This window comes from Bacteroides fragilis NCTC 9343 (genome assembly GCF_000025985.1).
Taxonomy (GTDB): domain Bacteria; phylum Bacteroidota; class Bacteroidia; order Bacteroidales; family Bacteroidaceae; genus Bacteroides; species Bacteroides fragilis.
In genome coordinates this window covers 403,701-461,371 of the sequence record NC_003228.3, presented here as the reverse complement: position 1 = coordinate 461,371, position 57,671 = coordinate 403,701, and the positions used below count along the sequence as shown (strand labels likewise).

The 57,671-nt window shown below is 44.3% G+C and carries 41 protein-coding genes, 1 tRNA gene and 1 pseudogene (2 of these 43 cut by a window edge); 28 read left to right on the top strand and 15 right to left on the bottom strand.

All coding sequences use genetic code 11. The features are described 5' to 3' along the window. The 12 genes from BF9343_RS01760 to BF9343_RS01705 all read left to right on the top strand — a co-directional run. A protein-coding gene (locus tag BF9343_RS01760) for a golvesin C-terminal-like domain-containing protein (RefSeq protein WP_010992016.1) crosses the window boundary here: on the top strand, nucleotides 1-3,069 show its 3' portion. Its footprint begins 3 nt before the window's first position; 3,069 of the gene's 3,072 nt are visible here — the last part of the coding sequence; its start codon lies beyond the left edge, outside the window; it ends in the stop codon at nucleotides 3,067-3,069. A 95-nt stretch (nucleotides 3,070-3,164) separates the two neighbouring features. After that, nucleotides 3,165-5,030, top strand: coding sequence for an outer membrane protein assembly factor BamB family protein (locus BF9343_RS01755; protein ID WP_008658213.1), 1,866 nt, complete (start codon nucleotides 3,165-3,167; stop codon nucleotides 5,028-5,030). 23 nt (nucleotides 5,031-5,053) lie between these two features. Then, entirely contained in the window at nucleotides 5,054-6,520 is a 1,467-nt protein-coding gene (locus BF9343_RS01750) for a glycosyltransferase family 2 protein (RefSeq protein WP_005784243.1), read from the top strand. Beyond that, nucleotides 6,517-7,449 (top strand): DUF4922 domain-containing protein, encoded by a 933-nt coding sequence (locus BF9343_RS01745; protein WP_014298196.1) that lies wholly within the window; start codon nucleotides 6,517-6,519, stop codon nucleotides 7,447-7,449. Before BF9343_RS01750 ends, BF9343_RS01745 begins: the two co-directional genes overlap by 4 nt. Beyond that, a complete protein-coding gene (locus BF9343_RS01740) occupies nucleotides 7,446-8,801 on the top strand; it encodes a SpoIID/LytB domain-containing protein (RefSeq protein ID WP_008658211.1) in 1,356 nt (451 codons plus the stop codon). The genes BF9343_RS01745 and BF9343_RS01740 overlap by 4 nt, the downstream gene beginning before the upstream one ends. 15 nt (nucleotides 8,802-8,816) lie before the next feature. After that, a complete protein-coding gene (locus BF9343_RS01735; RefSeq protein WP_005784237.1) occupies nucleotides 8,817-10,115 on the top strand; it encodes an MFS transporter in 1,299 nt (432 codons plus the stop codon). 41 nt (nucleotides 10,116-10,156) lie between these two features. After that, nucleotides 10,157-11,431, top strand: a complete 1,275-nt coding sequence (locus tag BF9343_RS01730; RefSeq protein WP_010992015.1) for an exo-beta-N-acetylmuramidase NamZ family protein — start codon at nucleotides 10,157-10,159, stop codon at nucleotides 11,429-11,431. A 35-nt stretch (nucleotides 11,432-11,466) separates the two neighbouring features. Then, entirely contained in the window at nucleotides 11,467-14,337 is a 2,871-nt protein-coding gene (locus BF9343_RS01725; RefSeq protein WP_010992014.1) for an FAD-binding and (Fe-S)-binding domain-containing protein, read from the top strand. An 8-nt stretch (nucleotides 14,338-14,345) separates the two neighbouring features. Beyond that, nucleotides 14,346-15,509, top strand: a complete 1,164-nt coding sequence (locus BF9343_RS01720) for an acyltransferase family protein (protein ID WP_005784232.1) — start codon at nucleotides 14,346-14,348, stop codon at nucleotides 15,507-15,509. Beyond that, nucleotides 15,506-16,342, top strand: a complete 837-nt coding sequence (locus tag BF9343_RS01715; RefSeq protein ID WP_010992013.1) for a BadF/BadG/BcrA/BcrD ATPase family protein — start codon at nucleotides 15,506-15,508, stop codon at nucleotides 16,340-16,342. Before BF9343_RS01720 ends, BF9343_RS01715 begins: the two co-directional genes overlap by 4 nt. Before the next feature lie 23 nt (nucleotides 16,343-16,365). Then, nucleotides 16,366-17,211 (top strand): N-acetylmuramic acid 6-phosphate etherase, encoded by an 846-nt coding sequence (gene murQ / locus BF9343_RS01710; RefSeq protein WP_005784228.1) that lies wholly within the window; start codon nucleotides 16,366-16,368, stop codon nucleotides 17,209-17,211. Between the two features lie 32 nt (nucleotides 17,212-17,243). Continuing rightward, nucleotides 17,244-19,127 carry a serine hydrolase gene (locus tag BF9343_RS01705; protein ID WP_010992012.1) on the top strand — a complete coding sequence of 628 codons (1,884 nt, stop codon included), beginning with the start codon at nucleotides 17,244-17,246 and terminating at the stop codon, nucleotides 19,125-19,127. An 11-nt stretch (nucleotides 19,128-19,138) separates the two neighbouring features. Here the strand turns inward: BF9343_RS01705 and BF9343_RS01700 are convergent, their stop codons facing one another. The 7 genes from BF9343_RS01700 to BF9343_RS01670 form a co-directional block, all read right to left on the bottom strand. After that, on the bottom strand, nucleotides 19,139-19,825 hold the full coding sequence (locus tag BF9343_RS01700) for a Crp/Fnr family transcriptional regulator (protein ID WP_010992011.1): 687 nt from the start codon (nucleotides 19,823-19,825) through the stop codon (nucleotides 19,139-19,141). Between the two features lie 46 nt (nucleotides 19,826-19,871). Next, the gene (locus BF9343_RS01695; protein ID WP_005784222.1) at nucleotides 19,872-21,137 is read right to left on the bottom strand and encodes an alginate export family protein; all 1,266 of its coding nucleotides are present in this window, start codon (nucleotides 21,135-21,137) and stop codon (nucleotides 19,872-19,874) included. Nucleotides 21,138-21,169: 32 nt separating this feature from the next. Continuing rightward, nucleotides 21,170-21,961, bottom strand: a complete 792-nt coding sequence (locus BF9343_RS01690) for a cytochrome c biogenesis protein (RefSeq protein WP_005801652.1) — start codon at nucleotides 21,959-21,961, stop codon at nucleotides 21,170-21,172. Then, the gene (locus tag BF9343_RS01685) at nucleotides 21,958-23,199 is read right to left on the bottom strand and encodes a cytochrome c biogenesis protein ResB (protein ID WP_005796614.1); all 1,242 of its coding nucleotides are present in this window, start codon (nucleotides 23,197-23,199) and stop codon (nucleotides 21,958-21,960) included. Before BF9343_RS01685 ends, BF9343_RS01690 begins: the two co-directional genes overlap by 4 nt. 3 nt (nucleotides 23,200-23,202) lie before the next feature. Further along, nucleotides 23,203-24,684, bottom strand: coding sequence for an ammonia-forming cytochrome c nitrite reductase (gene nrfA, locus BF9343_RS01680; protein ID WP_005796615.1), 1,482 nt, complete (start codon nucleotides 24,682-24,684; stop codon nucleotides 23,203-23,205). A gap of 23 nt (nucleotides 24,685-24,707) precedes the next feature. Next, nucleotides 24,708-25,295 (bottom strand): cytochrome c nitrite reductase small subunit, encoded by a 588-nt coding sequence (gene nrfH / locus BF9343_RS01675; protein ID WP_010992010.1) that lies wholly within the window; start codon nucleotides 25,293-25,295, stop codon nucleotides 24,708-24,710. 141 nt (nucleotides 25,296-25,436) lie between these two features. Then, complete coding sequence (locus BF9343_RS01670) at nucleotides 25,437-25,940, bottom strand: pyridoxamine 5'-phosphate oxidase family protein (protein WP_009291426.1); 504 nt, start codon at nucleotides 25,938-25,940, stop codon at nucleotides 25,437-25,439. Nucleotides 25,941-26,024: 84 nt separating this feature from the next. Between BF9343_RS01670 and BF9343_RS23555 the strand changes: the two genes are divergently transcribed. The 3 genes from BF9343_RS23555 (at nucleotide 26,025) to BF9343_RS01655 (ending at nucleotide 29,192) form a co-directional block, all read left to right on the top strand. Continuing rightward, entirely contained in the window at nucleotides 26,025-27,722 is a 1,698-nt protein-coding gene (locus tag BF9343_RS23555) for a tetratricopeptide repeat protein (RefSeq protein ID WP_010992009.1), read from the top strand. A gap of 148 nt (nucleotides 27,723-27,870) precedes the next feature. Further along, nucleotides 27,871-28,251, top strand: coding sequence for a DUF3244 domain-containing protein (locus BF9343_RS01660; RefSeq protein WP_008658164.1), 381 nt, complete (start codon nucleotides 27,871-27,873; stop codon nucleotides 28,249-28,251). Nucleotides 28,252-28,310: 59 nt separating this feature from the next. After that, nucleotides 28,311-29,192 (top strand): hypothetical protein, encoded by an 882-nt coding sequence (locus BF9343_RS01655; RefSeq protein WP_008658162.1) that lies wholly within the window; start codon nucleotides 28,311-28,313, stop codon nucleotides 29,190-29,192. A gap of 111 nt (nucleotides 29,193-29,303) precedes the next feature. On the opposite strand, the gene BF9343_RS01650 is transcribed toward BF9343_RS01655, so the two are convergent. Beyond that, nucleotides 29,304-29,855: an FKBP-type peptidyl-prolyl cis-trans isomerase gene (locus BF9343_RS01650; RefSeq protein ID WP_005796621.1), complete on the bottom strand. Its 552-nt coding sequence runs from the start codon at nucleotides 29,853-29,855 to the stop codon at nucleotides 29,304-29,306. An 11-nt stretch (nucleotides 29,856-29,866) separates the two neighbouring features. After that, the gene (locus tag BF9343_RS01645) at nucleotides 29,867-31,408 is read right to left on the bottom strand and encodes a glycine--tRNA ligase (RefSeq protein WP_005784203.1); all 1,542 of its coding nucleotides are present in this window, start codon (nucleotides 31,406-31,408) and stop codon (nucleotides 29,867-29,869) included. A 184-nt stretch (nucleotides 31,409-31,592) separates the two neighbouring features. On the opposite strand from BF9343_RS01645, the gene BF9343_RS01640 reads away from it, so the two are divergent. Genes BF9343_RS01640 through BF9343_RS01630 form a run of 3 tightly spaced genes read left to right on the top strand, consistent with a single transcriptional unit; the run spans nucleotide 31,593 to nucleotide 36,179 of the window. Beyond that, complete coding sequence (locus tag BF9343_RS01640; RefSeq protein WP_005784201.1) at nucleotides 31,593-34,241, top strand: DNA gyrase/topoisomerase IV subunit A; 2,649 nt, start codon at nucleotides 31,593-31,595, stop codon at nucleotides 34,239-34,241. Between the two features lie 57 nt (nucleotides 34,242-34,298). Beyond that, nucleotides 34,299-35,135 carry a DUF3316 domain-containing protein gene (locus tag BF9343_RS01635; RefSeq protein WP_045899468.1) on the top strand — a complete coding sequence of 279 codons (837 nt, stop codon included), beginning with the start codon at nucleotides 34,299-34,301 and terminating at the stop codon, nucleotides 35,133-35,135. A 12-nt stretch (nucleotides 35,136-35,147) separates the two neighbouring features. Then, nucleotides 35,148-36,179: a S41 family peptidase gene (locus BF9343_RS01630; RefSeq protein ID WP_005784197.1), complete on the top strand. Its 1,032-nt coding sequence runs from the start codon at nucleotides 35,148-35,150 to the stop codon at nucleotides 36,177-36,179. Nucleotides 36,180-36,334: 155 nt separating this feature from the next. On the opposite strand, the gene BF9343_RS01625 is transcribed toward BF9343_RS01630, so the two are convergent. Together BF9343_RS01625 and BF9343_RS01620 are read right to left on the bottom strand one after the other, a co-directional pair. Continuing rightward, the gene (locus BF9343_RS01625; RefSeq protein ID WP_005784195.1) at nucleotides 36,335-37,822 is read right to left on the bottom strand and encodes a RagB/SusD family nutrient uptake outer membrane protein; all 1,488 of its coding nucleotides are present in this window, start codon (nucleotides 37,820-37,822) and stop codon (nucleotides 36,335-36,337) included. 28 nt (nucleotides 37,823-37,850) lie between these two features. Further along, a complete protein-coding gene (locus BF9343_RS01620) occupies nucleotides 37,851-40,910 on the bottom strand; it encodes a SusC/RagA family TonB-linked outer membrane protein (protein WP_010992007.1) in 3,060 nt (1,019 codons plus the stop codon). A 396-nt stretch (nucleotides 40,911-41,306) separates the two neighbouring features. Here BF9343_RS01620 and BF9343_RS01615 point away from each other — a divergent pair. After that, a tRNA-Leu gene (locus BF9343_RS01615) sits at nucleotides 41,307-41,388 on the top strand. A gap of 32 nt (nucleotides 41,389-41,420) precedes the next feature. On the opposite strand, the gene BF9343_RS24140 is transcribed toward BF9343_RS01615, so the two are convergent. Beyond that, entirely contained in the window at nucleotides 41,421-41,672 is a 252-nt protein-coding gene (locus BF9343_RS24140) for a hypothetical protein (protein ID WP_316929398.1), read from the bottom strand. Nucleotides 41,673-41,785: 113 nt separating this feature from the next. Here BF9343_RS24140 and BF9343_RS24240 point away from each other — a divergent pair, with 113 nt between their 5' ends. Further along, nucleotides 41,786-41,974, top strand: coding sequence for a hypothetical protein (locus BF9343_RS24240; RefSeq protein ID WP_077687786.1), 189 nt, complete (start codon nucleotides 41,786-41,788; stop codon nucleotides 41,972-41,974). A 422-nt stretch (nucleotides 41,975-42,396) separates the two neighbouring features. Here BF9343_RS24240 and BF9343_RS21820 read toward each other — a convergent pair whose 3' ends face one another. Both BF9343_RS21820 and BF9343_RS01605 read right to left on the bottom strand, forming a co-directional pair. After that, a complete protein-coding gene (locus BF9343_RS21820) occupies nucleotides 42,397-42,747 on the bottom strand; it encodes a hypothetical protein (RefSeq protein WP_010992006.1) in 351 nt (116 codons plus the stop codon). Nucleotides 42,748-43,399: 652 nt separating this feature from the next. After that, nucleotides 43,400-44,256, bottom strand: a pseudogene (locus tag BF9343_RS01605) (virulence RhuM family protein). A gap of 481 nt (nucleotides 44,257-44,737) precedes the next feature. Between BF9343_RS01605 and BF9343_RS01600 the strand changes: the two are divergent. After that, nucleotides 44,738-45,022, top strand: coding sequence for a type II toxin-antitoxin system RelE/ParE family toxin (locus BF9343_RS01600; protein ID WP_010992003.1), 285 nt, complete (start codon nucleotides 44,738-44,740; stop codon nucleotides 45,020-45,022). A 2-nt stretch (nucleotides 45,023-45,024) separates the two neighbouring features. After that, nucleotides 45,025-45,315, top strand: coding sequence for a helix-turn-helix domain-containing protein (locus BF9343_RS01595; RefSeq protein WP_005784184.1), 291 nt, complete (start codon nucleotides 45,025-45,027; stop codon nucleotides 45,313-45,315). Nucleotides 45,316-45,445: 130 nt separating this feature from the next. Here the strand turns inward: BF9343_RS01595 and BF9343_RS01590 are convergent, their stop codons facing one another. Then, on the bottom strand, nucleotides 45,446-45,772 hold the full coding sequence (locus tag BF9343_RS01590) for a hypothetical protein (RefSeq protein WP_008769259.1): 327 nt from the start codon (nucleotides 45,770-45,772) through the stop codon (nucleotides 45,446-45,448). Between the two features lie 497 nt (nucleotides 45,773-46,269). Between BF9343_RS01590 and BF9343_RS01585 the strand changes: the two genes are divergently transcribed. From BF9343_RS01585 to BF9343_RS01560, 6 genes are all read left to right on the top strand, one after another. Further along, the gene (locus BF9343_RS01585) at nucleotides 46,270-49,338 is read left to right on the top strand and encodes a SusC/RagA family TonB-linked outer membrane protein (RefSeq protein ID WP_008769257.1); all 3,069 of its coding nucleotides are present in this window, start codon (nucleotides 46,270-46,272) and stop codon (nucleotides 49,336-49,338) included. Nucleotides 49,339-49,349: 11 nt separating this feature from the next. After that, nucleotides 49,350-50,870, top strand: coding sequence for a RagB/SusD family nutrient uptake outer membrane protein (locus BF9343_RS01580; RefSeq protein ID WP_005801676.1), 1,521 nt, complete (start codon nucleotides 49,350-49,352; stop codon nucleotides 50,868-50,870). A gap of 102 nt (nucleotides 50,871-50,972) precedes the next feature. After that, entirely contained in the window at nucleotides 50,973-53,273 is a 2,301-nt protein-coding gene (gene bglX, locus BF9343_RS01575) for a beta-glucosidase BglX (RefSeq protein ID WP_010992000.1), read from the top strand. Nucleotides 53,274-53,438: 165 nt separating this feature from the next. Beyond that, nucleotides 53,439-54,794, top strand: a complete 1,356-nt coding sequence (locus BF9343_RS01570) for a glucoamylase family protein (RefSeq protein ID WP_005784174.1) — start codon at nucleotides 53,439-53,441, stop codon at nucleotides 54,792-54,794. Then, complete coding sequence (locus BF9343_RS01565; protein ID WP_005796644.1) at nucleotides 54,795-55,538, top strand: SGNH/GDSL hydrolase family protein; 744 nt, start codon at nucleotides 54,795-54,797, stop codon at nucleotides 55,536-55,538. Between the two features lie 139 nt (nucleotides 55,539-55,677). Next, nucleotides 55,678-57,671: the 5' portion of a ligand-binding sensor domain-containing protein gene (locus BF9343_RS01560; protein WP_010991999.1), read on the top strand. The gene runs 445 nt beyond the window's last position; only the first 1,994 of its 2,439 coding nucleotides appear in the window; its start codon is at nucleotides 55,678-55,680; its stop codon lies off the right edge, out of view.

Genomic DNA, 57,671 nt, shown 5'->3' with positions numbered 1-57,671 from the left:
AAACCAATCCTTACCTCCCTGATTCTGCTGCTTACAGCCGGCTTATTCCCACAAGCCGCAGCAACCCAAGAGCTATCTAAGGAACTTCGTTCACAGATAGGAGACTTTCTGAATGAAACTGCCCGGAAAGAAATCTCTGTAGGCAAAATCCATATCGATTCTGTTAATACAGAAGGAAATGACTTGATACTTTTCGCTAACATAAACTGTTCGTATATTCCCTTCCGCACAGACAATGTTAGCAAAATTTATCAAGGCATCAAAGCATTACTCCCTCCAGAGCTAGCAAAACGCAAGTTACAGATCCGGACAGACCACCATGCCATCGAAGAGCTAATTCCTCTGGCACTTCGTAATACAAGAGGGAGAAAAATTCCGACATTCAGCTACAAAGCAGATACACCTCTGATTACCCGATTATCTGTTCCTTATACCCACACAAACGGATTGCAAAACCGTCACATTGCTCTATGGCAAAGTCACGGCTTTTATTACGAATCCAAATTGACTCGCTGGGAATGGCAACGTGCACGAATCTTTCAGACTGTAGAGGACCTTTATACTCAGAGTTATGTACTTCCATTTCTTGTTCCAATGCTTGAAAATGCCGGTGCAACAGTACTTCTTCCTCGAGAAAGAGACCCACAAACTGTTGAAATCATTGTCGACAACGATAGATGCAGAGACGGACATTCGGTTTATTCAGAATTAAACGGAAGTAAAATGTGGAAAAACGGGGAAGAAGCAGGATTCGCCCACTTAAAGAGAATGTATAAAGACTTCGAAAATCCTTTTCGTGAAGGTACCTACCGTCAAGTAGAAACCACCAAAAAAGGAACTGTAAGCGTTGCCGAATGGATACCTGAAATTCCTCGGGCAGGACGGTATGCCGTATACATTTCTTATAAAACAGTAAATAACAGCACGGAAGATGCCCTTTATACTGTCTATCACCAAGGCGGTAAATCACAATTCAAGGTAAATCAACAGATGGGTGGAGGGACTTGGATTTACTTGGGAAACTTTAGCTTCGGTATCGGTAAAACAGATTGTAAAATCGTCCTTAGTAATCAATCGGCCAAAGAAGGACGCTTGGTAACAGCTGATGCAGTAAAGATAGGCGGCGGTTACGGCAATATTGCCCGAAGTATCTCCGAAGAAGGAGCTACGGTAAATACAAAAAGTTCGGACACAATGATAACCGATACCTATCATCCGAAAGTTCAGGTGAACTATCCATACGAGATTAGTGGCTATCCTCGTTTCTGCGAAGCAGCCCGATACTGGATGCAATGGGCCGGCATACCAGACAGTGTTTATTCAGACAGTCATGGTAAGAACGACTATACAGACGATTACAAGTCACGTGGAATTTGGGTGAATTACCTCGCAGGAGGTTCTGCTGCCAACCCTACAGAAAAAGGACTAAACATCCCGGTGGACATGGCTTTTGCTTTCCATTCGGATGCCGGTACCACTTATGGTGACACAATTATCGGCACACTCGGTATCTTTCATACTTCGGCTTATAATGGTGCATATGCAAACGGTGCCTCACGATATGCCTCACGTGATTTATGCGATCTGGTACAATCAAATATCGTGAAAGATGTCCGTACCTTGTATGAACCCGAATGGACACGCCGGGGAATGTGGAATCAATCTTATTACGAAGCGCGTGTACCGCGAGTACCAACGATGTTATTAGAATTATTGTCACACCAAAACTTTGCCGACATGCGTTACGGACTTGATCCTCGTTTCCGCTTCACTGTCAGTCGTGCCATTTACAAAGGAATTCTACAATTCATCTGCTCCCAATATAAAATGGAGTACGTAGTACAACCTTTACCCGTCGATCACATGAGTCTCCGCTTTGAAGAAGGCAACCGAATCAAACTTTCCTGGCAACCGGTAGACGATCCGTTGGAAACCACCGCAAAAGCCGACCAGTATATTGTGTATACGCGTATCGGGGACAGCGACTTCGATAATGGTGTGATTGTAAATTCTCCAACCTATCAAACGGTTATCCCTTCAGGGGTGGTTTGCAGTTTCAAAGTGACCGCCTTAAACAAAGGAGGAGAAAGCTTTCCATCAGAAATCCTTTCTATCGGAAAAACTTTTAACGACAAAGGAACCGTATTGATCATAAACGGATTTGACCGGGTCTGTGCTCCCGCAGATTTTACGGCAGACGCAGATACTTTAGCCGGATTCTTAGACGAGCTAGACCACGGAGTACCCTACAAAACCGACATAAGTTACATCGGTCCGATGAAAGAGTTTCGCCGACAGATACCATGGATGGATGACGACGCCTCCGGATTTGGTGATAGTTACGGTACACACGAAACAATGGTAATTGCCGGTAATACATTTGACTACCCTGCTATACACGGGGAAGCGATTTTGAAAGCAGGCTACTCGTTTACATCTTGCAGTGACGAAAGTATCGTCCATCCAGACTCTTCTCCTAAAGAGAGAGAAACACAAATCTGTATGAATGACTATAAATACGTAGATCTTATATTAGGGAAACAATGCCAGACAAAAATGGGACGTGGTGGAATCCGCCCATTGGAATTTAAAACATTTAGTAAAGAGATGCAGAATGCCATCACAAACTACTGCCAGGCAGGAGGTAATTTCTTCGTATCAGGCGCCTATGTGGCATCGGACTTATGGGATAATCGTCTGGTGAAAGCCAATGAAGAAGACAAAAAGTTTGCTATGGAGGTATTGAAATACAAATGGCGTGTAGGACAGGCTGCCCGCAACGGAAAAGTGAAAAGTGTAGCCTCTCCATTCCCGGAAATCACAGGAAGCTACACTTATTATCAAGATCTAAACCCGGAATCATATGTCGTAGAGTCGCCAGATGCTCTTGAACCGGCTGCACAAGGTGCATTCACTATACTGCGATATTCGGAAAACAATCTGAGTGCCGGCATAGCTTATAAAGGGAATTATAAAACCTGCGTACTGGGATTCCCATTCGAAGCGATACGTACAGTCACAGAAAGAGAACTATTGATGAAAGCCATACTGACTTTCTTCGAACACTAAAACAGAAGATTCTTAACCTCCTTTTTATAAGGAGGTTACCCACAGGATCTAAAGTTATATAAACAGTAAAGTTATAACAAATAAAATCATCATCTATGAATAGAAGACTTTCTATATTCGTAATCATTTTGTTTTTCCTGTTACCTGTTGCCGCACGGGCACAGGTAACAGGTTCTTTCCGCTTCGCACAGTTGACAGACATACATCTCAATCCCAACAATCCGAAGCCGACAGAAGACTTGAAACGTTCCGTCGAACAAATTAACGCCACACCGGGAGTAGACTTTGTATTAGTCACCGGAGACCTTACCGAAGAGGGTGATCGCACGACCATGTTAGTTGTAAAATCTATCCTGGACCGACTGAAAGTGAAATATTACGTTATACCGGGCAACCACGAAACAAAGTGGAGTGATTCAGGTTGCACTGCTTTCAGCGAAATATTCGGGGGAGAACGCTTTAAATTCGAACACAAAGGATTCTTGTTTTTAGGGTTTAATTCAGGACCACTGATGCGTATGGCCTACGGGCATGTAGTACCGCAAGACATCACATGGATGAAACAAGAAATGGATAAAGTTGGAAAAGATAAGCCTGTAATCCTGGTCACCCATTATCCTATGCAGGATGGGGATGTGGACAATTGGTATGATGTTACCGATGCCGTACGTCCATACAATATCCGCACTTTTATCGGAGGACACTATCATCGTAATCGCTTCCTCTCATACGACGGTATACCAGGTATTCTTACCCGCTCAAACCTACGTGACAAAAACGGTTCAAGCGGCTATAGCATTTTTGATATCACTCCGGACTCTATCATTACTTACGAGCAACGCATAGATGAACCAATGAAACGCTGGACTGCCCTATCACTCACCAAATCTTATTATAACCGTACCGGAAAGGCAGTGAAATATCCCAGTTTTTCGGTGAATAAAGAGTATCCACAAGTAAAAATAGGCTGGCAGGTGCAGACCGGTGTCGGCATCTATTGTTCACCTGCCCTCTGGAAAGGCAGAGTTTATGTAGGCGATGACTTGGGTTTCCTAACTTGCTACACCCTGAAGGAAGGACGTAAATTATGGAGTTTCCAATCAGGGAAACGCATTGTGGGCACACCTGCCGCAACCGACGGGATTGTGGTTTTTGGCTCCGCTGACCACAACATCTACGGATTGGATGCTGTAACCGGTAAAGAACGCTGGAGGGTTACGGTTGCCCAACCGGTATTGGGAGCGGTAACTATTGAAAAAGGTATCGCTTACATAGGTGGCAGTGATTCCACTTTTCGCGCCATTCGTATCAAAAATGGTAAAGTAGTATGGACTTATACCGGTATCAAAGGTTACATCGAAACAAAACCTCTGGTAGAAGGTGACAAGGTCATATTCGGTGCATGGGACAATACTCTCTATGCTCTCAATAAATCCAACGGCAAGGAACTCTGGAAGTGGACCGGCGGACTGACCCGTATGCACTTCTCCCCTGCTGCCGTATGGCCTGTAGCAGCACATGGAAAAGTATTCATCACCGACCCACAACGTGCCATGACCGCTATCAGCCTAAAAACAGGAAAAACAGTTTGGCGTACCTTCCAGTCAATGGTTCGAGAAACAATCGGTCTATCCGCAAACAAAAATCAGATTTATAGCAAAACGATGAATGACAGTGTCGTATGCTATTCCACCATCAGCGACACTCCGAAAGAGATCTGGGCATCTAATGTAGGCTTTGGCTACGAACATGCTCCATCCATGCAGATGGAAAAAGACGGTATAGTATTCAGTAGTACCAAAGAAGGACTTATCTTTGCATTGGATGCAAGTACCGGACAAGTATTGTGGAAACATAAGATCGGCAATTCACTGATTAACACCGTACTCCCCATCAGCCGCCATCAAGTACTGTTTACAGCCACCAGTGGTGAAACAGGCTTACTTGAGTGGAAAGAATAAAACAAATCAAAACATAAGCATATATGAAATCAACAATCAATTGCTTCATCCCTTACGCGGGAGCAGTACAAGCAGAAAGAACAGTTCAAGGATTACAAGCAACAGGTTTGGTGAAAAAAATCTACCTTCTTGTCACCTCACCCAGCTTCGATCCACTACCAGGATGCGAACTACTTTATGTAGACAAGCTTACCAACAGCGCCTCCATGTACGCCATTGCTACCTATTCGGATGCAAGCTACACATTACTTTATACCAAATATACATCACTTGAACTGGGACTATTTGCCCTTGAACGGATGATTCACATTGCCGAAGATTCGGCTGCCGGCATGGTATACGCCGACCATTATCAAGTGACAGAAGGTAAACAGAGTAATGCCCCGGTCATCGATTACCAGTTCGGAAGTCTCCGTGACGATTTCAACTTCGGTTCTGTCCTCCTTTTCAAAGCCTCAGCCTTGAAAGAAGCCGCCAAACGAATGAAATCCGACTATGACTTTGCCGGATTCTACGATCTGCGCCTTAAACTTTCACAGAAATATCCATTAGTACATATCAATGAATACCTTTATTCGGAAGTAGAAAACGACACCCGAAAAAGTGGTGAAAAAATATTCGACTATGTAGATCCTAAAAATCGTGACCGACAGATTGAGATGGAAGAGGCATGTACCGAACATCTGCAAGAGATAGGCGGTTATCTGAAGCCTGAATTCCAGAAAATAGAATTCAACACCGGCAACTTCCCATACGAAGCTTCTGTGATTATTCCGGTACGCAACCGTATTCGTACCATACGCGATGCCATCCGTTCTGTACTCAGCCAGAAAGCAGATTTCAAATTCAACCTGATCATTATCGACAATCACTCTACCGACGGTACCACCGAAGCCATTGATGAATTTAAAGACGATGAACGCCTGATCCACTTGATTCCCGAACGTAATGATTTGGGTATAGGCGGTTGCTGGAATCTGGGAGTTCACCATCCTCTTTGCGGTAAATTTGCTGTCCAACTTGACAGTGACGACGTATATGCCCACGACGGTACTTTGCAGGTCATGGTCAATGCATTTTACGAACAAAACTGTGCTATGGTAGTAGGCACCTATATGATGACAGATTTTGATATGAACATGATCGCTCCGGGCATTATTGATCACAAAGAATGGACACCAGAAAACGGGCGTAACAATGCACTACGCATCAACGGGTTAGGTGCTCCTCGTGCATTCTACACACCAATACTCCGTGAATTGAAGGTACCCAATACCAGCTATGGCGAAGATTACGCATTAGGACTGAATTTCTCACGCCAGTATCAGATCGGACGCGTATACGAAGTCGTTTATCTATGCCGCCGTTGGGATGATAACTCGGATGCCTCTCTCGACATCGTAAAGATGAATGCTCACAACCTTTACAAGGACCGCATACGCACTTGGGAATTACAGGCACGAATTGCATTAAATAAGAAACAAAGATGAACAAAGAAATAGAAACTCTACTGAGCGAACAGCTCTCCTCTTGGGAGACGGCACAAAACAATTACGCTGCCCTGAAACGGGTACGAATAAAAGATGTGAAAGTGAACGGTTGCCTGTACAGAATACAGTTCAACCCGGCACGTATTGTTTCTTCTGCTGCCAAAGTAGATAGTAAATCGATTCAAGAGCGTAAATGCTTCTTGTGTCCGGCCAATCTTCCACCGATGCAAAAAGGCATTCCTTTCGGAGAACACTACCAGATATTGGTCAACCCATTTCCTATCTTTCCCAAGCACTTGACAGTTCCCGAGCTACAACATGTTGAACAGCGTATCTTACATCGCTTTAGTGATATGCTCGACCTGGCTACTTATGCCGAAGATTATATAATCTTCTACAATGGTCCCCAATGTGGTGCATCGGCTCCCGACCATCTGCATTTTCAAGCAGGTAATAAAGGTTTTCTACCTATCGAACAAGAGTGGAAAGAGAAAAGAGGAGAGAAAGTAATCACCTGTAAAGATGCTACTCTTTGGGCACTAAACGATTACCCCCGTGCAACTCTGGTAATTGAGGCGAGAAGTAAAGAAACAGCTATCATGTTGTTCAATACCGTATACCAGGCCATGCCCTCAACATCGGGTGAAGATGAGCCTATGATGAATGTATTGGTATGGAAAGAACAGAAAAATTGGATTGTCTGCATCTTTCCCCGCAACAAACACCGTCCCTCCTGCTACACAGCCGAAGGGGATACCAATATCCTGATCAGCCCTGCATCAGTAGACATGGGGGGAGTGTTCATCACTCCACAAGAAAAGGATTTTGAAAAAATTACAGCAAATGATATTGCCGACATTCTCGGTGAAGTATGCCTGAGACCGGCAGCCTTCCGCATATTGATAGAACGCATAAAACAACAATTATGAAAGAACCCAAAGTACAGGTCGGCATTTTATTCGAACCTCAAATCAAATTCATACTGCTGACCCCCTATCATATCAACGGGGAAGAGGTCAGCGGCAAACAGGTTGTGACCTATGATAACGGACACATCCTCTGGCAAGGGCATTCATATGACGAACTGCTGTTTGAGCCCCTACACGAAAAAAGCGATGCTTTTGAACTGCAGGATGTCACCATCGGTATCAATTTTCATTGGGAACGAAAGGAAAACCAGCGTTTTATCGGAGCACTGAAAATTATTGTAGAAAATAAAAAGTTAACGGGAATCAACGTAATTCATGTGGAAGATTACCTGACCAGTGTGATCTCTTCTGAAATGAGTGCAACGGCAAGTCTGGAATTACTGAAAGCACATGCTGTGATTTCAAGAAGCTGGTTATTAGCGGGGCTTTCCCTACCCTATTCCAAAGATAGAGAAAAAAGTAATACCACTCCCGAGAAAGTGCCCTACTCTACATCTTCTTTTCCACCCCTTGCACAAGAGGCCGAAAATAAAATTCTAATCCGCTGGTATGAACGTGACGCACATACTCACTTCGATGTCTGTGCCGACGATCATTGCCAACGTTACCAAGGTATTACCCGTGCCTCAACCGACATGGTGAGGCAAGCCATCTCTGCCACCCGAGGAGAGGTACTTATGTCGGAAGGAACTATTTGTGATGCGCGCTTCTCCAAATGTTGCGGTGGGGCTTTTGAAGAGTTTCAGTATTGTTGGGAAAATATCAGACATCCATACCTATCCAAACAAAGAGATAGCAAAAAAGCAACCGATCTACCCGATCTGTGTAAAGAAGCCGAAGCCGAGCGATGGATACGTACTTCTCCCGAAGCCTTCTGTAATACAAAAGACAAGAAAGTACTGTCTCAGGTACTGAATAACTATGATCAGGAAACTACCGACTTTTATCGTTGGAAAGTAGAATATGAACAGGAAGAACTGTCCAAACTGATTCTGAAACGCTCAGGAATTGACTACGGACAAATTCTCGACTTGGTACCAGTGGAACGGGGAACTTCCGGACGACTTGTCAGACTCAAAATAATAGGTACTAAACGGACCATGATCATTGGCAAAGAACTGGAAATACGTCGTACCCTCTCCCCATCACACCTCTATAGTTCTGCTTTCATCATTGATAAAGTAGACGTCACAAACGGAATACCGGATCGCTTTATCCTTACCGGGGCCGGATGGGGACACGGAGTAGGACTCTGTCAGATAGGAGCAGCCGTCATGGGCGAGCAAGGTTATACATACGACACCATCTTGCTGCATTATTACATCGGGGCAACGATAGATAAACTTTATTAAACACACACCATTATCATGAAAAACAAAAATATATCACCGTGGGCATGGATTCCGACTCTTTACTTTGCACAAGGATTACCTTATGTAGCCGTAATGACTATCTCGGTAATTATGTACAAAAATCTGGGTATATCCAACACAGATATCGCTCTTTATACCTCTTGGCTCTATTTACCATGGGTTATCAAACCTTTCTGGAGTCCATTTGTCGATTTATTAAAAACCAAACGTTGGTGGATAGTCAGCATGCAGCTATTGGTAGGTGCCGGACTGGCAGGAATCGCTTTCACCATACCTATGTCAAACTTCTTCCAAACGACCCTTGCCATTTTTTGGCTAGTGGCATTCAGCTCGGCTACACATGATATTGCTGCAGACGGATTCTACATGTTGGCACTCAACGTACAGGACCAGGCACTTTATGTAGGTATCCGCAGCACTTTCTACCGCATTGCCACAATTGCCGGCCAAGGCTTGCTGGTGATGCTCGCAGGTGGACTTGAAATATGGACAGGCAGCATTAAATATGGATGGAGTATCACGTTCTTTATTCTGGCAGGACTCTTCCTCGCCTTCTGTCTCTATCATAAATGTATATTGCCAAAGCCCGACAGCGATAAAGCAGTAGTAGGTGAAAATAGTGCCAGTGCTATTTTCAGTGGATTCATAGAAACCTTCGCTTCCTTCTTCCGCAAAAAACAAGCAGGAGTTGCTATCCTTTTCATGCTATTCTACCGTTTTCCGGAAGCACAATTAGTGAAACTAATCAACCCATTCCTACTTGATCCCATTGACAAAGGCGGACTGGGATTGACAACAGCTGAAGTCGGATTGGTTTACGGTACTATCGGTATCATCGGGCTGACCTTGGGAGGCATTATCGGAGGTATCTGTGCAGCAAAAGGAGGACTTCAAAAGTGGCTTTGGCCAATGGCATGGAGCCTTTCATTGACTTGTCTCACCTTTGTATATCTAGGCTACTTCCAACCACAAAATTTTGTGATAATCAACCTATGTGTATTTATCGAGCAGTTCGGTTATGGCTTCGGGTTCACAGCCTACATGCTTTACCTGATTTACTACTCCGATGGTGAACATAAGACAGCACACTATGCGATCTGCACCGCTTTTATGGCATTGGGTATGATGCTGCCGGGTATGGCTGCAGGTTGGTTGCAGGAACTGATCGGATACGAAAACTTCTTTATCTGGGTAATGGTTTGTTGTACCGCGACAATAGCCGTATGCGCCTTTATTAAGATAGATCCCAACTATGGCAAGAAAGCAGAGGGTATTCCCCAAAAAACAAAATAAACCCATTTCTATTTACCGGATATTTAAAACATACTGAGAATATGACATATAGAAGAAGTATATTAAAGTTATTACTCACTTTTTTCGTCTTTATGACCTCCACTCTCCTCTCACGAGGAGCTGAACCGGGAGCAAGACCTCCGAGAATCCGTATAAAAACCGGAATTGAGGTCCTGAAAGAGCAAAACTTCAAATGCCTTGAAGGAAAGCGCGTAGGATTAATTACCAATCCGACCGGCGTTGACAATCATTTAATATCCACCATTGACATTCTGCACGAAGCACCCAATGTCAACTTGGTAGCCCTTTATGGCCCCGAACATGGTGTACGGGGTGATGTACACGCCGGTGATAAAGTAGATAACGCCAACGATTCCAGTACCGGATTGCCTGTTTATTCACTTTACGGCAAGACACGCAAGCCGACTCCCGAAATGCTAAAAGACATCGATGTGCTGGTATACGACATACAAGATATCGGTTGCCGTTCATTCACCTATATCAGTACGATGGGAGTAGCGATGGAAGCTGCCGCCGAAAATAACAAAGAATTTATCGTTCTCGATCGTCCCAATCCCATAGGCGGATTAAAAATTGAAGGAAATGTGGTAGAAGATGGATATATATCTTTTGTCAGCCAATTTAAAATTCCGTACCTTTACGGGCTTACTTGTGGCGAGTTGGCTCTGATGCTCAATGGCGAACAGATGTTGAGTAAACCATGCAACTTGCACGTTGTGAAAATGAAAGGTTGGAAGCGCAAGATGGACTACGTTCAGACAGGGCTGCAATGGATTCCTTCGTCTCCCCATATCCCGCATCCGCATTCCGCTTTCTTTTATCCGGTATCCGGGATACTCGGTGAACTAGGTTATATGTCAATTGGTGTAGGATACACCATTCCGTTCCAGATGTTTGCTGCCCGTTGGGTGGAAGCAGAGAAACTGGCAGATAACCTCAATCGCCTGCACCTGCCGGGAGTAATATTCCGGCCGATGCATCTCAAGCCTTTCTACTCAGTAGGTAAAGAAGAGCATCTGCAAGGAGTACAAGTGCATATTGTAGATTTTAACAAAGCCTCACTAAGCGAGATACAGTTTTACGTGATGCAGGAAGTAACCGCCCTCTATCCGGATCGTGCCGTATTCGACCATGCCGATAAAGAGCGCTTCCATATGTTCGATCTCGTCAGTGGCTCTAAAGAGATACGCGAGCGCTTCAGTCAACGCAACCGTTGGGAAGATGTCCGCGATTACTGGTACAAAGATGTCGACGACTTTCGACGGCTATCGCAAAAGTACTATTTATATAAATAAAAAATTGGGCTGAGTGCCAAACAAACAGAGAAACAATGAAAATGGAAAGAAACTACAGTGCGTTCTTGCAAGATATCGGACGATTTATCCCGCGAGACAGATTATTTACTGACGAACTCCATCGTTTGGCGTGGGGGACAGATGCCGGTTTCTATCGACTGATTCCTCAAATCGTAATTCATTCAATCAATGATGACGAAGTAATAGAAATCATCTATCTAGCCGACCGGTACAATATACCGGTTACTTTCCGTGCAGCAGGAACCAGCCTTTCGGGCCAAGCCATTAGTGACTCTGTTCTGATTATAGCCGGAAAAGGTTGGGAAAACTACGAGCTTTCACCCGACCACGAAAAAATCTATCTGGAGCCCGGCATTGTCGGACAGCGAGTAAACGAGATTTTAGCACCTTACGGACGTAAATTTGCCCCGGACCCGGCTTCTATAAAAAGTGCCATGGTGGGTGGAATCGTGATGAACAATGCTTCGGGTATGAACTGTGGAACACATGCCAACAGTGATAAAATGTTGCTATCTGTACATATCATATTTCCTGACGGATATTATCTCAATACAGATAGTCAGGAGTCACGTGAGAATTTTAAAGAAGATTATCCCGAATTCCTCCAGCGCATCTGCGAACTCCGTGACCAGATACGCAGTAACGAGAAGCTTAGCGCACGCATCCGCCACAAATATTCAATCAAGAACGTAACAGGCCTGAATATTCTCCCGTTCCTCGTATACGACGATCCTTTCGACATTATCGCTCACCTGATGGTAGGTTCAGAAGGTACACTGGCTTTCCTTGCCGGTGTAACCATGAAAACAGAGTATGACTATCCGTATAAAGCCAGTGCCATGCTCTACTTCAGCGATATCAAAGAGGCATGCCGTGCAGTGGTAGCTATGAAAAGACTCGTCAACGCAAATGGAGAATGGATTGTAAAAGGTGCGGAATTACTCGACTGGAAATCCTTGGCTTCAGTCAATGATCCGACAGGAGAAGGGTTGACCGCTGTCCTGACCGAGACCAAAGCATGTACACAGGAAGAACTCAATCAGAATATCGCCATCATCGAGGAGGCATTAAAAGCATTCGATACATATATTCCGGTCCATTTTACGGATCAACCCGAAGAATATTCAAAATACTGGGCAATTCGGGCAGGTATTTTTCCATCTGTAGGTGGAACACGCCCTTCAGGAACGACTTGCCTGATCGAGGACGTTGCTTTTCATATCGAGGATCTTCCTGAAGCAACCGCCGAACTGCAACAGCTCATCGCTCGCCACGGATACGATGATGCCTGCATTTACGGTCATGCCCTGGAAGGCAATTACCATTTTATCATCAATCAGTCATTCAGCAGTGAGGCTGAGGTAAAACGGTACGAAGCCCTGATGAATGATGTAATAGATTTGGTAGTAGACAAATATGATGGTTCACTAAAAGCCGAACACGGCACAGGAAGAAATATGGCTCCATTTGTAGAATACGAATGGGGAGAAGAGGCCTACGCAATAATGAAAGAAGTAAAACAACTCTTCGACCCCAAAGGATTATTTAATCCGGGAGTTATCTTTAATGATGATCCTCAATGCCATATCAAGCACTTCAAACCCCTCTCTCCATTGACAATAGGACAAGATACCCAAGTAACCCGACAGATAGACCGGTGCATCGAATGTGGGTTCTGTGAAGTAAACTGCCTGTCATGCGGATTTACACTCTCCTCACGACAGCGTATCGTTATTCAAAGAGAGATCTCACGCTTGAAGAAAAGCGGTGAGAATCCCCAATTACTGGAAACGTTATCTGAGCTATACCGGTATTCTGGTAACCGGACTTGTGCCGGCGACGGTTTATGTGCTATGTCTTGTCCGATGGGTATCAATACCGGTGACCTGACCCATATCCTGCGTCAGGCTGAGTTTCCTCCCGGAAGTACCGGTTACAGAGCCGGTAAGTTTGCTGCCAATCATTTTGCAGGAATCAAAAGTACTTTGCGCCCAGTATTATCACTTGCCAATGCGGCACATAGTTTACTGGGGACATCAACAATGACCTCCATTACCCGGAAAATGCACAGTGCGTGGGGACTCCCACAATGGACACCAGCCATGCCCAAAAGCTATAAAATACGGAAAAGCGATCAGACTCCGGCAATGAATAACAAGGTAGTCTACTTTCCTAGTTGCATCAATCAAACGATGGGGCTGGCAAAAGATTCTCCTGTAGATCAACCTTTGGTAAAACAAATGCTCTCCCTGCTTCAAAAAGCCGGATACGAGGTCATCTTCCCTCCTAAAATGGAAAAACTCTGTTGCGGAACCATTTGGGAAAGCAAAGGTATGCTGGATATCGCCGACAGTAAATCGACCGAACTGGAAGCCGCTTTATGGGAAGCCAGCGAACAGGGACGTTATCCGGTGCTTTGTGACCAAAGTCCTTGCTTACACCGCATGCGTGCCACTATCCAAAAGATAAAGTTATATGAACCGGCAGAATTCATTTATACTTTCTTGCGGGACAAACTGGAATTTACCCCAACCGACCGACCGATTGCCATACACATCACATGTTCCATGCGCAAAATGGGATTGGCGAATATACTAATCTCACTCGCAAAGCTTTGCTCAACCCAAGTATTCATTCCGGAAGAGGTCGGTTGTTGTGGTTTTGCCGGAGACAAAGGATTCACGCAGCCGGAACTCAACACTTATGCTTTACGCAAGCTGCGTCCGCAATTGACGAAAGCCGGTATCGGTATCGGTTACTCAAATAGTCGTACCTGTGAAATCGGCCTCGCCACCAATACCGGTATCCCCTATGTATCGATTGCATATCTGGTCGATCAGTGTACCCGGCCTATAAAACAAGAAAATAACTTAACACTTAAATAAAAAACACAATGAATCAAACAGTCAACAAACGCCTACTCGCTCTTGATGTATTGCGAGGCATCACTATCGCAGGTATGATTATGGTCAACAACCCCGGCAGCTGGAGTTATGTATATGCTCCCCTTGGGCATGCGGCATGGATCGGCTTAACCCCGACCGATCTGGTATTTCCTTTCTTTATGTTTATCATGGGTATCTCTACCTACATCTCATTAAGAAAGTATAACTTTGAGTTCAGCCACTCGGCCGCTTTGAAAATCCTTAAAAGAACCATCGTAATCTTTGCCATTGGTTTGGGAATCGCATGGTTCTCCATGTTTTGCCGTACCTGGAATTCACTCTCCGGTGAAGATATTTCATTCTTCTCCCGTCTGTATGAGTCGGTCTGGACTTTCGGCCACATCCGCATTCTGGGTGTCATGCAGCGATTGGCGCTTTGCTACGGTGCAACAGCCATCATCGCTTTAATTATGAAGCACAAATATATCCCCTATCTGATTGCCATCCTGTTGATCGGCTATTTCATCATCCTGATCAACGGAAACGGATTCGAATACAACAGCAGTAACATCCTATCAATAGTAGACCGTACCGTATTGGGTGAAGCACATATGTACAAGGATAATGGCATTGATCCGGAAGGTCTGTTAAGTACCATCCCTTCTATCGCACACGTACTGATAGGTTTCTGTGTGGGTAAACTCCTGATGGAAGTAAAAGATATCCATGAAAAGATAGAGCGTCTGTTCCTCATTGGCACTATTCTCACTTTCGCCGGATTCCTGCTTAGCTACGGTTGTCCCATCAGCAAGAAGATATGGTCACCTACTTTCGCTATCGTCACCTGTGGGTTGGCATCCAGTTTCCTGGCATTACTTGTATGGATCATCGATGTGAGAGGCTATACACGCTGGAGCCGTTTCTTCGAATCATTCGGTGTCAACCCCTTATTTATTTATGTGATGGGAGCCGTTCTCTCCATTCTCCTGGGCAGCATACTGATACCTTATGACGGAGGTAGCATCAGCCTACACGGATTCGTGTACAACGCAATTCTTCAACCCGTGCTTGGAGACTATCCCGGTTCTCTGGCATTCGCAATCTTGTTCGTAGGGCTGAACTGGTGTATCGGATATATTCTGTATAAGAAAAAAATATATATAAAAATATGATATTAATAGCAGACAGTGGTTCTACCAAGACCGATTGGTGTGTGGTAGAACATGGACAGTTGATCCAACAAATTTCTACGAAAGGTACCAATCCTTTCTTTCAGTCTGAAGAAGAAATCAGTAATGAAATAGCAACTGCACTGATTCCTCAGTTAAAGACAAACAAGTTCGAGGCTGTTCATTTTTACGGAGCCGGTTGTGCTTTCCCCGACAAAATAGAGACAATGCGCAAAGCCATAGCCTCGCATCTGCAAGTCAGTGGAGAAATCGAGGTTAGTACGGATATGCTCGCTGCTGCCAGAAGTTTGTGCGGTCATCAACCGGGTATTGCCTGTATCATGGGTACAGGATCGAATTCATGTTATTACGATGGTAAAAACATTGTCACCAATGTATCTCCTCTAGGATTTATACTGGGCGATGAAGGCAGTGGTGCGGTATTGGGCAAACTGCTGGTAGGCGACATCCTTAAAAACCAGATGACTCCGGGACTTAAAGAAAAATTTCTGGAACAGTTCAATCTGACCCCCGCCGAAATCATCGACCGGGTGTATCGGAAACCATTCCCTAACCGTTTCCTTGCAAGTTTCTCCCCATTTTTGGTTCAACACCTTGACGAACCGGTCATACGTGAATTGGTCCTTAACAGCTTCAAGAAATTCCTGAAGCGCAACGTGATGCAGTACGATTACCAGCACGCCCCGGTTCATTTCATCGGTTCTGTAGCATTCTATTACAGAGAGTTACTTTCCGAAGCATGTAAAATAATGGGAGTACACTTAGGAACCATTATCCAAAGTCCGATGGAAGGATTGATTAAGTTTCACGAGTAAAAATATGAATAAAGAACAAAAACATGAATAGTAATATAGAAAAATCAGATAAACCCTCCTTCATCAAAATCTCTGAGCAGCCCTCACTTTACGACGATCTTGAAAAGAAGTCGGTCCGCGAAATACTGGAAGACATCAATAAGGAAGACCAGAAAGTAGCTATTGCCGTACAGAAAGCAATTCCTCAAATAGAGAAACTAGTCACACAAATAGTTCCCCGAATGAAACAGGGGGGACGCATTTTCTATATGGGAGCCGGCACCAGCGGACGCCTCGGAGTACTCGACGCTTCAGAAATCCCACCTACCTTCGGTATGCCCCCCACATTAATTATTGGCCTGATAGCAGGCGGTGATACTGCTTTACGCAATCCGGTAGAAAACGCTGAAGATAATACTACCCGGGGCTGGGAAGAACTGACAGAACATAACATCAATGACAAAGATACGGTTATCGGTATTGCAGCCTCAGGCACCACCCCTTACGTAATCGGAGCTATGCATGCAGCCCGCGAGCATGGTATCCTGACCGGCTGCATCACCAGTAACCCGAACTCTCCAATGGCAGCAGAGGCCGATATCCCCATCGAAATGATCGTGGGTCCCGAATATGTAACGGGTAGTTCACGTATGAAATCGGGAACGGGACAAAAGATGATCCTGAATATGATCACAACCTCGGTAATGATTCAATTAGGACGCGTGAAAGGTAACAAAATGGTCAACATGCAACTCAGCAACCGGAAGCTCGTAGACCGTGGTACTCGTATGATTATTGAAGAACTCGGACTTGAATATGATAAAGCAAAAGCCTTGTTGCTGATGCACGGTTCCGTGAAAAAAGCAATAGATGCTTATAAAGCCGGATAACCGAACCACTCTAACCCACAATACCATTGAGCATGGAAAACAAAATCAACTTTTCTCCTCCCTCAACAAGAGAGGGGAAAGGTGTGAGGTTTTTACTCACTACCTTTTCAATATTGCTTTGTAGTCTGCAAGCTGTGGCACAATCTCTGCCACGTGTAGCTCCCGAGCAAGTGGGCATGGACTCTCATCGCCTGTTACATGCCGATGAAGCTATTCACCGGGCAATCGATCACAAAGAAATACCGGGAGCCGTACTCGCTGTCATCCGTCATGGCAAAATGGCTTATCTCAAGGCTTATGGCAACAAACGAATCTATCCCAATGTAGAGCCGATGGAAATAAACACTGTTTTCGACATGGCTTCCTGCAGTAAATCTATGTCAACAGCTGTTTCGGTTATGATTCTGGTTGAACGAGGACAACTTCGTTTGCTCGATCGTGTCAGCTTTTACCTCCCCGACTTCCAGGAATGGCGGGGAGAAAACGGGGAGAAGAAGGATATTCGTATCATAGACCTTATGACACATACTTCAGGTCTCCCTCCTTATGCACCGGTATCCGAACTGCAGGAAAAATATGGTTCTCCCAACCCCAAAGGACTGATGGAGTATATTTCCACTTGCAAACGTGAATTTAAACCTCAGACGAAATTTCAGTATAGTTGCCTTAATTACATCACTTTGCAACATATCATCGAAACCATTACCGGGCAAAGCTTGCGAGACTTTGCAAAAGAAAATATCTTCGATATACTGGGAATGCAATACACGGATTATCTGCCTACCATACAACAGCAGGACGGAAAGTGGATCAATACGGTGGCCTGTCCCTGGATGGACCGGATTGCACCTACCGAAAAACAAAAAGACGGAAGCGTACTCTGCGGGCAAGTACACGATCCATTGGCACGTATCCTGAACGGAGGGATCTCCGGCAATGCAGGTATCTTCTCTAATGCAAATGACATTGGCATCCTCGCAGCCGCTCTTCTCAACGGAGGCGAATACAATGGTCACCGCATCCTCAGCCCGCTGGGAGTAAAAACCATGTGTACAGTTCCCCGTGAGCTAACCGCATTTGGCCGTACTCCGGGGTGGGATATTTTCTCTCCCTATGCCTCAAACAAGGGTGATCTTTTCAGTCCGAATACCTTTGGCCATACAGGATATACAGGAACTTCCATCATCATCGATCCGGACAACGACACGGCCGTCATTCTGCTGGTCAACGCTGTTCATCCGGAAGACCGGCATAGCATAGTCCGTCTCCGTTCGTTGGTAGCCAATGCAGTAGCCGCCTCTATCTGTCCTCCCGCACAGGTATATACAGATCATTATTACAAACGCTTCCTGCAATTTGAAACAGAAACACCCATCAGCCCCAAAGATATTGTGATGGTGGGCAACAGTCTCACGGAAAATGGTGGGAATTGGAGCAAGCGCCTAAATAAAAAAAACATAAGAAATCGGGGGATCATCGGTGACGAAGCATTGGGAATCTGTCAACGTCTTTTTCAGATCTTACCGGGGACTCCCCAAAAACTTTTCCTAATGGCCGGAATCAACGATGTGTCACACGACCTGAGCACCGATAGTGTAGTCAGTTTGATAACCAAAGTCATTGAGAAAATCCAAACCGAATCACCACGCACCAAACTCTATATACAGAGTCTTCTGCCTATCAACGAATCGTTCGGACGATATAAAACGATGACCGGGAAAACTGACCTGATACCCGAAATTAACCGCAAACTTGAAGCACTTGCCAAAGAAAAGAAAATACCTTTTATCCACCTCTTTCCATTATTTACGGAGAAAAACAGCAACGTGATGCGAAAAGAACTGACTACGGACGGATTACACCTGACAGAAGAGGGGTATAGAATCTGGAGTAAAGCACTGAAACGGTATCTGTAGCAGATACCGTTTCAGATATATTCTTTGAGTGCCGCCATATCTTCCAACGTCACTACTTTCTTATTGATCGAAATCAGCCCCTCTTTCATCATCTTATTTATCTCCTTCGAGAGTGCCGGACGCGTCACTCCCAGATATTCTGCCAATTGAACCTGATTGTGCTCCAGCAAGGCTGTATCCGGAGAAATCTTATGCTCCATAAAATAATAGACCAAACGGCTGCGCAGCATCTTATAAGACAGGATGCGCAGACGGGTAACCGTACATTTGTTGCAATTACCCGTCACACACAAGAAGCGATGCAACAAATCGGGTACAGAACTAATCAATTTAAAAACGGAACTACGGGTAGCCATCAACAATACAGAATCTTCACTGGCAGTAAACGTAGCAGGTAAAAGATTCTTATCACCAAACAAATGAGGAGTGGCAAAAGCACGGGGAGCACGAATATCTTCTACTTTTACCAGGTTTCCCGCCACATCGACAATATTAACCTCCAGTTCCCCTTTCAGTAGCACATATAAATGATTGCAATAGGTATCCTGCTTCAATACGATCTCTTTTCTGGCAACCTCGTACACCGAAAGTTCCAGCTCTTGTGGCAGCCGACGTTGCAAACTGTTATCCATATCCTTAAACAAAGATATCTGCCACAAAATCTTTTGATATTCGTCTGTAAACTCTACTTTTACCACGATGCTTGTCTTTTGAGCAAAGATAGCATTTTCTCCCGTACCAATCTTACCACTTAGTAAATAAAATGCGTGGATTGATATTCAGTGTCAACCAGCCCCAGTCCTGCCAACTTTTATGGTTGCCTCCCTTTACTATATCCATATACTTAGTTCCAAGCATAGTAGAATAACCGGCAGTCAGTTTTACGTCTTTCATCAAAGTATAATCTACCTGCATATCCAATTCCGACCCCAGGCAGCGTCCTTCCTTACCATCTGTAGCCATAACGTCATATGTAGTAGAGAAGTGATGATAATTCAACGAGAAACTCAATTTCTTAGTCGGTTTAAAGTCTACGCTCAAAATCTTATCCCACAACCCCTTATTGTAAGCCGATGCATAGAAATAGTCCATACCTCCGTAAAATTTATGATGTGTTCCATATAACGGGTCAAAAGTGCTCACTTTTTTACTATCGGGATCGCCGCTAAGATAGTCCGTACCCAGACTTACGCTCCACTTCGGATCAATTTTATAACCGGCTTTCAAGCTAAACATATAAGCAGATACTTTCTTGTCAGCCTTATTCTTTCCGAACTGATAATAAGCGCTGCCATTGAACAGCCACGCTCCGGGCGTGTATACCCAATAAGTGCCCATTGTCTGCATATTAGCTGTTTTACCATTTCCCTCCGTACCCGTTTCAAATCCGGTATTCATAAAAAGCAGCGAAACAGTGAAATCTTTAGCCCAATGACCGTTATACCAAACCGTTTGCATCGTTTTATAAGGTTGCGCTCCGGAAGCATAATAAGTGCCTCCGTATGAACGGTTTTCATCATTCTGATTGAAAGCCAATATCAAATGCAACTTATGCAGTTTACTTTCATATCCCAATTTTAATGCATCGTGAAATCGCCCGGCCACATTCCAGTCCAGTCCGCCAAGCAGACGCTCATCATCATACGACAACGGTTGCCTTCCCAACTGCGCAAATAATCCTTTTGAGAAGTCAAGGCGAGCCCACGCTTCATGCAAAATAAACCTTCCATTCTTATCAATCTGAGGATCCTGCCCCCACACTCCTACGTGCTGTGCAGAAAGTCTCATCTGTAACCTGTCACGCTGATACCCCAAAGAAAGCCGGGCACGCTCGTTAACAAAGAAAGTGGGTTCTTCTCCTTCCGGACGAGGATTCAATACTCCATTGCGGTATTCACCACGGGTACGTATCTGTGCATCAATCGTAAACAGATTCTCTTTCTGTTGCTGTGCAAAGACAGACAGTGGGGCTAAAAGCACAACTGTCCAAAATAGATTTGTGATTCTCATAACTCGGTTCTAAATTAGTAGTTAACGATTTATCAATTCAGATTATACGTATGTACGCTGGTCCCCTGTGCCGATGGCAGATAATTAATGCCATACCAGCACATCTGCAGTAATACGAAGCAAATGAGAAGTCCGACAAGCGCCGTACGCACTTTTTGCCTCCGGTTCATCCGAAAATGTATATAGCAAAGGTAACCGAGCCACGTAGCAGCCGCCCACGTTTCTTTGGGATCCCAACTCCAATAATGCCCCCAAGCTTCTTTTGCCCACAATGCACCAAACAACATTCCCAGCGTCATAAATGCCAGTCCCACATTGACCAGATTGTCACACAGTTCCATCTCACGTTCTTCCGGAGTTTTCTTTTTGATCCAAAGCAGATAAACAGCCATGACAGCCGCCGCTCCCAACATAGCGTAAGCAAACATATAAACAATAACATGCGGTGCAAACCAAGGACTCTGCAGAGCAGGCATTAAAGTTTTATTGTGTATCTCAGGCTTAAACAGATTGATACAGACGAACACCAGCGAAAGAATAAAACTGAAACTCAAAATCCATTTATATCGCCAGCGGCTATACGTTATGATACCTGCCAAAGGTAAAAAGAAAGAGTACCACAAACGGGTTTCACCCATCGTACGCATCGGAGGCCGTTCCAGAGAGATCCACATCCCGAGAATGAAGGCAAAAAAGACAGCCAATCCCGCTAATGTAGCCGTATAGACCATCCATTGCCGCTTTCCTCTCCAGGCGGCAACCGCACCGATTCCCCAGCATAAAAGTGCTACAATGGCAAAAATCACAAATTGATCCCAACTCATGTGTTGTCCTCCTTTCTTTTCTGTGACAAGGCAAACAGGCAGACAGCTCCCGCTATCATCATCCAGATACCGGTATAAACGACCGGCAACCATGGATCACGAACCAGTTCGAATACGCTGATATCACTCCAACGCCCTTTCGACTCGTCATAACTCAATTGATATATTTTCCACCCTTCCAACTCAAAAGGCTTATTCACCTCAATCGTAGCCGAATCACGGCATCCCGATTCCGTATAAACCTTGACTTCGGATGCAAAACGACGGGGTTCACGTTCCGGCATCACCAGACTGGTCTGATCGTCAAGCCGGATAGCTTTATAAGGAAACATAAAACTCCCGCAACTCACCCATCCTTCACGCTGCTGTCCTGTCTTATTATTCACAGCTTTCAGATAAACAGCATAAGTAGCCCCCATTGAATGAAATTCTACAAAATTCAACGTATCCTGAGTCGCTACACTGGCAGCCAGAGGTATTTTCTTCTCGATACCAATTTCCCAATCAAGCAATCGTCCGGTATGAAAATTTTCTTCAATCAACAGGTTTTCCGGTTTCTTTGACGGTAATGCCTCACCTGTTTCATTATTTATCAGCATCAACTTCGGGGGGTATTCATCAATCGTAAAGTCCTGGAGTTCTATTGCCAGAGGTAACTCCCGCATTTTCTGGTTCTCGTCCAACGCGCGCCATTCTGCCTGTCCTGTTTTTGTAGTCATCCGCAAACGCTCCATATCGGCATTGCCCAAGATAGCACCGGTCAGTGCAAGGAACAGTCCCAAGTGATTCAATACAAAAGGAAAATCACACCAGCGGAAATGGTGTATCCTCCGAATTGTGGTCAGTCCCAACAAAGTGATCATCCAAAGGAACAACAGCACAAACGAACATGCCGACAACATCTGCGAAAACCCCAGCCAGCTCTCAGCACCTAACAGAGGTACATCGGACTTCACTTGGCGAATCAGCCCCATCACTACAGTCAGCATCGCGACTGATACCATAGATGAAACGGCAGCCTGGCAGCTTCCCATCCACCGGATGAAATAACTCTTTTGCGAAAAGGCGTAGATCAGTAACAAGATAACAAGATACAATACTCCCACGCACACATTCATAGGGTATGAAAGAATGGAAAGCTCACATTTTCCTATCGTTATTTGCAGGAAAGTGCCTGTAAGAAAGAGCCCGCCACAGATAGCGAACCCCTCTTTATATCCCCAAGGTTTCTGCCACATAGTCTACAGTTTAGCCAGACGACCGTTGGCCCTCGCTTTCTCCAACCACTCAGGTACTATTGTTTTCAGGAATTTGTCTTTCGCCTTACGCTCCTTCTCCATATCCAGACCGATGTATTCCTGTGCTTTTTCCTTTGTCGAAATATCAGGCATCGGAACGTCAGCCGTGTAGCCGTGCTGAGCCAGTACTTTCGAAATAGCCAACCGGGCCTGCAAAGCCTTGTCAAGCCCATGCCCCAGAATACGTTGTATCTCTTGCGGAGCATGGAATGCGCCTCCATGCGAAGCTACTCCGAAATCCCATCTCCACTGAGCCTGGCGAATCAACTTTAATGCCTCTGCCATTTGGACATCTGTCGCACCCTTGTCCCATGCAAATTTAGCCTCAATATGTGCCTTAGCCAATTCCTGCTCCAAACGGCCGCGAATTTCGTTCGCTTTACGCTGGCGATCATATACATTATTTCTTAAAGTCTCTTCACTCTCCCTATGACACACCTGGCAAGTCCGGTCGATCATAGCCAACGGACTTTGAATATGGTGATCGCTGAACTTCATGCCTCCCTCACTTTTGTAGGGCATATGACAATCGGCACACGATACTCCGCGTTGGGCATGAATCCCCATCTGAGAAATTTCATAATCCGGATGCTGCGCTTTCAGTATACGGGCTTTGCTCAACGCATGTGTATAATCAGCGAAGTCGGCCTCATCATAGTAGGCTTCCATATCTTCTACCGAGAATCCCTTATCCCAAGGGAAAGTCAGATATTTACCATCCCCCTTAAAATAGTACTCTACATGACATTGCGCACATACCAGCGAACGCATCTCCTGTGGAGTCGCTTTGTCTATATCTTTTCCCTGGCGGGCAAAAGCCTCTCGTAAAGCCGGACGGCTGATATGCAATTTCATATTTGTCGGTTCATGACAGTCTGCACAACCTATCGGATTGACAATCTCACTGCCGAAAGCTCCCCACTTGTTGTTATAAAACGAGTCCACTCCAATCGCCTCCATCATGCGAGGCACATCCGGACTCTTACAAGTCCAGCAGGTAGAAGGCTGCGGACCACTTTTATCATCCATCGGCGCACCGGTACGAAGTGAATGAGTAATGTCCTCAATGGCATGCATGTGCCCCCGTGGAGTCGAGTAATCCTTTGAAAATGCATATCCGGCCCATAGCACCACCATCTCAGGGCGCTGTTCAAGCACATCTACCGCTTCATTGCCATTAAACTCGCTTTTAAAATCGGTTTTTGCCGTTTCTTTCCACGTCTCGTACTGCCGGGGATAATTTTCTCCAAACACTTCGTTCCGGGCTTCTATTCCGGTAATCTCCACCCGTTTGTTATTGAAAACACTTACCGTTTCCGCCCTGCGCTCCATCAGTGAAGAGACTACAAGCCCGAGTACAAAAACGACTGCCATCGCTCCGCAGAACAACAGCCATCCCTGCCATGATTTCAGTTTCTTTTCCATAATTTGTTATCTTGATTTTTTATTTATTCTATCATCTTTCTCAACCACTCCGGTGTGGGAGAATCCGGATAAGGTACTAATGCGTCAGGAGTGGAGGCAGCACTGTTGCTTCCGCCATGCGGTACGTCCCGATGACAGTCCCAACAAGCTTTCCCTTCACCTACCTGAGACATCATATAATCTATTCGTCCCGTATTTACAAATTCCGTATTCAGTAGTGTATGGCAACGAATGCAATTGTTCATAATCACCTCCGCACTCTCTTTATTGGCCCGAAGCACATCCTTCTCGCCCCGTGTCAGAAATACAGCAACGTGACGCATGCCATCCATTCCCTTGAACACCCATTTCTTCACAGGATTTTCGTGGGGAACATGACAGTCATTGCACGTAGCATTCCTGCTATGCGAACTATGGAACCAGGTTGCATAATAAGGTCCCATGATGTGACAGTTGACACAGGCCGAAGGATCATCAGCCAGATAAGTATGTGCCCGGAGCATATAAAGAAAAAGAGCTCCTCCACCTACAATCACACCTGTTATAATGATCGCAAGTACTCTCCACTTACGCGAAGGGAGTAACCATTGGATATATTCTTTTACCTTCATAGTATGTATTATGCTATGTATTTATGCAAAGAAAAGGATTTTCATTTATAAAAGATGTAATCCAGATTACATTTGCGAAAGAAAAATAACCCATGCTAAAAAAACAAAAGATAAATAAAGGAGAGATAAGGTAGGGGCTTCTTAATAATCCTGACAGGGCTGATTTATTTTCTTACACTTACCGGATATTACTTTAATAACAAGTTTCAAGACGTGGGTACGATGAAAAGACTTTTCTATATACTTCAACCCCACCTTTTTATCTTCTGGAGAATATTTATCAAGCAGAAGTTCCAATGCCTTTCGCTTCTCAGTTTCTTCTAACTGACAAATCATAGTCCCGTTAATCACAATACTTTCATACTCGGTACTAAATTGATTGGAAACAACGCGCGTGCGTCCTACCACGCAAAACGATGCCTGATTACAGTTTTGAAGTATACAAAGCTTATGCCCTTCGGGAGCACAATGAAAATAGATAGACTGTTGTTTATCCCATACATAATTAATGGGAATGCCATAAACACCTTCTTCAGTTGAAGAAATAGATAACACTCCGTATTCTCCATTTTCAAGTAAACTCATTGCTTCGTCTTCCGATAAAAGGCGGTCTTTCCGTCGGATTAAATCGTTGATATATTCCATTCTATCAAAATTTTAAAAGTAATATCAATTATTATTTTTACAAAATTTGTTACCTTTACCTTCCGAATAAGCAAAAATATAAAGATGAGACAATATTTACTAAATATAATACTGTTATTTTTAGGATTCACTATCATTTATTCTTGTTCACGGCATCAGCAAATAAACAGAACCATCTTTCTAGCAGATTCCATTATGGAATATCAACCCGATAGTGCGTTTAAATTATTAAAAACAATAAATCAAACAGATTTATCTGTTTCAGAAAACGCAAAATACGCATTATTATTAGCACAAGCACAGGATAAAGCCGGCCATCAATTAATCAACGATTCATTAATTTTGATTGCTATAAATCATTATGATCACTTATCAAAAGATAACAATAAAGCAAAAGCATACTTTTATTTAGGACGATTTTATCAAAACAATAATGATTATGCAAAAGCCATTAACTCTTATCTCATTGCAGAAAAAGCAACATCAGATCATGACACATTATTAACTTTGATATACGATAATTTGGGTACATGCTATAAAAACCAAGATTTTTATGACAAAGCCTTAGAAGTATATAAAGACGCATACTACATTTATAAACAATACAATAGCAAGAATATCCTATACCCACTTCGAGGAATGGCAAGCATATATGCTATTCAAGAACAGTTTGAGAAAGCTCTTAAATATTACCAAACAGCTCTCACCATTGCATCAAGTACCAATGACTCTACATGGCAGTCTATCTTATTTTGTGATATTTCCCGGATTTATGACAATAAAAACCTCTATGAAGCGGCATATAGTTATATAGTACGCTCTATTCAATATGCTCCACGCAGTAGCGATCTATCTGCTATGTATTTTTGGAAAGGAGAAATATTACACAATCTGAATCAATTGGATTCTGCTTTTTATTATATCAATTTAGCTAAAAAAAGTTCAGACTTAAATACACAGGCATCGGCATACCAAGCTCTATATGAAATAAAAAAAGAACAAGGAGAATTAAATGATGCAATTCTATACAATGACACGTCTCTCATTCTATATGATTCTATACAAGATTTAAACCATAGTGCGGAAATCAGTCACATACTAAAGCAACATGCGACAGAGACATTACAACAGGCCGAAGTTATAAAACGGCAAAAGCATACAGCTTTTCTTATTGTAACTACATTATTACTCATTGCGTGTATCACATTTATCTTTCTTTATAAAGATAATAAAAGAAAAAAAGTATACATTAAAATACAATGTGAATTAAGAAATAACCAAATAGAAAAAGATGAATTAAAAGAGAAAATCAAAACGCTAATTGATAGTAATACATATATTGCGGAAAGGAATAAAGAATTAAAAAAAGAAGAACTAAAGCAGCAACAAGTTGAATTATGGAAAAGAACACTTCAAATATGTACACGACTATTTCATACTTCCACATCATATAAAAAATTACATGCAATAGAAACAGCCAAATTTAAAAAAGAAAGAGAAGAAAAACAGAAAGAAATTAATTCCATACAGAAAGAGATAAACGAAGTTTTCATCGAAGCAATTCAGAAGTTACGAGAACAATATCCAAAACTAACACAAGAAGACCTCTTCTATTGCATTCTACAATATTTGCGTCTATCTACCTCTACAATCAAATTTTGTATGAGAGTTGAAAGTAACCAAGCACTCACCCAAAGAAAGTATCGCATAAAAAAACAAATCAGTCCCCAAACCTTTTCTATAATCTTTAATGAAAGCTCTCCTTCAGAAGGAGTTTTATGAACTTTTATCACACGGCTCCTCCTCCTTGTTATATCAAAATTCATAAACAACTGATTATCAGCAATCATAAATCCTTCAATTGTTATCTCACATCAGTATCATCACCTGGGTATTGGACTATCTTTGCAGAAACATAAATTTATTTATCATGAAAAAGTTAACCTGTCTAATTACCCTATTCTTATTCATTAGTGTTGGCTATATAAATGCAGAAACAATGGCCTCAAGAAAGAAAATTAAAATGAAAGTAGAAACTCAGCACCATCAACGTTCTCTGCCCCCACCTTGTCCCGCAGAAGCTTTTATCTGCGGAAATACGGTTGATCTTATTTTCAGAGAAACAAATAAAACTGCAGTTGTCACAATTATGAATTTAGATACGGGAGAAGCCATTCATTACAATGTTTCAACAAACGATTGTAGTATCTCTATCGATTTAGGCAACAATCAAAGTGAATCAAACTATAATATTGAATTAATACTGGATGGCAAAGCATATACCGGAGAATTTACAACAAATGAAATCTGAGATTTTATTTTTAAATAATAACAAGCTCTTTCTCTCAAAGAGTATAAATCTTTTTATATATGAAAACCATATCTAAATTATTTTTGCTATTGTCAATAATTCTACTTTCATCATGTGATGAAACAGAATTGGATCAAACGGTGACTAATCAAGTAAATCCGCAAAAAGAAGAAGATTCCAGAATTGTATTCAATAGTGCAAAAGAGTTTTATAACACCCTTGATACACTATCTTACATGACTTATGAAGAACAAACAGAATGGATTCGTGCCTCGGGTATTAAATATCCGCTATATAAAGACCTTGAATTTTGCGAAGATGAAATCATGACAGAAATGCCTAGAGCATTTCAAGCACTATTCAACCATAAAATGGAAATGCAAATAAATGATACCGTAATTGCATTTGAAAAAGGAAATATGTACGTAAAATCAATTAAGGAGAAAATTCTACCCGTTCCTGTTCTATATGGGCAAGTAGGAGTTAACCAAGAGGAATCAGAAGTAACAACAAGAACTGTATATGAAACAAAATATGGAAAGATTGGAACATCATATCAATATGAATTCAAGATTCCAGAAGGTAAATCCAAATACAAATATGTACATGAACTTAAATCCGTTATTATTAAAGAGAACCTCCCACCATATAAATCATGGAGTAATTTATTTTTAGTTTTAAAATTAGAATGGAAAGGTAAAAAGAAATGGAAAGTTGCAGAAAAAGAAGAAAGAAATATCTCAATAGATTTAAATGTGTGTAAACGCAATTTAGCAAAAGTAAAGTATAACCAAGAAATCCGGATAGATGTTCAAAATATGGATTCTAAATCACACTCTATAAATATAGAAGGTTATATCATCCATGAAGTAGTTGGAATACCAAGTACCAAAATGTTTAATGGATGGAGTTATCCATTAGTGGAGTGGCAACCCCGATAAAATCAACTATTTAGTAAAGTAAAACCACTGCATACTAAACCTTAACATACAAAATCCTCCCTGATTATTCTTCCATTGCATTAATAATCAGGGAGATTCTATTACATATTCTTATTCATCCAATATTTCTTCCAATTGCATATCAAAGATCAGCGTTGAATAGCCTGGAATATCGTCAGTTCCACTTGCTCCGTAAGCCAACTCCCACGGAATATAAACAAGCCATCTTTCTCCGACACGCATACGTTGCAATATCTCAGCCCAACCGGAGACACCACCAACCGTAATAAATGTTTGGATAACAAATTTAGTAGGTGAATCAAAAGGCCCCGGATCAGCTCCCGTAAAGTTCTGGTCAAATGTTTCGCCAAAAATAAAACTTCCACGATAAAACACATTCACGGAATCTGTATAAAGGGGAATAGCACCTGTATCATTCGAGATCTTCTTTTTATAATAAATCCGTAACTTCGGATTTATCTCCGGCTCAAAAGCTTTCAGTTCCGGATCGGTTTTTTCATCAAATACCGTCTTCAAAGAATCGATATATCCTTCGTTACGTGCCCGCCAGTTATCAAACTTCGTAGCTTCTTTCGTCTCCTCACAGGAAACAAAGATAAGAGCCAGTAACAGCAACGGCAATAAATAGATTTTTTTGTTCATTCGCTAAAGGGTTATTGGATTGTTTTCAACAACGAGGTAATACTTACCCGGTCGGCAATGATATTATTCAATTCAGAGATTGCCACACGTTCCTGCTCCATAGTGTCGCGGTTACGTAATGTCACACAGTTGTCTTCCAATGTCTGATGGTCAACAGTCACACAGTACGGAGTACCGATGGCGTCCTGACGACGGTAACGTTTACCGATACTGTCTTTTTCATCATACTGGCAATGGAAGTGGAACTTAAGATTGTCAATGATCTCACGAGCCTTTTCAGGCAGTCCGTCTTTCTTTACCAACGGCATTACAGCCAGTTTCACCGGTGCCAATGCAGCAGGCAATTTCAATACAACGCGGCTTTCACCATTTTCCAGTTGCTCTTCGCAATAAGCAGCCGACATAATACTGAGGAACATACGATCAACACCGATCGACGTTTCGATTACGTACGGAGTATACGATTCGTTCAGTTCCGGATCGAAATACTTAATGCTCTTTCCCGAAAATTTTTCGTGCTGAGAAAGGTCGAAATTCGTACGGGAGTGAATACCTTCTACTTCTTTGAAACCAAATGGCATCAAGAACTCAATGTCAGTAGCGGCGTTTGCATAGTGAGCCAATTTATCGTGATCGTGGAAACGATAATGATCGTCACCAAAGCCCAGTGCCTTGTGCCACTTCAAACGAATTTCTTTCCATTTCTTGAAATATTCCAATTCGCTGCCCGGACGAACAAAGAACTGCATCTCCATCTGTTCGAACTCACGCATACGGAAGATGAACTGACGGGCTACAATCTCGTTACGGAAAGCTTTACCGATCTGAGCGATACCGAAAGGAACTTTCATGCGGCCGGTCTTCTGTACGTTCAGATAATTGACAAAGATACCCTGTGCCGTCTCCGGACGAAGATAGATTTTCATCGAACCATCGGCAGTAGAACCCATATCGGTAGAGAACATCAGATTGAACTGACGAACTTCTGTCCAATTCTTAGTACCGGAAATCGGGCAAGCTATTTCTTCGTCAACAATGATCTGACGGAGCTCTTCCAGATTGTTATCGTTCAGCGCTTTTGCGAAACGTTCGTGCAATGCATCACGCTTTGCCTGATGCTCAAGAACACGCCCATTGGTGCTGCGGAACTGAGCTTCGTCGAAAGCTTCACCAAATCTTTTGGCAGCTTTGGCCACCTCTTTATTAATCTTATCATCGTACTTAGCCAATTGATCTTCAATCAGCACATCGGCACGGTAGCGTTTTTTAGAGTCTTTATTATCAATCAACGGATCGTTAAATGCATCCACATGTCCGGAAGCCTTCCAGATGGTAGGGTGCATAAAGATTGCAGAGTCAATACCGACAATGTTTTCGTGCAGCAACACCATGCTGTCCCACCAGTATTTTTTAATATTGTTTTTCAGTTCAACACCCATCTGTCCGTAGTCATACACCGCGCCCAGTCCGTCGTAGATATCGCTTGAGGGGAACACAAAACCGTATTCTTTGCAATGTGATACTAACTTCTTAAAAACATCTTCTTGTGCCATCGTCTTATTTACAATTTAATCATTTACAATTTACATTTCGTACATCTGCCTGTAAGCCAGACTCAGAAATAATCTGCAAAGTAAATGATTTTTTTCAATTAAATTCGTATTTTTGCCTGCACATCACCCAATAATGGTGTAAAAAAGATAATTTGTTGTTAAAACCAGAGGGAAATTTGATTTTATGAGCGAAGAGAACAACGAGATTACGGAAGGACATTCTGACTATAAGCCGGCGGACTCACATAACGAAAGCATTAAACATCAACTTACAGGAATGTACCAGAATTGGTTTCTGGACTATGCTTCATACGTTATCCTCGAGCGAGCCGTGCCCCACATCAATGACGGACTGAAACCGGTGCAACGCCGCATCCTGCACTCCATGAAACGCATGGACGACGGGCGGTACAATAAGGTGGCCAACATCGTAGGACATACCATGCAGTTTCACCCTCATGGCGATGCATCCATCGGTGACGCATTGGTACAGCTGGGGCAGAAAGACCTGTTGGTTGACTGCCAGGGAAACTGGGGTAATATCCTTACCGGTGACGGTGCTGCTGCTCCTCGTTATATTGAAGCACGCTTGTCGAAGTTTGCACTCGATGTAGTATTCAACCCCAAAACCACCGAATGGAAGTTGTCGTACGACGGACGCAACAAGGAGCCTATTACCTTACCGGTAAAGTTCCCGCTTTTGCTGGCGCAAGGTGTAGAGGGTATCGCCGTAGGACTTTCATCCAAGATACTGCCACACAACTTCAACGAACTGTGCGACGCATCCATCAGCTATCTGCGTAACGAGGAATTCAAACTATATCCCGACTTCCAGACCGGAGGTTCTATTGACGTATCGAAATACAACGACGGCGAACGCGGTGGAGCAGTCAAGATACGGTCTAAGATCAATAAAGTAGACAACAAGACGCTGGCTATCACCGAAATCCCTTATGGCAGAACCACGACTTCGGTCATCGACTCCATCCTGAAAGCTGTTGATAAAGGAAAGATAAAAATACGCAAGGTAGACGACAATACGGCGGCCAACGTCGAGATTCTGGTCCACCTGGCACCGGGCACCTCGTCCGATAAGACAATCGATGCCCTTTATGCATTTACGGACTGCGAAGTGAGCATCTCGCCCAACTGCTGCGTCATTGACGACCAGAAACCGCACTTCCTCACCATCAGCCATGTGTTGAGAAAGTCGGCCGACAATACATTGTCCCTGCTCCGCCAGGAACTGGAAATCAAGAAAGACGAACTACAGGAAAACCTGCATTTCGCCTCACTTGAAAAGATATTCATCGAAGAACGTATTTATAAAGATAAAGAGTTCGAACAATCCAAAGACATGGATGCCGCCTGCGAACATATCGACCGACGGTTGACTCCTTTCTATTCACAATTCATACGCGAAGTGACAAAGGACGATATCCTCCGCCTGATGGAAATCAAGATGGGGCGTATCCTGAAGTTCAACTCCGACAAGGCTGAAGAGGCGATCGCCCGCATGAACGAAGATATTGCCGAGATCAACAACCACTTGGCCAATATCGTGGAATATACCATCCAATGGTACCGAATGCTGAAAGAGAAATATGGCAAAAACTTCCCCCGTCGCACAGAGTTGCGCAACTTCGACACCATCGAAGCCGCTAAGGTAGTGGAAGCCAACGAAAAACTCTATATCAACCGTGAAGAAGGCTTCATCGGAACGTCCTTAAAGAAGGACGAATTCGTGGCATGCTGTTCGGATATCGACGATGTGATTATATTCTATCGCGACGGACGTTACATGGTGACTCCGGTAGCCGACAAGAAGTTTGTGGGCAAAAACGTGATTTACGTCAATGTCTTTAAGAAGAATGACAAACGTACCATCTACAACGTAGCCTACCGTGACGGCGCAGAGGGAACACATTACATCAAACGGTTTGCAGTCACTTCCATCGTGCGTGACCGTGAATACGACGTGACTCAAGGCAAGCCCGATTCACGCATTTCCTACTTCAGCGCCAACCCCAATGGGGAAGCGGAAATTATCAAAGTCACCTTGAAACCGAATCCGCGTGTACGACGCATCATCTTCGAACGTGACTTTAGTGAAGTGACCATTCGCAGCCGGCAAAGCCAAGGCGTCATCCTGACACGCCTGCCGGTACACAAAATTGTTTTGAAACAACGGGGTGGTTCCACACTGGGCGGACGTAAAGTATGGTTTGACCGTGACGTGCTCCGTCTCAACTACGACGGACGAGGCGAATATCTGGGTGAATTCCAGAGCGACGACAACATTCTGGTTGTACTGAATACCGGAGAATTTTATACTTCGAACTTCGACCTGAGCAATCACTACGAAGACAATGTAAGCATCGTCGAGAAGTTCGATCCCAATAAGATATGGACAGTTGCCCTTTACGATGCCGACCAGCAGAATTATCCGTACCTGAAACGTTTCTGCTTTGAAGCCACTACACGCAAACAGAATTACCTGGGCGAGAACAAACACAATCGCTTGATCCTGATGACAGACGAGTATTATCCAAGATTGGAAATCATCTTCGGAGGCCATGACAGTTTCCGTGACCCTGTTGTCGTCGACGCCGAAGAGTTCATTGCCGTCAAAGGTTTTAAAGCGAAAGGGAAACGCCTCACGACTTATACGGTAGAAACCATCAATGAACTGGAGCCAACCCGCTTCCCCGATCCGCCACAAAACAACGAAGAAGATGACACCGGGGAAGAGCCGGAAAATCTGGACCCGGACAGTGATAAAACAGAAAACGACATACTCGACGAAATGACCGGACAGATGAAACTGTTTTAGCACAAGTCCAAGATAAAACTGCGTATGAAAGTAAAAACAAGCATACTGCTATTACTGATGATAGCAACCGCTCTCCCCTCTTTCGGGGGGAACGGAAATGGCAACGGCACAGACTCACTTCAGGCTACCCGCTATGTGACACGCGCCACCATGTACGGTGTGGGATATACCAATGTATTCGACACCTACCTTTCTCCGCAGGAATACAAGGGAATCGAGTTCCGCATCAGCCGTGAGACCATGCGTATGACAACTCTGGGTGACGGCAATGTCTCGGTTCAGAACTTTTTTCAGGCAAACCTGGCATACACTCACAACCGGGTAGATAACAACAACACCTTTGCCGGACTGGTGAACTGGAACTACGGATTGCATTATCAGTTCCGCATTACAGACAACTTTAAGTTGCTTGCCGGAGGAATGGGAGACTTCAACGGCGGTTTTGTCTACAACTTACGTAATACGAACAATCCGGCCTCGGCACGCGCCTACATCAACCTCGACGCTTCGGGAATGGCCATCTGGCATACCAAGATAAAAAATTATCCGCTGGCTTTGCGCTATCAGGTCAATCTGCCGGTAATAGGGGTCATGTTCTCCCCCCACTACGGGCAGTCCTATTATGAGATATTCACACTCGGACATGCCAGCGGAGTGATCCGCTTCACCTCCCTGCACAATCAGCCCGCATTGCGGCAGATGCTATCGGTCGACTTCCCGATCAGATATACCAAAATGCGCCTCAGCTATTTGTGCGATCTTCAGCAATCCAAACTGAACGGAATTAAGACACACACGTATTCGCAAGTATTCATGGTGGGATTTGTACACGACCTGTTCCGCATCCGCAACAAGAACGGCACTCCCCTGCCACCGGCTGTCAGAGCCTATTAACAGAAAAGCGCCATGAAGAATCCGATCATTTATAGAATACTGCAACAGGGTTTCTGCCTGATTTTCTGTCTGGGGCTTCTCTCTTCCTGCATTCGGGAAGAGGAGTTTGTCAATAATCCACAGGGAAATTTCGAGCAGTTGTGGAAAATCATCGACGAGCAATACTGTTTTCTCGACTACAAACAGATAGACTGGGACGAGATTCACACCCGGTATCAAAAGCTTATCACCCCGAATATGGGCAGCGAAGGACTATTTGAAGTATTGAGCGAAATGCTCTACGAACTACAGGACGGACATGTCAATCTGGCCTCGGCTCACAACGTGTCTTATTACGACGCCTGGTATCAGGACTATCCCCGCAACTTCCGTGCAGACCTGCTGGAAGATTCCTATCTGGGACGCGCCAGTACGGATTATCGCACGGCAGCAGGCCTTAAATACAAGATACTGAAAGATAATATCGGCTACATACGGTACGAAAGTTTCGCCGACCCGGTCGGTAACGGTAATCTGGACGAAGTGCTCTCCTATCTGTCGGTATGTAACGGACTGATTATCGACGTGCGCGACAATGGCGGCGGAAATGCAACCAACTCCGCCCGTATCGCTTCCCGTTTCACCAATGAAAAGATATTGACGGGATACATCTCCCATAAGACAGGCACCGGACACAACGACTTCTCCAAGCCTTATGCCATCTATCTGGAGCCTGCCAACGGAGTACGCTGGCAAAAGAAGGTAGTAGTGTTAACCAATCGCCGCTCTTTCAGTGCGACCAATGACTTTGTCAACCACATGCGTTGTCTGCCCAATGTCACCACCATCGGAGACAAAACCGGAGGAGGTTCGGGTATGCCTTTTACTTCCGAACTGCCCAACGGATGGAGCGTACGTTTCTCTGCCAGCCCCCATTTTGATGCGGAGATGAATCACATCGAGTTTGGCATTGAACCGGACATCAAGGCAGATATGCTGCAAGAAGATGAATTAAGAGGAAAAGATACGCTGATAGAAATGGCCCGTAAACTCCTCAGTGAATAACTTTATTACTCATAAGTTTGCAAAATCAGAGAGTAAATATTTATTAAGCGAATGTGGTATGTATAACCGGTAGTCGCACCAGACTTAGGATCTGGTTATACGACTACATAAGTATTTCTACTCATTATCCGATATATCTGACGGCTCAGAAAGCATTAATGCGGATTTTGCACCATATTCGGGTTAGCATCTATCTCTGCCTGCGGAATAGGTAATGCTACCCGCGGATCAGACGGACTAATAACTGCAGCAGCTGCTACAGAAGGCAAATGCCAGCCACCGGTGCGGCTTACAGACAAACCATTACGCATAGCATCGAAGAAAGCATGTCCCTCTCCTACCAATTCCTTACGACGTTCTTTCAGTATACGCTCCAGGCTCAACTCCGTTTCTTTCACGGACTTCACAGGATTGGCACGACTCACTATGGCATTAAGGCAATCCAAAGAAAACTTTAGGTTCTCTGCTCCCCCCAACTTAAAGGCAGCCTCGGCAGCATTCAGGTAAACTTCGGAGAGACGGATAATACAGATGTCGTTATCCTGCGGATTATCTCCGGTCTTGCCCGGATACTTATTTAGATATTTAGGATAACCCTTGGAACCTTCGGGCAATATGTCCTCTTCCGGTTTCTCCGGCAAACGATTCAATGAATGACGCACGTCATCCGGATCTTCTCCCAACAGATCGAGGAATGCTTTGGTCAGTACAAGGTTGTTCCAGTCCTTTACATTATCGGCATAAACCATTGGAGCACCTTCTCCCCCCGTCCCACCATCAGGCTCAGAAAGAGTGTAGTAAAATTCAAACAGTGACTCAGAACTGAAATCTTTTCCCCATACAGTAGGGTATTCATCATGTGTGAACAACTGATACAATCCACCGTTATTCATCACTTCCTTGGCCAATGCAAGAGCCTTTTCATTATCATTCATATAAAGATATACCCGTGAAAGTAATGCTTTGACACTCCATACATTAAGATAACCGTTTTTCTTATCAGCAGAGAGTGCCGAGAGTTTCAATGCACCTGTCATATCGTCTATCACCTGCTGATAACATTCGGCTACCGTATTGCGGGCAGGCTGGTGAGTAGGCAAAGTCGTTTTAATCTCGATGGGTACTCCCAAAGAAGTTCCGTTATTCAAGGTATAGGGCATAGCAAACAGACGGGTGAGATCGAACAAAGCCAATCCACGTAAAGCAAGCGCTTCAGCTTTGATGCAGTTGAGAGCAACAGCATCATCAGTAACCACCGCACCGGACTCTATTCTTTCCAGCAGGCTATTTGCCTGATGAATGACACTATAAGGCTGATTCCATACACGGGTAATATTCAAGGCATCATCTGCCGTAACATTAAACTCATAATAAGGTGATACACGTTTTCCGGCTCCCTTGCTGACACGCGCTTGAACATCTTCACCACGGCAATCGGCATAATAGAGATAATTGTCGCCATAATAACTATGTGAAGCAGCAATGCGATAAATGCCGTTCAAAGCTATTTGCGCCTCCTCAAGCGTACGGATGGCTTGTGGAGTAGTCACAGAAGTAGATGGATTCAAATTCAGCCAGTCGCCGGAACAAGAAGAACCCACAAGCGACATAGCGGCAAACATGTATATAAGTGTACGTTTCATATATCTGAATATTAATAATGATGAATGATTAGAAAGTTATCTCAACCCCAAAATTGAAGGTACGCATGGGAGGAGCCTCGCAGAACACCTCACCATTAACCGGTACTTCAGGATCATATTGTTTCCATTTGGCCCATGTCAGCAGATTACTTCCAGAGAAGTAGACACGTGCATTCTCTATCAATGCCTTTTGTACCCATCTGCCAGGAAGTGTGAAACCAAGTGTCAGGTTCTTGAGGCGGATGTGGTCGGTACTGTGAATATAGCGGGATGAATTTTGTGGTCCGGCTCCCTGTTCCAATACAAAACGGGGAACATCAGTTCTATCTCCCGGCTTCTGCCAACGGTCCAAAGCATATACAGGCAGGTTGTATGATTTTTCTTTACTACCGTCAGTTTCTATCAGAGTACCTGTCTTGTCAAAAGAATATCCTCCCAGCGAATAGGTAAAGGTAAGTCCCAGATCAAACCACTTATAAGAAAGGATGTTAGTAAACCCTCCCGATATCTTAGGATCAGCAGATTTATACGGAATAGCTTGTGCTTTAGAAGCATCATCAGTCATCTCCCTATTATAATTCCCCTTTTCATCTTGCGTATTGAGATAATAAAGCCCTTTCCCGGTCGACGGGTCTACTCCGGCAAACTCTTTCACATAAAAACTATTGTAAGGAAGTCCTATTTTATGAATAAACCAAGAGCCCTCGACAGATTGCTTTATATCTCCGTCCAGTGCCACGATTTTATTACGGTTATGTGTCAAGTTCAACACCGATGTCCAGTTGAAGTCAGGACCGGCAAAATTAATTGTACGCAGTTCGAACTCCACCCCTTTGTTGTTAAGCTGACCGATATTTGCAAGATAATTCAGAAAACCGGTAGTGGAACTGATAGGGCGATTATAAAGCAAGTCCTTTGTATCGCGGTTGTAGTATTCGAGATTCACAAAGATACGGTCAATAAAAGTCAGGCTAAGCCCAATATTCAGATTATAGTTCTTTTCCCATTTCAGTTTGGGATTGGCTTGAGCAGACTCGTATGAACCTGCTGCCCCCATATAGTTCTGCCCATAACTGTATAACCCCATATATCCGTAAAAAGCTCCCGGCTGATTACCATTGACACCATAAGAAGCACGGATTTTCACATCGTTCAATACCGGCTTCACAGCCTCCATAAAAGGTTCACTACTCAGATGCCACATACCGGAAACAGACCAGAAGTCTCCCCACCGGCTTTCCGGAGCAAGGCGTGAACTGCCATCGCGGCGATAACTACCTGCAATGTAATAACGATTATCGTAATCATAGTTCAAACGGGACAGATAAGAAATCATTCTGTATGCCTGTGTAGAAGAAACAAAGCTTTTCAGCACAGCGGCATTATCCGGCTCAAGCAACACATCCGAAGGAAGCTTAGCCTTCTCTCCCATAGCTTTATCACTCTGATAGCTTTCCAATTCATAGGCAGCCAAAATGTCAAGGTGATGTTTAGCGGCAAATGTATGGGTATAGTTGAGTGAAGTAGATGACAATAACTTACCATATTCGGTAAATCCCTTTGAGGTCTGAGCATCACTTCCGCTCTTGGGGCCTGCCCCGCTAAGCGGATTCAAATAGCGGGAATCTTTCTGTACAGTATAGTCATAGCTCAGAGTCTCTTTCAGTTTCAATCCTTTGATGATATCTACCGAAGCATAACCGGTGGAAAACATACGGGTCATACGACTGCGGTTATAGTCAGTACGGATGTCACGAAGCGGATTCACATTGGTGCCTGCATAGGACCCCACATAGTTGCCCGAAGCGTCGCGCACAGGCATAGAAGGTGTAGCAGATACAGCAACACAAAGAAAGGGATTGATATTGGAACCGCGCTCCTCGTTCATCTCCTGGCTTATCTGGGTGAACATCATGTTACCTCCTACTTCGACACGGCTACCTATTTTATGTGTCATGTTCAGGCGGGCAGAGTAACGGTCCAGATTAGAATTCTCGACCAAACCTTCCTGACGGTTAAAGCCGAGAGAAGCATAAAAAGTAGTTCGCTCGTTGCCTCCGGAAGCAGTCACCTCGTAGTTTTGATTATGAGCGGTTCGGATCAGTTCTTTCCTCCAGTCAGTATATCCCAGTTCCGGTATTCCTGCATATGTATCAATATTGGCATTTGCATATGCTTCGGGAGATTGGAGCCCCTTGTCTACTGCAGAGTTATAAAGACCTTCATAAATCATTTCACGGCGTTGTTCACCGTTCAATGTGGGACGGAAGTTGACAGCTGCATTAGAAAAACCTCCGCTGGCACTCAAAGTGACTTTAGTCCGTCCTACCGCTCCTTTCTTGGTAGTGATCAGAATCACTCCATTCGCGGCACGCGAGCCGTAAAGAGAAGCGGCGGCGGCATCCTTTATCACCGTAATATTCTCGATATCGGCAGGATTAAGGGTACTCATTACATTTGTTTTGGCATTATTCATATAGGCGGCATCAGCTCCCGTACCGGCTCCCATACTGCCGGAAGTGACCGGTATACCATCAATAACAAAAAGCGGTTCATTGGATGCATTGAATGACCCCATACCACGGATACGGATGCTCTGGTTAGCTCCCGGCTGACCGGAACCGGAAGTTATGTTTACCCCCGTTGTCATACCTTGCAACTTCTGTTCTACAGAAAGTACCGGTACGTTTTTCAGCATGTCGGCCCGTAAGGTGTTAGCTGATCCGGTAAAGGATGACTTTGAAAAATTTCCGTATCCGGTCACCACTACTTCATCCAGATTAAGTGATTCGGGTTGCAACACCACATTCAAGACTCCATTCTTCGGCACTTTGACCTCAGACGATTTCATTCCTATATAGGATATGACAAGGATTTTATCTGATGGTTCTATTTTCAGAGTGTAACGGCCATCCATATCCGTTACCACTCCCCTTCCCGGTACCCCTTTTACGGCAACCGTAGCTCCGATAAGCGGCTGTTTATCCTCCGATGACGTCACTAAACCTTTTATTTCCAACTGTTGTGCTTGCACATGTATACCACACAGACACAACAATACAATCAATATCGCTTTCAAATTTCTCATTGGCTAATCCTTTTAAATCTACAAATACCTATTTGCATTTATACTCCAATAATTATACCTCAAAAAATATTGGTGAAGTAAGCAAATCATAAACATCAGTATATAAAAGAATTAAGTCTTCAAGAAAGAGCCGGAATAAAAAGACGGATTGTAGAATTGTTCCACATTTATGAGGAGCAGTTCTACAACCCGCTTTACAAAACATCGATATCACAAAACAGGAACCAAGTATTAAAGCAGATATGATGCAAGAAGACGAAATAAGAGGAAAAGATACATTGATAGAGATCGCCCGCAGATTCCTCAGTGAATAACTTTATTGCCTATAAATTTGTAAAATCGGAAAAAGTATCTATCTTTGCAGCGCAAAACTCCAAACGAGTGAGCATTTAGTGAGCGGATGTGGCGTAATTGGTAGCCGCGCCAGACTTAGGATCTGGTGTCTCGCGACGTGTAGGTTCGAGTCCTATCATCCGCACAAACTTTCAATGTTTTACAGACAGAAACCCGCTAAAACTGTAGTTTTAGCGGGTTTTTTTTATCTGTAACAGATAAGCTATCCGAAAAATGCAAACAAAAAAAACAGACACCGGCTGAATAAGATAGCTCAGGTTTCGGAAGTGAGTTTACGCCGTCTGAACCGGTATCTTCCTCCTTATACCTTTCTTCAATTAACATTGTTAACGTCTTTTGCAGGTTGTCAGGTTCTTGTGCGCAGATAACAAGTTTTTTGCATTTAAAGAACTTCTTATTCACATCCAAAGAACAAGCTTTAACTCTGTGTTAAAACAAAGCTTTTGAGGACAAAAATCTTACTTTTTAAAGATATTGATTTTCAGATGGTTTAGTCTAAGATTCGCTTCCTCACCTCACGGATGGACTCTGCGGGCGAAAGCCGGGATACTTCCTTTTTTGTCAACTATAAAAGAGGGCTTACACGTCCGAAAACTGAATTAGATTCCATGAGTAAAAGAAAACTTACCACCAAATTTGAAGAAGAACCATTTTTCGCCTTTCGATCTTCCATCTTACACCCGCCGTTTTGGGAGCACATCAGGAACTAATTCACTGACTTACAACAGAAAGAAGTTCACTTTTCAAGTAAAAATATCGTTTAGAGCATTTTGTTTTCCTTTAATGTTTAACCGAAAATGGTATACTATGTTATATCAGCCCGGGTAGCAGGACTCATCATAAAACACTTAGATACAATCCATTAAAGAGTTTATGTTTTAAGATACCAACCGCCTTGTTTCTTCCAGATTCTTATTTGATATTGATTTGAAAACTCACTAACCTGACCGATAATCTATCTTAAGGTTAAACCCAATAGCATCACTTAGTCTGATAATTGCAAAGCAAAAAGAGAACCGCTGTCCTCCGGGGGGATAGAGTGACAGCGGTTCGGCGAGCTAACTGGTTAGGTGAGCGGGATTTAGATCCAAGGCCAATTATAAAAGAAAATTGATCATGAAAGATTAAAGTGCTATAGTCCGTCTATAATGACAGGCGTTTTGTGATAACGGCTCTTTTTGCACATTTGGTTGATTCGGGATTTATATTTAGGAGTAGCATAGGCATAACTTGGCGTAACTTTTAAATGTGAATATTTCACCTTGTGAATTTCTAAAAGAAGTTCAGCCACAAAAACAATCATTTCCGAACGTTCGACCATGCAGGGGGAGCAGAAACAAACTAAATATTCAGGGTCACGAGTGGAAAGCACATAACGTAGAGTCTTCTTACCTCGCTGGAAAATATATTCCAACCGATACCATCCGCTTGCGTTGGTTCTCCGCCGATGGAAATACAGGATTTTAATAATAGGTTTGCCCATAGCACAAACGTATAATCGGGCAGGGAAAAATGAACGGCCCTGCTGACCCGCTTGCGTTATGTAATTTCGATGCAGAGCAAGGAAAAGCATATGCTAACCCATTACGGTATTAGTCCCGGGAGCAGAGCCGTTTTTATCCAGAAACTGTAGGCATATAAAATTATACACCTACAGTTAGTGTAAAACAAAGAAATGCAGTCCCTTTATTCTACATCAAAAAAATCACATAACGCATTACAAAGATGGTGATTATTTCTGAAATACCATAGCAAACGGACGAAAAAATACAATGAAACACTTTTATTGATAGGATTGTTTACTGAACACCATTAGTATAGGGTGATTTAACGAAAATAGAACGGTTCTGCTGACCCGTTTGAACTATCAAACTTTCAATGCCAAGGCAAGAAAGAAAAATATGCCGACCCATTACAGTATCAGGCACGGGAGCAGAACCGTTTATCTAAAGCTATCAAATAGCCGTCTTTCATCAGCCCCCAAGTAACCAGCAATGCTGACGTTTGGGGGAACACACAAAGGTGCACATAATTTCCGGTATCACCAGCGCAGCCCCTACACATTCTTTTCCCTTTTTCTTAAACATCCATCAGGACACGGACGGACAGCCGACCTGTCCTTGTGTGAATAAGGATTATAATAAATCAGTGATTATCTTGGCTGGCATTTCCATTTTAGAAAAAGCAAAAAGTTTTTTGCCAAGATCCTTAAGTGAAGCTCCTATATGATAGACCTCTAAATTATCTATAATTAAAAATCGATCATGTGCGTGCTGGTAGGTACGTATATCTATTGGGGGTATTGACTGTTGTGCTTTGTCAAATCTAATTCTAACTGTGGAGTTACTTGCTTGGTATATATGATAGAAGTCACTCCGGGCAAACGTTTACTCAATAGTAAGAGCACGCTTTCATCGACAAAGTTGTCAATCAATACTAAAGATGACTTTGCAGACTTTATCAACTGAGCGGAAAAGACATAGGCATCGAAAATCTGTCCGTTGAAAAAGACACCTTCAATAGGAGGTAATGAAGTCCGGACGAAAAAGTCGACTTTGTTTGTTAACTCTTCCAGTTGCCGGTCATGGGTGTTTGCTTTGTTTTCCAACTGCTCCACGCGCTGATTGATTGCGTAGCCTTTTAATAGATATTCTTTAAGTACTCCTGTTGACCATTGGCGGAACTGGACTCCTCGCTTGGAATTCACACGATAACCTACGGAAATAATCATATCCAGATTATAATATTCAAGAATGCGGGTAACCTTTCTATTACCTTCCATTCGAACTGTTCGGAATTTCCGAACAGTTGATTCAGCAGATAATTCATCTGAGTCATATATATTTCTTATATGCTCACTGATATTGGCTTTACTTGACTGGAATAAGTTAACAATTTGTGCTTGTGTCAACCAAACGGTTTCATTCTCTATTCGCACTTCCAGTTTTATAGTATTGTCTGGTTGGTATAGTATTATTTCTCCGTGTTCCATATTAGTATTTGCCATATTTTTCAAAATTATTTTTTCGTAATCAAGTGATTCACGGCTCTGTTGCCCCATTACGAAATTAATATGGGTGTGGAATCACACACAAAGGTGCACATAATTTCCGGTATCACCAGCGCAGCCCCTACACATTTTTTCCTTTTTTCTTAAACATCCATCAAGACACGGACGGGCAGCCGGCAATGAATTTCGGCAGAAAATACCGCACGACGTAGGAGCGCAGGATATTTTGTGCTGAAATAGCGTAGCGGTCATTGATGGATGAACGTCTGCGGCCTATCTTTGTGCGAGAAAAGAGGAAAAAGTACGTCTATCGCTTGCCTTCGTCTTCCGGGTTGAAAGGGTAGTTGAATCATAAATCTTTGTAATTGCTGAACTTTTCGTTTGTTTATATGTAATATATACGTTACCATTGTCGAATGGTAAAGAAGGTTAGGGAACTCCTTTTGCATAAGTCGTACTTTATATGGAGCAATCTCCAAAAGTACAAAACAAGATTACTAAAATCTTAGAATATATAGAATGTATCCCGACGAAGTATCTTAAACACATGGAGAGCACAGACGGTCTGTATGAAATGCGTATCACCTTAGGGAGCGATATATTTTGTGTCTTCTGTTTTTTCGATAAGGGACGATTAGTGGTTTTGCTTTCCGGTTTTCAGAAAAAGACGCAGAAAACCCCTAAAAAAGAGATAGACAAGGCTGTCCGATTGATGGCCCAATATTATGATGATAAAAAAAGGAGGTAATGATGGATATAACAACATTAGATCAATTTAAAGATGAAATTTACGGTGTAAAAGGTACACCCAGACGAGACAATTTGGAGCGTGAGCTGGAAACACTGCGCATTGGTGTTCAAATCCGCAATGCCCGTCAGAAGAAAGAAATGACGCAGGCACAACTGGCCGAGCGCATTAATAAAAAGCGTACGTTTATCTCTAAAGTAGAGAATGATGGAGGTAACTTGACCCTGAAAACCCTGATAGATATAGTTGAAAGGGGGCTTGGCGGTAAACTGAATATCGAAGTAAAAATTTAAACGGTTTCGCCCGGATGATAGAAATATCACCCGGGCGAATTATTTATGGCCGGTCCATTCAAAGAGCTATATATAAAACATACAACTCCTATCAAAAATCTATTAAGGTATTGATAGCCGCCACGGAATATTACTCACTCATACGGGGATATCTCGGTGTTGAGATCGTTACATCCGGATAGAAACTCAATGCGGAAGCCAAAGGCGTACAATAATCTACGAAAGCATTGGCAGTCCAGTCACTGGGCGCTGTACCTTGTAAACGATTCAGGCGTAGTCTGGCATCAGCACTTGTCGTTCCCTCGACAGCGGGAAATACCTGACCGACATCTGTTTTGATATTAGCCATAAAATAGAGATACTGTGCAGAGCTGGGCACACCGCTGATAGTACCCCCTTTTCCACTTGTCGCCGCAAAGGAAGTGTTGGCTAGCGTAGTCACTTCTTCCGGTATCAACTGGCGTTGGAAAATACTGGTATAAGCATTATCGAGGACTTATCATCACAAGCAAACAGTGCCCCAACTAACATTGTCAGTAAAATCGTTTCTTTTAATCATAACTAGTTTTTTATGAGTTGATAATAGAGATTTCGCCATTTTGGACACCATCTATCATGAAAAAATTTTCTAGCATCATTGTTTATTTTATCCAGCCTAGACAATTAACAATTAGATAATAGATGCAATTCGAAAAGCTCTTTAATTAAAGCACATAATTCCATACAATTATATAGAATCCAACAACCATCATAAGGTAAATATATCATACTAGAAACTTCTTCTACATTTGTCGGATTCCAAGTCCGATATATGTTAAAAGTGCAGGGAGTTTCCATCTGTTCACATCTTTTTCGACTTTTATTTGTTTCATTGGATACTTTTGCCGTCGATATAACTATCGAGTATCTGAAAGAGAGCTGGCAGAAGATGTGTTAAATCAAAAGAGTTATACAATGGTAAAATTTAATGCAATGAAGACTAAACCTTTACGACTTCTTCGGCAGAAGAGAGCCTCCTGGCTGAAAAGTGTATTTGTCCTGACTTGCCTGCTACTGAGCACATCGGTGGCCATGGCTCAAACGAAGACAGTGACAGGTACTGTTACAGATTCATTTAACGAGCCCCTGATCGGTGCATCTATCCTGGTAAAAGGCACTTCTACCGGGGCCGTTACCGATATGGATGGCAAATACTCCATTTCGGTAACGCCCAACGATGTACTCGTATTCTCGTATGTAGGATATGAAAAGCAGGAAATCAAAGTGGGGCAGCAAACTGTGATAAATGTCACGCTTAAAGACGACTCACAAATGCTTGCCGAAACAGTAATTATCGGTTACGGTAGTGCCAAGAAGCGCGACCTGACCGGTTCTATCACCAACATCAAGGGTTCGGAAATAGCCAACAAACCGGCAACCAACCCGTTATCGTCCCTCCAAGGAAAGATAGCAGGTGTACAGATCGTCAACTCCGGACAAGCCGGTGCCGATCCGGAAATACGTATCCGCGGTACGAACTCCATCAATGGTTACAAACCACTGTATGTTGTAGACGGACTGTTCAACGACAACATCAACTTCCTGAATCCGGAAGACATTGAGTCGATGGAAGTATTAAAAGACCCTTCCTCACTGGCCATATTCGGTGTGCGTGGTGCCAACGGTGTAATTATCGTAACCACCAAACGTGCCAAAGAGGGACAGACGCTGGTCAACATCAACACCTCTTTCGGCTGGAAAAGCGTAGTAGACAAAATCAAAATGGTGAATGCACCCCAGTTTAAGGAACTCTATAACGAACAAATGGCAAACCAGGGAAATGCCCTGTTCGACTTCAGCAACTGGAATGCGAATACGGACTGGCAAGACGAGATCTTCCAGACGGGATTCATTACAAACAACAATGTCAGCATCACAGGTGCTTCTGAAAAACATAGCTTCTATCTCGGCGTGGGTTACTCTCACGAACAGGGAAACATCAAGCATGAAAAATACAGCAAAGTGACCATCAATGCAAGTAATGATTATAAGATTACCAAAGACATCAAAGTAGGCTTCCAATTCAACGGAGCACGCATGCTGCCGGCCGACAGCAAAACGGTTCTGAACGCTATCCGTACCACTCCGGTGGCTCCGGTATATAACGAAGAATACGGACTATATACTTCATTGCCGGAATTCCAGAAAGCACAGATGAACAATCCGATGGTAGACGTCAATCTGCGTGCCAACACCACCCGCGCGGTCAATTACCGGGCATCTGGAAGCATCTATGGTGAAGTAGATTTCCTGAAACACTTCACTTTTAAGGCAATGTTCTCTATGGACTATGCCACCAATGACAGCCGGACTTACAAACCGATTATCAAGGTATATGACGCAACCGTGGCCGGGAACGTTGCTACGCTCGGAAACGGAAAAACAGAAGTGAGCCAGAACAAGCAAAACGAAACCAAGGTTCAGAGTGACTATCTGTTGACTTACCAAAACAGTTTTGCCGACGGTACACATAACCTGACTGCCACCGCCGGCTTCACAACCTATTATAATTCGCTCAGCGGACTGGATGCTTCCCGCGGACAGGGCATCGGACTGGTGATTCCGAACAATCCCGATAAATGGTTCGTCAGCATCGGCGACCTGGCTACCGCCACCAACGGAAGTACACAATGGGAGCGCACCACCGTATCTATGCTGGCACGTATCATCTACAACTATAAAGGTAAATATCTGTTCAACGGTTCGTTCCGCCGCGACGGTTCTTCAGCTTTCGCATATACCGGCAACCAGTGGCAGAATTTCTACTCCATAGGTGCCGGATGGTTGATGACCGAAGAAGAATTTATGAAAGATATCACGTGGCTGGACATGTTGAAACTGAAAGGTTCGTGGGGTACACTGGGAAACCAGAATATGGATAAGGCTTATCCGGCAGAACCTCTGTTGGAAAATGCTTTTGCTGCCGTATTCGGCAAACCGGCTATCATCTATCCGGGCTACCAACTGGCTTATCTGCCCAACCCACGTCTCCGTTGGGAGAAAGTAGAAGCATGGGAAACCGGTTTTGAAACCAATATGTTCCGTAACCGTTTCCATTTCGAAGGAGTGTACTATAAGAAGAATACCAAGGACCTGCTCGCCACCGTACCGGGTCTGTCGGGAACCGTACCGGGCATCGGCAATCTTGGAGAGATTGAGAACAAAGGTGTCGAACTGATGGCTTCCTGGAGAGATCAGATCGGTGACTGGGGATACTCTGTCAGTGCAAACCTGACTACCATCAGCAACAAAGTGAAAAGTCTGGTACAGGATGGATACTCCATCATCGCAGGCGATAAGAGCCAAAGCTATACAATGGCAGGCTACCCGATCGGTTATTTCTACGGCTATAAAGTAGCCGGTGTTTACCAAAACCAAGCTGAAATCGATGCTTCTCCGGTGAACACACTGGCAACCGTCACTCCGGGTGACCTGAAGTTTGCCGATGTAAACGGAGACGGAAAAATCACACCGGACGACCGTACAAAAATCGGTGATCCGACTCCGGACGTAACCTATGGCATCAGCCTCGGACTCTCATACAAGAACTGGGAACTCAGCATGGAAATGATGGGACAAGGCGGCAACCAGATCTATCGTACGTGGGACAACTATAATTGGGCGCAGTTCAACTATATGGAACAACGTCTCGACCGCTGGCACGGAGAAGGCACTTCGAACACACAACCCCTGCTGAATACGAAGCACGCCATCAACAGCGAGAACTCCGAATACTTCATCGAAGACGGAAGCTTCTTCCGCATCCGTAACCTGCAACTGGCCTACAGTTTCGACAAAACTTTGCTGTCAAAGATACGTATGCAGGCCCTGAAGGTTTACGTCAACATACAGAACCTGAAGACATGGAAGCACAACACAGGTTACACACCGGAAATCGGTGGGTCAGCCATTGCTTTCGGAGTGGACAACGGGACATATCCGGTACCGGCAGTCTATACATTTGGTATTAACTTAACATTTTAACGAAGCAGAGTATGAAACTAAATAAATACATTCTACCCATTGCATTAGCTGTATCGGCTCTGAGCTTCAGCAGTTGCAACGATTTTCTGGACCGTCACCCACAGGGACAGTTTACCGAAGACGATAATCCCGGAGCACTTGCCGAAGGAAAGGTCTTCAACATTTACACCATGATGCGTAATTATAACATCACCGCCGGTATCCCCGCCTTTGCCATCGAATATTTCCGTTCGGAAGATTCGGAAAAAGGAAGTACCGCCAGTGACGGGGCCGATCAGGCTGCGATGTACGATGATTTTCAGTACAACGCCAGCAACGGACTGATAAAAGCCTACTGGAGTCAGAATTACGCCGTCATCTACCAGTGTAACGATGTTATAGAGACGATTGAGAAAGGTAACCTGACGGAGGAGAACGACCTTCGTAACAAGGGTGAAGCCCTTTTCTTCCGTGCTTATTGTTACTTCAACCTGGTTCGTGCATTCGGCGAAGTGCCACTGGTCACTTTCAAAGTGAACGACGCCTCGGAAGCAAACGTGCCGAAGACCACCGCCGAAGAAATTTACAAACAGATCGACTCCGACCTGACACAGGCCGAAGGGCTTTTACCCCGTCAATGGCAGTCCGCTTATCTGGGACGACTCACCTGGGGAAGCGCCCGTGCACTGCATGCCCGTACGTACATGATGCGCAATGACTGGCAGAACATGTATACCGCTGCGACCGATGTAATGAATTCAGGGCAATACAATCTGAATACTCCTTATGATGTCATCTTCACCGATGAAGGCGAGAACAGCAGTGAGTCGGTATTCGAGTTGCAATGCGCATCTACTGCCGCTTTGCCCGCAAGCGATAAAATCGGCAGCCAGTTCTGCGAAGTACAAGGTGTACGCGGTTCCGGCCAATGGGACCTCGGCTGGGGATGGCACATGGGTACCGAGCTGATGGGTGAAGCGTTCGAACCGGGCGACCCCCGCAAAGATGCTACGCTGCTTTACTTCCGTCGTTCGGATACTGATCCGATCACTCCCGAGAATACCAACAAACCTTATGGAGAGTCTCCGGTATCTCAGGCCGACGGTACTTATTTTAACAAGAAAGCTTATACCAACCCGGCACTCCGTGAAGAGTTTACCCGGCACGGCTTTTGGGTAAACATCCGCATTATCCGCTATGGTGACGTGGTGCTGATGGCTGCCGAGTCGGCCAATGAATTGGGTAAAACAGGTGAAGCTTCCAACTATCTGGAAATGGTACGAGCCCGCGCCCGTGGCAACAACCCGGACATTCTGCCTAAAGTGACTTCATTAGATCAGACCGTGCTGCGTGATGCCATCCGCCACGAACGACGGGTAGAACTGGGACTGGAATCGGGACGTTTCTACGACCTGGTACGCTGGGGCATCGCTTCGCAAGTGCTCCATGCTGCAGGCAAAACGGGTTATCAACCCAAGAATGCCTTGCTACCGCTTCCGCAGGACGAAATAGATAAATCAAAAGGCGTACTGGTACAGAACCCGGATTATTAAGAGCACACCACAGAGTAACACAGAGTCCCACAGAGATTTATATATCCCGTAGAGATTAAAACTCTGTGCCCTCTGTGGTGAAGTAAAAAAACATATACAGTTATGAACAAGAAATATTCTTTACTCATTCTGCTTGCACTTTTACTCCCGTTGGGGCTGCAAGCGCAAAAACCTCCTCAGGATATGGACCGTTTCCTCGACAATCTGCTGAAACGGATGACCCTGGAAGAGAAAATAGGTCAGCTTAACCTACCGGTAACTGGTGAAATCACCACCGGACAAGCTAAAAGCAGCGACATCGCCACCAAGATAAAGCGAGGTGAAGTAGGCGGATTGTTCAACCTGAAAGGGGTGGATAAAATTCGTGACGTACAGCATCTGGCCGTAGAGAACTCCCGGCTGGGTATCCCTCTGCTCTTTGGGATGGACGTAATTCACGGATACGAGACCATTTTCCCTATCCCCTTGGGACTTTCGTGTACATGGGACATTCCGGCTATCGAAGAATCGGCACGCATCGCCGCCGTTGAAGCCAGTGCCGACGGCATTTCGTGGACCTTTAGTCCGATGGTAGATATCAGTCGCGATCCACGCTGGGGACGGGTATCCGAAGGTTCGGGCGAAGATCCCTTCCTCGGTGCACTGATAGCCCGGGCCATGGTGCGTGGATACCAGGGAAAAGATATGAGTCGCAATGATGAAATCATGGCCTGCATCAAGCACTTTGCTCTGTATGGGGCAGCCGAGGCAGGACGGGATTATAACACCGTAGACATGAGCCGCCAACGGATGTTCAACGATTATATGCTCCCCTATCAGGCCGGTGTAGAAGCCGGAGCAGGTAGTGTAATGGCTTCTTTCAACGAAGTGGAAGGTGTGCCGGCAACAGCCAATAAATGGCTGATGACCGATGTGTTGCGCGGTGCATGGGGATTTAATGGTTTCGTGGTAACAGACTTCACCGGAATCTCCGAAATGATAGAACACGGAATCGGCGACCTGCAAACCGTGTCGGCACGGGCCATCAATGCCGGAGTAGATATGGACATGGTCAGTGAAGGCTTCATCGGTACATTGAAGAAGTCTGTCGAAGAAGGCAAAGTATCGGTCGAAACAGTCAACACAGCTTGTCGCCGTATCCTGGAAGCCAAATACAAACTGGGGTTGTTTGACAATCCCTATAAATACTGCGACCTGAAACGTCCGGCACGTGACATCTTCACAAAAGAGCACCGTGCCGCAGCCCGGAAAATTGCGGGAGAAAGCTTCGTGCTACTGAAAAATGAAGGACTTTCACCTACCCTCGCACCTGTACTTCCTCTCTCTCCTACCGGTACTATTGCAGTGATCGGCCCTTTGGCCAACACCCGTTCGAATATGCCGGGCACATGGAGCGTAGCTGCCGTACTGGACAAAAGTCCTTCTCTGGTAGAAGGTTTGACCGAATGGGTGGGCAATCAGGGAAAAATACTTTATGCCAAAGGCAGTAACCTGATCGGTGATGCTGCTTATGAAGAGAGGGCAACCATGTTCGGCCGTTCGCTGAACCGCGACAACCGCACCGATCAACAACTGCTGGACGAAGCGCTGAAAATAGCTTCACAAGCGGACGTGATTGTTGCCGCATTGGGTGAATCGTCGGAGATGAGCGGTGAAAGCAGCAGCCGCACCAACCTCAATCTGCCGGATGTACAGCACACTCTGCTGGAGGCTTTGCTGAAAACAGGAAAGCCCGTAGTTCTCGTACTGTTTACGGGACGTCCGCTGGTACTCAATTGGGAACAGGAGCATGTCCCTGCCATCCTGAACGTATGGTTCGGGGGTTCGGAAGCCGGTCCGGCTATCGGAGACGTATTGTTCGGTGCAGTCAACCCGGGCGGAAAACTGACCATGACTTTCCCGAAAAGTGTAGGACAGATCCCACTTTATTATGCACACAAGAATACCGGACGACCGCTGAAAGAAGGCAAATGGTTCGAGAAATTCCGCAGCAACTATCTTGACGTGGACAATGATGCTCTCTATCCGTTCGGATACGGACTGTCGTATACGACCTTCCGATTCAGTGACATCACATTGAACCGTTCGTCCATCGGAATGGACAATGAACTGGTAGCCTCCGTCACCGTAACTAATACCGGAGACCGTGCCGGCAGTGAAGTGGTGCAACTCTACATCCGTGACTTGGTGGGCAGTGTCACCCGTCCGGTCAAGGAACTGAAAGGATTTGAAAAGATCTATCTGCAACCGAATGAATCAAGAACCGTCCGCTTTACAATAGCTCCGGAAATGTTGAAGTTTTACAATGCCGACTTGAAGTTTGTAGCTGAGCCGGGCGATTTCGACGTGATGATAGGCCCGGATAGCCGGAATGTGAAAACAGCACGGTTTACGCTGCATTGAACCGGATACACAAGGGAATAGAAAAGAATAAGATTCACCACAGAGTCACACAGAGTTCCACAGAGATGATTTTCTCTTAATATGCTATAAACAAAAGATTAAAATTCAGTGAAACCCCGTGTTACTCTGTGGTGAAACAAAAACCATTACAAACAAGAAATCATTATGAATATCCAACTTGTCACTCACAACAGCAAGCTCCTCTTCGTCCTCTTCGCTCTTTTTCTTTTTGTAGCATGCAAGCCAAAAGAAAAGCCCTCGTCTGCCACATCACTGACAGATGACGCTCTGATGGATACCGTCCAGCGACGAACCTTCAACTACTTCTGGGATGCTGCCGAACCTAATAGCGGACTGGCACGCGAGCGCTATCACATGGATGGCGAATACCCGGCAGGAGGGCCGGAGATTGTTACCTCAGGAGGCAGCGGCTTCGGCATTATGGCTATCCTGGCCGGTATTGATCGGGGATACGTCAGCCGGGAAGAAGGCTTACGGCGTATGGAGAAAATAGTCGGTTTTCTGGAGAAAGCCGACCGCTTTAAAGGTGCATATCCGCATTGGTGGAACGGAGAGACAGGACATGTACAGCCTTTCGGACAAAAGGATAACGGAGGCGACCTGGTAGAGACAGCCTTCCTGATGCAAGGTCTGCTGGCCGTACACCAATATTATGCAGAAGGCTCGGCGGAAGAAAAAAAACTTGCCGGACGTATAGACAAGTTGTGGCGGGAAGTGGACTGGAACTGGTACCGCCATGGCGGACAGAATGTGCTTTATTGGCATTGGAGTCCCGAATATGGCTGGGAAATGAATTTCCCGGTACATGGCTACAATGAATGTCTGATTATGTATATCCTTGCCGCTGCTTCTCCTACCCATGGAGTACCGGCAGCAGTCTATCATGAAGGATGGGCACAAAACGGAGCCATCGTTTCACCCCACAAGGTAGAAGGCATCGAACTGCACCTCCGCTATCAGGGTGGAGAAGCGGGTCCGTTATTTTGGGCACAATACTCTTTCCTCGGACTCGATCCGGTGGGGCTGAAAGACGAGTATTGTCCGAGCTATTTTAACGAAATGCGAAATCTCACACTGGTAAACCGTGAATACTGCATTCGCAACCCGAAGCACTACAAAGGCTACGGACCAGACTGTTGGGGACTGACCGCCAGTTATTCCGTGGACGGATATGCTGCTCATGGACCATTGGAACGTGACGACCGGGGAGTCATCTCTCCCACTGCCGCTCTCTCTTCTATTGTCTACACACCGGATCAGTCACTGCAAGTAATGCATCACCTGTACGAAATGGGAGACAAAGTATTCGGTCCTTACGGATTCTATGATGCTTTCAGCGAAACTGCCGATTGGTATCCGAAGCGATATCTGGCCATCGACCAAGGCCCGATAGCCGTAATGATAGAAAACTACCGGACAGGACTATTGTGGAAACTCTTCATGAGCCATCCCGATGTACAAAACGGACTAAAAAAACTGGGATTCAATGTAAAGAAATAAATGATAAAATCAATACTTATCGCTTTATGCACAGTTCTCCTCTGCTGGAATAGCATTCCGGCAGAGGCACAGACGCCACAGGATTCAGTACGCTTCATCGGATATCTTCCCGTCCGACACACCGACCCCACGAAATGGATAACCCGGTATCAAAGTGAAATAGACCGATACCAAACAGAAAACCAAATGCTGAAGGATACCTCCTGTGACGTACTCTTTCTAGGCAGTTCTTCCATTAACTTGTGGGATAATATCTATCGGGACATGGCTCCGCTAAAGATTCTCCGGCGTTCGTACGGAGGTGCCGCGCTCCGGGATATGCTCTACAATTATGATGTAATCGCCCGGGGATATCACCCCCGCAGTATTGTGATTTACGTAGAAAATGACCTCGCAGGCACTCCCGAGGATCTGACTGTAGGCGAGACATTCGACTTCTTCCGCTTGCTGACCAATCGCCTGCAACGGGACTATCCGGATATTCCGATATTTATTCTCTCCTATAAGCCTTCACTCGCACGCAAAGAGATGATTCCGAAGCATGAAATCATAAATGCTTTGCTTCAGGAATATGCTTCGAAGAGAGGGGGACTCACTTATATTGACGTAGCCTCCTGTCTGTACGACAACAATGGAAAGCTAAGAAAAGACATCTTCAAACAGGACGGATTGCACATGAATCAGAACGGTTACGATCTGTGGACTGCTATCCTGAAACCGAAAATACTGGAAAGCATCCGATAAAATTACGATTTCCTCCACAAGCCTCCCTATCTGTTACATACCAGGGAGGTTTATTTCTGTTTATATACTTTTTTCATAGAGTTGATATACTAAATCTATCTGTTATTTATATATTTGCGTTTATAAATACGGAATAACTATGAATAGACATAAATTAGCCTTATCTTTGATCGGTATTTTCATCGTTCAATTATCTTACGCCGGATATTTTAAGCACATAGGTAGAGAAGAAGGTCTTTCGCAATCGTCCGTTATGGCTATCTATCAAGATAAGCTGGGTAGAATGTGGTTTGGTACACGTGAAGGAGTCAACATCTACAATAGTAATAAGATGGCCGTTTATAAGGCATGGATACAAAACGGAAATCGACCGGATCAGAAAATCCTGATAGGGAATGAGGTTAGTGCCATTACAGGGAGTCAAAACGGAGATGTGTTTCTGATTGTTGACCATGCTTTACTGAAATACGATATTCGTAAAGAGACTTTCGAACGTCTGCGTCAAGGATCTGTCTATGCTCTAACATCTCATGCCGGTGAGATATGGTGTGCCGGACACGACTCTATTTTCCGATACAACCCCCAAAACAATCAATTAGACTTTCAATTAAAAACAGGTATATCATCCATCAACTATCTGACGATAAATGGCAACAGGTTTTATATCGGTGCCAAAGAAGGTCTATATACCACGGAAAACAAAGGGAGGGTTCAATGCCTGATCCCTAAAGTAGATGTTTATCGTATTTTTCAAAGCTCCTGTCAGGAACTTTGGGTAGGCTGCCGTACACAAGGGCTATACCGTATCAACCGGAACGGACGAATCAACCGCATTCCTTATGACCCCTCATCACCAAACGGCATTTCCAGCGAACAAATACGTGAATTTGTAGAAGATCAGCAAGGAAACATCTGGTTCGGGACCTTCGACGGTTTACAAAAATATGATCCAAGCACCCAAACCTACAGCCTCATCAAGCAAGAACAACGCCCGGGAGGACTCAGCCATTCTTCTATATTTTCACTCTATCAGGATGTACAAGGCACTATCTGGATAGGTAGTTATTATGGAGGAGTCAACTACTTTAACCCGGATAACAACGCATTCAATTACTACACTTATAATCCCGATCGTAGCGACTGTCTCAACTACCCGTTCGCCGGGGCTATGACCGAGGACAAAGATCACCACCTATGGATATGCACCGATGGTGGTGGATTGGCATGCTTAGACCGACAAGCGGGACATTTCACCACTTACACTGCCGGAGGCCCCAACTCACTGCCCCACAATAATCTGAAAAGTATTTGTTACGACCCTAAAAGAGACTGCTTATATATCGGTACACATATGGGAGGGCTCTCCCGGTTCGACCGCAAGACCGGACGTTTTTACAACTACCTCAATCATTCCACGAAAGGCCTCAAAGAGCCCAATGATGTTATCTTCCAAGTATCTTTCTATAACGACCAGCTAATCGTTTCCGCTCGTAACGGAGTTTTTTCCATGAATCCCGATACAAATGAATTCCGCTTGCTTTATGACGGATATTACTATCAAACTTTCACCATTGATCCCAAAGGTTTTCTCTGGTTGTCGGCAGGTACTAACTTATATAGTATAAATCTGAAACACCCTGAAGAAGTCAAATCATTCAGTCTGCCTGCATCCATTGGACAGTTCGGCATCAGCAAGATTTTGAAAGGTAACAATCAATATCTTTATATCGCCACTTTAGGTTCAGGACTTTTTTGTTATAACGAACAAACTCAGACCTGCATCAACTATACTCCCGAGCAGAACCAATTACTCAGTAATTATTGCTATAATCTTCTACAGACTTCGACAGACAACATACTCATCACAAGTGATCGGGGTATCACACTGTTTAATCCAACCACCGAATCATTCCGTTCCATTGAACTGGATAACGGACTGTCCCTTTCATCCATCATTAATGGTTGTGGTGTATGGATGTGTAGTGACCATACTATATTTATCGGAGGTACAGGAGGGCTTAGTTCTTTTCTGGAAAAAGACCTGAACAAAGAATATCCCAAACCTAAGCTCTATTTTTCAAGTTTATCCGTCAACAACGCACGGATAAGTCCGGATGACAAAAGTCGTATACT

Bases quoted from the DNA above. Each gene is read 5' to 3' on its own strand.
- BF9343_RS01755 (WP_008658213.1), top strand. From the start codon at position 3,165: ATGAATAGAAGACTTTCTATATTCGTAATCATTTTGTTTTTCCTGTTA.
- BF9343_RS01750 (WP_005784243.1), top strand. From the start codon at position 5,054: ATGAAATCAACAATCAATTGCTTCATCCCTTACGCGGGAGCAGTACAA.
- BF9343_RS01745 (WP_014298196.1), top strand. From the start codon at position 6,517: ATGAACAAAGAAATAGAAACTCTACTGAGCGAACAGCTCTCCTCTTGG.
- BF9343_RS01740 (WP_008658211.1), top strand. From the start codon at position 7,446: ATGAAAGAACCCAAAGTACAGGTCGGCATTTTATTCGAACCTCAAATC.
- BF9343_RS01735 (WP_005784237.1), top strand. From the start codon at position 8,817: ATGAAAAACAAAAATATATCACCGTGGGCATGGATTCCGACTCTTTAC.
- BF9343_RS01730 (WP_010992015.1), top strand. From the start codon at position 10,157: ATGACATATAGAAGAAGTATATTAAAGTTATTACTCACTTTTTTCGTC.
- BF9343_RS01725 (WP_010992014.1), top strand. From the start codon at position 11,467: ATGAAAATGGAAAGAAACTACAGTGCGTTCTTGCAAGATATCGGACGA.
- BF9343_RS01720 (WP_005784232.1), top strand. From the start codon at position 14,346: ATGAATCAAACAGTCAACAAACGCCTACTCGCTCTTGATGTATTGCGA.
- BF9343_RS01715 (WP_010992013.1), top strand. From the start codon at position 15,506: ATGATATTAATAGCAGACAGTGGTTCTACCAAGACCGATTGGTGTGTG.
- murQ (WP_005784228.1), top strand. From the start codon at position 16,366: ATGAATAGTAATATAGAAAAATCAGATAAACCCTCCTTCATCAAAATC.
- BF9343_RS01705 (WP_010992012.1), top strand. From the start codon at position 17,244: ATGGAAAACAAAATCAACTTTTCTCCTCCCTCAACAAGAGAGGGGAAA.
- BF9343_RS01695 (WP_005784222.1), bottom strand. From the start codon at position 21,137: ATGAGAATCACAAATCTATTTTGGACAGTTGTGCTTTTAGCCCCACTG.
- BF9343_RS01690 (WP_005801652.1), bottom strand. From the start codon at position 21,961: ATGAGTTGGGATCAATTTGTGATTTTTGCCATTGTAGCACTTTTATGC.
- BF9343_RS01685 (WP_005796614.1), bottom strand. From the start codon at position 23,199: ATGTGGCAGAAACCTTGGGGATATAAAGAGGGGTTCGCTATCTGTGGC.
- nrfA (WP_005796615.1), bottom strand. From the start codon at position 24,684: ATGGAAAAGAAACTGAAATCATGGCAGGGATGGCTGTTGTTCTGCGGA.
- nrfH (WP_010992010.1), bottom strand. From the start codon at position 25,295: ATGAAGGTAAAAGAATATATCCAATGGTTACTCCCTTCGCGTAAGTGG.
- BF9343_RS01670 (WP_009291426.1), bottom strand. From the start codon at position 25,940: ATGGAATATATCAACGATTTAATCCGACGGAAAGACCGCCTTTTATCG.
- BF9343_RS23555 (WP_010992009.1), top strand. From the start codon at position 26,025: ATGAGACAATATTTACTAAATATAATACTGTTATTTTTAGGATTCACT.
- BF9343_RS01660 (WP_008658164.1), top strand. From the start codon at position 27,871: ATGAAAAAGTTAACCTGTCTAATTACCCTATTCTTATTCATTAGTGTT.
- BF9343_RS01655 (WP_008658162.1), top strand. From the start codon at position 28,311: ATGAAAACCATATCTAAATTATTTTTGCTATTGTCAATAATTCTACTT.
- BF9343_RS01650 (WP_005796621.1), bottom strand. From the start codon at position 29,855: ATGAACAAAAAAATCTATTTATTGCCGTTGCTGTTACTGGCTCTTATC.
- BF9343_RS01645 (WP_005784203.1), bottom strand. From the start codon at position 31,408: ATGGCACAAGAAGATGTTTTTAAGAAGTTAGTATCACATTGCAAAGAA.
- BF9343_RS01640 (WP_005784201.1), top strand. From the start codon at position 31,593: ATGAGCGAAGAGAACAACGAGATTACGGAAGGACATTCTGACTATAAG.
- BF9343_RS01635 (WP_045899468.1), top strand. From the start codon at position 34,299: ATGATAGCAACCGCTCTCCCCTCTTTCGGGGGGAACGGAAATGGCAAC.
- BF9343_RS01630 (WP_005784197.1), top strand. From the start codon at position 35,148: ATGAAGAATCCGATCATTTATAGAATACTGCAACAGGGTTTCTGCCTG.
- BF9343_RS01625 (WP_005784195.1), bottom strand. From the start codon at position 37,822: ATGAAACGTACACTTATATACATGTTTGCCGCTATGTCGCTTGTGGGT.
- BF9343_RS01620 (WP_010992007.1), bottom strand. From the start codon at position 40,910: ATGAGAAATTTGAAAGCGATATTGATTGTATTGTTGTGTCTGTGTGGT.
- BF9343_RS24240 (WP_077687786.1), top strand. From the start codon at position 41,786: ATGGACTCTGCGGGCGAAAGCCGGGATACTTCCTTTTTTGTCAACTAT.
- BF9343_RS21820 (WP_010992006.1), bottom strand. From the start codon at position 42,747: ATGGGCAAACCTATTATTAAAATCCTGTATTTCCATCGGCGGAGAACC.
- BF9343_RS01600 (WP_010992003.1), top strand. From the start codon at position 44,738: ATGGAGCAATCTCCAAAAGTACAAAACAAGATTACTAAAATCTTAGAA.
- BF9343_RS01595 (WP_005784184.1), top strand. From the start codon at position 45,025: ATGGATATAACAACATTAGATCAATTTAAAGATGAAATTTACGGTGTA.
- BF9343_RS01585 (WP_008769257.1), top strand. From the start codon at position 46,270: ATGGTAAAATTTAATGCAATGAAGACTAAACCTTTACGACTTCTTCGG.
- BF9343_RS01580 (WP_005801676.1), top strand. From the start codon at position 49,350: ATGAAACTAAATAAATACATTCTACCCATTGCATTAGCTGTATCGGCT.
- bglX (WP_010992000.1), top strand. From the start codon at position 50,973: ATGAACAAGAAATATTCTTTACTCATTCTGCTTGCACTTTTACTCCCG.
- BF9343_RS01570 (WP_005784174.1), top strand. From the start codon at position 53,439: ATGAATATCCAACTTGTCACTCACAACAGCAAGCTCCTCTTCGTCCTC.
- BF9343_RS01565 (WP_005796644.1), top strand. From the start codon at position 54,795: ATGATAAAATCAATACTTATCGCTTTATGCACAGTTCTCCTCTGCTGG.